This is a genomic window from Pseudoxanthomonas sp. (genome assembly GCF_036845285.1).
Classification (GTDB): Bacteria; Pseudomonadota; Gammaproteobacteria; order Xanthomonadales; family Xanthomonadaceae; genus Pseudoxanthomonas_A.
Window position 1 is genome coordinate 74,501 of the sequence record NZ_DAIUEE010000010.1, and the last position, 57,671, is coordinate 132,171.

General features: G+C 68.2%; 46 protein-coding genes and 1 tRNA gene (1 of these 47 cut by a window edge). 19 read left to right on the forward strand and 28 right to left on the reverse strand.

The genetic code is table 11. From position 1 onward, the window contains the following. Together V7060_RS13000 and V7060_RS13005 are read left to right on the forward strand one after the other, a co-directional pair. The coding region (locus V7060_RS13000) for an OmpA family protein (RefSeq protein WP_334179674.1) at window positions 1–3,584 on the forward strand (3,584 nt) is incomplete at its 5' end. An 11-nt stretch (window positions 3,585–3,595) separates the two neighbouring features. After that, on the forward strand, window positions 3,596–7,309 hold the full coding sequence (locus V7060_RS13005; protein ID WP_334179675.1) for a hypothetical protein: 3,714 nt from the start codon (window positions 3,596–3,598) through the stop codon (window positions 7,307–7,309). Window positions 7,310–7,360: 51 nt separating this feature from the next. Here the strand turns inward: V7060_RS13005 and V7060_RS13010 are convergent, their stop codons facing one another. Beyond that, complete coding sequence (locus V7060_RS13010) at window positions 7,361–10,024, reverse strand: serine/threonine-protein kinase (protein WP_334179676.1); 2,664 nt, start codon at window positions 10,022–10,024, stop codon at window positions 7,361–7,363. Window positions 10,025–10,136: 112 nt separating this feature from the next. Continuing rightward, window positions 10,137–10,213 (reverse strand) — tRNA-Arg (locus tag V7060_RS13015). A 100-nt stretch (window positions 10,214–10,313) separates the two neighbouring features. Between V7060_RS13015 and ubiA the strand changes: the two genes are divergently transcribed. Continuing rightward, on the forward strand, window positions 10,314–11,207 hold the full coding sequence (ubiA, locus tag V7060_RS13020; protein WP_334179677.1) for a 4-hydroxybenzoate octaprenyltransferase: 894 nt from the start codon (window positions 10,314–10,316) through the stop codon (window positions 11,205–11,207). A 154-nt stretch (window positions 11,208–11,361) separates the two neighbouring features. Beyond that, window positions 11,362–13,086: a hypothetical protein gene (locus V7060_RS13025; protein ID WP_334179678.1), complete on the forward strand. Its 1,725-nt coding sequence runs from the start codon at window positions 11,362–11,364 to the stop codon at window positions 13,084–13,086. Between the two features lie 18 nt (window positions 13,087–13,104). On the opposite strand, the gene V7060_RS13030 is transcribed toward V7060_RS13025, so the two are convergent. After that, window positions 13,105–13,809, reverse strand: coding sequence for a ComF family protein (locus tag V7060_RS13030; protein WP_334179679.1), 705 nt, complete (start codon window positions 13,807–13,809; stop codon window positions 13,105–13,107). A gap of 61 nt (window positions 13,810–13,870) precedes the next feature. Between V7060_RS13030 and bioB the strand changes: the two genes are divergently transcribed. From bioB to bioC, 4 genes are all read left to right on the forward strand, one after another. Further along, entirely contained in the window at window positions 13,871–14,947 is a 1,077-nt protein-coding gene (bioB, locus tag V7060_RS13035) for a biotin synthase BioB (protein WP_334179680.1), read from the forward strand. Window positions 14,948–15,065: 118 nt separating this feature from the next. Beyond that, window positions 15,066–16,265 carry an 8-amino-7-oxononanoate synthase gene (gene bioF, locus V7060_RS13040; protein WP_334179681.1) on the forward strand — a complete coding sequence of 400 codons (1,200 nt, stop codon included), beginning with the start codon at window positions 15,066–15,068 and terminating at the stop codon, window positions 16,263–16,265. Between the two features lie 59 nt (window positions 16,266–16,324). Further along, on the forward strand, window positions 16,325–17,101 hold the full coding sequence (gene bioH / locus V7060_RS13045; RefSeq protein WP_334179682.1) for a pimeloyl-ACP methyl ester esterase BioH: 777 nt from the start codon (window positions 16,325–16,327) through the stop codon (window positions 17,099–17,101). Further along, the gene (gene bioC / locus V7060_RS13050; protein WP_334179683.1) at window positions 17,098–17,991 is read left to right on the forward strand and encodes a malonyl-ACP O-methyltransferase BioC; all 894 of its coding nucleotides are present in this window, start codon (window positions 17,098–17,100) and stop codon (window positions 17,989–17,991) included. Before bioH ends, bioC begins: the two co-directional genes overlap by 4 nt. Window positions 17,992–18,149: 158 nt before the next feature. Here the strand turns inward: bioC and V7060_RS13055 are convergent, their stop codons facing one another. The 3 genes from V7060_RS13055 to V7060_RS13065 are packed head-to-tail and all read right to left on the reverse strand — an operon-like array spanning window position 18,150 to window position 20,195. Beyond that, window positions 18,150–18,578 carry a ketosteroid isomerase-related protein gene (locus tag V7060_RS13055; protein ID WP_334179684.1) on the reverse strand — a complete coding sequence of 143 codons (429 nt, stop codon included), beginning with the start codon at window positions 18,576–18,578 and terminating at the stop codon, window positions 18,150–18,152. Window positions 18,579–18,624: 46 nt separating this feature from the next. Then, entirely contained in the window at window positions 18,625–19,233 is a 609-nt protein-coding gene (locus V7060_RS13060; protein WP_334179685.1) for a YdcF family protein, read from the reverse strand. Next, entirely contained in the window at window positions 19,230–20,195 is a 966-nt protein-coding gene (locus tag V7060_RS13065) for a pyridoxal-phosphate dependent enzyme (RefSeq protein WP_334179686.1), read from the reverse strand. The genes V7060_RS13060 and V7060_RS13065 overlap by 4 nt, the downstream gene beginning before the upstream one ends. 138 nt (window positions 20,196–20,333) lie before the next feature. Between V7060_RS13065 and V7060_RS13070 the strand changes: the two genes are divergently transcribed. Then, window positions 20,334–20,981, forward strand: a complete 648-nt coding sequence (locus V7060_RS13070) for a hypothetical protein (protein WP_334179687.1) — start codon at window positions 20,334–20,336, stop codon at window positions 20,979–20,981. 449 nt (window positions 20,982–21,430) lie between these two features. Then, window positions 21,431–23,320 carry a tRNA uridine-5-carboxymethylaminomethyl(34) synthesis enzyme MnmG gene (gene mnmG / locus V7060_RS13075; RefSeq protein WP_334179688.1) on the forward strand — a complete coding sequence of 630 codons (1,890 nt, stop codon included), beginning with the start codon at window positions 21,431–21,433 and terminating at the stop codon, window positions 23,318–23,320. Between the two features lie 138 nt (window positions 23,321–23,458). On the opposite strand, the gene V7060_RS13080 is transcribed toward mnmG, so the two are convergent. The 7 genes from V7060_RS13080 to glyQ form a co-directional block, all read right to left on the reverse strand. Next, window positions 23,459–23,632 (reverse strand): oxidoreductase-like domain-containing protein, encoded by a 174-nt coding sequence (locus tag V7060_RS13080; protein WP_334179689.1) that lies wholly within the window; start codon window positions 23,630–23,632, stop codon window positions 23,459–23,461. Beyond that, a complete protein-coding gene (locus V7060_RS13085) occupies window positions 23,629–25,770 on the reverse strand; it encodes a S46 family peptidase (RefSeq protein ID WP_334179690.1) in 2,142 nt (713 codons plus the stop codon). Before V7060_RS13085 ends, V7060_RS13080 begins: the two co-directional genes overlap by 4 nt. Window positions 25,771–25,852: 82 nt before the next feature. Continuing rightward, entirely contained in the window at window positions 25,853–26,911 is a 1,059-nt protein-coding gene (locus V7060_RS13090) for a winged helix DNA-binding domain-containing protein (RefSeq protein WP_334179691.1), read from the reverse strand. Window positions 26,912–26,913: 2 nt separating this feature from the next. Further along, the gene (locus tag V7060_RS13095) at window positions 26,914–30,750 is read right to left on the reverse strand and encodes a translocation/assembly module TamB domain-containing protein (protein WP_334179692.1); all 3,837 of its coding nucleotides are present in this window, start codon (window positions 30,748–30,750) and stop codon (window positions 26,914–26,916) included. Then, a complete protein-coding gene (locus V7060_RS13100; protein WP_334179693.1) occupies window positions 30,747–32,531 on the reverse strand; it encodes an autotransporter assembly complex family protein in 1,785 nt (594 codons plus the stop codon). Before V7060_RS13100 ends, V7060_RS13095 begins: the two co-directional genes overlap by 4 nt. Window positions 32,532–33,176: 645 nt before the next feature. Continuing rightward, on the reverse strand, window positions 33,177–35,369 hold the full coding sequence (gene glyS, locus V7060_RS13105) for a glycine--tRNA ligase subunit beta (RefSeq protein WP_334179694.1): 2,193 nt from the start codon (window positions 35,367–35,369) through the stop codon (window positions 33,177–33,179). Between the two features lie 127 nt (window positions 35,370–35,496). Further along, a complete protein-coding gene (gene glyQ / locus V7060_RS13110; RefSeq protein WP_334179695.1) occupies window positions 35,497–36,429 on the reverse strand; it encodes a glycine--tRNA ligase subunit alpha in 933 nt (310 codons plus the stop codon). Between the two features lie 85 nt (window positions 36,430–36,514). Here glyQ and V7060_RS13115 point away from each other — a divergent pair, with 85 nt between their 5' ends. Continuing rightward, on the forward strand, window positions 36,515–37,252 hold the full coding sequence (locus tag V7060_RS13115) for a glutamine amidotransferase (RefSeq protein ID WP_334179696.1): 738 nt from the start codon (window positions 36,515–36,517) through the stop codon (window positions 37,250–37,252). 33 nt (window positions 37,253–37,285) lie between these two features. Continuing rightward, window positions 37,286–38,170, forward strand: coding sequence for a BPSS1780 family membrane protein (locus tag V7060_RS13120; protein WP_334179697.1), 885 nt, complete (start codon window positions 37,286–37,288; stop codon window positions 38,168–38,170). A gap of 102 nt (window positions 38,171–38,272) precedes the next feature. On the opposite strand, the gene tatC is transcribed toward V7060_RS13120, so the two are convergent. The 4 genes from tatC to V7060_RS13140 form a co-directional block, all read right to left on the reverse strand. Next, window positions 38,273–39,025: a twin-arginine translocase subunit TatC gene (gene tatC, locus V7060_RS13125; RefSeq protein ID WP_334179698.1), complete on the reverse strand. Its 753-nt coding sequence runs from the start codon at window positions 39,023–39,025 to the stop codon at window positions 38,273–38,275. Beyond that, complete coding sequence (tatB, locus tag V7060_RS13130; protein WP_334179699.1) at window positions 39,022–39,495, reverse strand: Sec-independent protein translocase protein TatB; 474 nt, start codon at window positions 39,493–39,495, stop codon at window positions 39,022–39,024. Before tatB ends, tatC begins: the two co-directional genes overlap by 4 nt. Window positions 39,496–39,519: 24 nt before the next feature. Beyond that, window positions 39,520–39,741 carry a Sec-independent protein translocase subunit TatA gene (gene tatA / locus V7060_RS13135; protein WP_241045208.1) on the reverse strand — a complete coding sequence of 74 codons (222 nt, stop codon included), beginning with the start codon at window positions 39,739–39,741 and terminating at the stop codon, window positions 39,520–39,522. An 81-nt stretch (window positions 39,742–39,822) separates the two neighbouring features. Beyond that, a complete protein-coding gene (locus tag V7060_RS13140) occupies window positions 39,823–40,680 on the reverse strand; it encodes a lipid-binding SYLF domain-containing protein (protein ID WP_334179700.1) in 858 nt (285 codons plus the stop codon). Between the two features lie 149 nt (window positions 40,681–40,829). On the opposite strand from V7060_RS13140, the gene hemH reads away from it, so the two are divergent. Further along, window positions 40,830–41,795 carry a ferrochelatase gene (gene hemH / locus V7060_RS13145; protein ID WP_334179701.1) on the forward strand — a complete coding sequence of 322 codons (966 nt, stop codon included), beginning with the start codon at window positions 40,830–40,832 and terminating at the stop codon, window positions 41,793–41,795. After that, window positions 41,792–42,637 (forward strand): alpha/beta hydrolase, encoded by an 846-nt coding sequence (locus tag V7060_RS13150; protein ID WP_334179702.1) that lies wholly within the window; start codon window positions 41,792–41,794, stop codon window positions 42,635–42,637. The genes hemH and V7060_RS13150 overlap by 4 nt, the downstream gene beginning before the upstream one ends. Here V7060_RS13150 and V7060_RS13155 read toward each other — a convergent pair. From V7060_RS13155 to ttcA, 4 genes are all read right to left on the reverse strand, one after another. Next, window positions 42,617–43,153 carry a hypothetical protein gene (locus V7060_RS13155; protein WP_334179703.1) on the reverse strand — a complete coding sequence of 179 codons (537 nt, stop codon included), beginning with the start codon at window positions 43,151–43,153 and terminating at the stop codon, window positions 42,617–42,619. The genes V7060_RS13150 and V7060_RS13155 overlap by 21 nt on opposite strands. 222 nt (window positions 43,154–43,375) lie before the next feature. Beyond that, window positions 43,376–44,164 (reverse strand): SprT family zinc-dependent metalloprotease, encoded by a 789-nt coding sequence (locus V7060_RS13160; protein WP_334179704.1) that lies wholly within the window; start codon window positions 44,162–44,164, stop codon window positions 43,376–43,378. A gap of 40 nt (window positions 44,165–44,204) precedes the next feature. Continuing rightward, entirely contained in the window at window positions 44,205–45,107 is a 903-nt protein-coding gene (locus tag V7060_RS13165; protein WP_334179705.1) for a recombination-associated protein RdgC, read from the reverse strand. A 95-nt stretch (window positions 45,108–45,202) separates the two neighbouring features. After that, a complete protein-coding gene (gene ttcA, locus V7060_RS13170; RefSeq protein ID WP_334179706.1) occupies window positions 45,203–46,126 on the reverse strand; it encodes a tRNA 2-thiocytidine(32) synthetase TtcA in 924 nt (307 codons plus the stop codon). A gap of 50 nt (window positions 46,127–46,176) precedes the next feature. On the opposite strand from ttcA, the gene V7060_RS13175 reads away from it, so the two are divergent. Together V7060_RS13175 and V7060_RS13180 are read left to right on the forward strand one after the other, a co-directional pair. Next, a complete protein-coding gene (locus tag V7060_RS13175; protein ID WP_334179707.1) occupies window positions 46,177–46,383 on the forward strand; it encodes a YdcH family protein in 207 nt (68 codons plus the stop codon). A 283-nt stretch (window positions 46,384–46,666) separates the two neighbouring features. Beyond that, the gene (locus V7060_RS13180) at window positions 46,667–47,386 is read left to right on the forward strand and encodes a hypothetical protein (protein ID WP_334179708.1); all 720 of its coding nucleotides are present in this window, start codon (window positions 46,667–46,669) and stop codon (window positions 47,384–47,386) included. A gap of 10 nt (window positions 47,387–47,396) precedes the next feature. Here V7060_RS13180 and V7060_RS13185 read toward each other — a convergent pair whose 3' ends face one another. The 6 genes from V7060_RS13185 to V7060_RS13210 all read right to left on the reverse strand — a co-directional run bounded on the left by V7060_RS13185 (window position 47,397) and on the right by V7060_RS13210 (window position 54,639). Continuing rightward, complete coding sequence (locus V7060_RS13185) at window positions 47,397–48,515, reverse strand: PAS domain-containing protein (protein WP_334179709.1); 1,119 nt, start codon at window positions 48,513–48,515, stop codon at window positions 47,397–47,399. Window positions 48,516–48,615: 100 nt separating this feature from the next. Next, window positions 48,616–51,309, reverse strand: coding sequence for a glycerol-3-phosphate 1-O-acyltransferase PlsB (plsB, locus tag V7060_RS13190; RefSeq protein ID WP_334179710.1), 2,694 nt, complete (start codon window positions 51,307–51,309; stop codon window positions 48,616–48,618). A 120-nt stretch (window positions 51,310–51,429) separates the two neighbouring features. After that, a complete protein-coding gene (locus V7060_RS13195) occupies window positions 51,430–51,915 on the reverse strand; it encodes an excalibur calcium-binding domain-containing protein (protein WP_334179711.1) in 486 nt (161 codons plus the stop codon). Beyond that, a complete protein-coding gene (locus V7060_RS13200) occupies window positions 51,801–52,736 on the reverse strand; it encodes a hypothetical protein (protein ID WP_334179712.1) in 936 nt (311 codons plus the stop codon). Before V7060_RS13200 ends, V7060_RS13195 begins: the two co-directional genes overlap by 115 nt. 272 nt (window positions 52,737–53,008) lie before the next feature. Further along, the gene (gene pyrF, locus V7060_RS13205; protein WP_334179713.1) at window positions 53,009–53,734 is read right to left on the reverse strand and encodes an orotidine-5'-phosphate decarboxylase; all 726 of its coding nucleotides are present in this window, start codon (window positions 53,732–53,734) and stop codon (window positions 53,009–53,011) included. Beyond that, the gene (locus V7060_RS13210) at window positions 53,731–54,639 is read right to left on the reverse strand and encodes a 5'-nucleotidase, lipoprotein e(P4) family (RefSeq protein ID WP_334179714.1); all 909 of its coding nucleotides are present in this window, start codon (window positions 54,637–54,639) and stop codon (window positions 53,731–53,733) included. The genes pyrF and V7060_RS13210 overlap by 4 nt, the downstream gene beginning before the upstream one ends. 108 nt (window positions 54,640–54,747) lie before the next feature. Here V7060_RS13210 and V7060_RS13215 point away from each other — a divergent pair, with 108 nt between their 5' ends. From V7060_RS13215 to V7060_RS13225, 3 genes are all read left to right on the forward strand, one after another. Then, window positions 54,748–55,398: a DUF480 domain-containing protein gene (locus V7060_RS13215; protein WP_334179715.1), complete on the forward strand. Its 651-nt coding sequence runs from the start codon at window positions 54,748–54,750 to the stop codon at window positions 55,396–55,398. Window positions 55,399–55,578: 180 nt separating this feature from the next. Next, window positions 55,579–56,193, forward strand: a complete 615-nt coding sequence (locus V7060_RS13220) for a hypothetical protein (protein WP_334179716.1) — start codon at window positions 55,579–55,581, stop codon at window positions 56,191–56,193. Between the two features lie 17 nt (window positions 56,194–56,210). Then, complete coding sequence (locus tag V7060_RS13225) at window positions 56,211–57,647, forward strand: DUF2235 domain-containing protein (RefSeq protein ID WP_334179717.1); 1,437 nt, start codon at window positions 56,211–56,213, stop codon at window positions 57,645–57,647. A 15-nt stretch (window positions 57,648–57,662) separates the two neighbouring features. Here the strand turns inward: V7060_RS13225 and V7060_RS13230 are convergent, their stop codons facing one another. Then, window positions 57,663–57,671: the end of a VOC family protein gene (locus V7060_RS13230; protein WP_334179718.1), read on the reverse strand. Its footprint extends 369 nt past the window's final position; the window shows 9 of its 378 coding nt (coding positions 370–378); its start codon lies beyond the right edge, outside the window; it ends in the stop codon at window positions 57,663–57,665.

Sequence of the window (57,671 nt, forward strand, 5' to 3'; positions counted from 1 at the left end):
CGGGCACCGGTTACACGGTGGGCACCTCGACCGCGACGGGCACGATCACGGACGTGGCGCCGACGCTGACGGTGAACATCAGCGGCACGCCGACGATCAACGAAGGCGGCAACCTGGTGTTCCCGGTGACGATGACCGGTGGCACCTCGACGACGGACACCACGGTGACCGTGACCTACACGGGCACGGCGACCAACGGCGTTGACTACACCAATGTGGCGACGGTGGTGATCCCGGCCGGTGCGACGACGGCGGACCTGACGGTGCCGACGCTGACCGACACGATCGTGGAAGGCGACGAGACGGTGATCCCGGCGATCGCCGCGGGCACCGGTTACACGGTGGGCACCTCGACCGCGACGGGCACGATCACGGACGTCACTCCGGCCCAGAGTCTTTTCAAGGCCCTGACCGGGAACGCCGACGCGGACAACAGCGGCTCGGTGAGCGTTGGCGATGTGTTGACGTACACGGTCACCCTGACCAACACCGGTGGTATCGCCTTGCCCAATGTGGTGGTGAATGACGTACTGACCACGCCGGGTAGCGTTACTTGCGCGTCCGTGGCGCCGGGTTCGACCTGCCAGCTGGTGGGCACCTACACCGTGACCCAAGCCGATGCCAATGCCGGCAACATCCGCAATACCGCATTCGCAACGAGTTCGATCTGCCCAGCAAACAGTACAGATCCGGCTTGCACCACGACGATCGACACCCCAGTCGATAATCCTGCGCTGACCTACACCAAGTCGGTCATCCTGCCGGTCGGCCAGACCGAAGTGTCCGTGGGCGACACGCTGACCTACACGCTGCAGGTCCAGGTATCGGATGCGGCCACCACGGCTCCCGTAACGCTGACGGACACGCTGGGCACCGGCCTGACGCTGGCCAACGTGACGGCCGGCGCCTTCAGCTGTGGCAATGGCAATCCGCTGGTCTGCACGCTGCCGTCCGGCACCGTGCCGGGCACGTACGTGGTGACCTACACCGCCATCGTCAACGATCTCGCTTCGGGCTTCGTGCGCAACACCTTGGTCGCCACCGGCGATGATGCCCCGACCTGTCAGGGAGCCTGCCAGACCGCCACGATCGTGACGGAACCCTTGCCGGCCATCATCAGTTACGGCAAGACGGCCGTGTTGCCGGCGGGCCGGACCCAGATGACGACGGGTGACGTGATCACCTACACGCTGACCACGACGATTGTGGCGGCGCCGACGTCTGGCGTCATGACGCTGACCGATACGCTGGGTAGCGGCCTGACGTTCGGGTCGGTCACCAGTGGCGGCGCGTACACCTGCACGCGCACCCAGCCGCTGGTTTGCACCCTGCCGAGCGGCACGGCGCCGGGCGTTTATGAGGTCAGCTACACCGCCACGGTCAACGCGCAGGCGTCGGGCATCGTCCGCAACAGTGTGGTCGGCAGCAGCGACGACAATCCGGTCTGTGCCAGCGATTGCGATGTTGAAACCCCGGTGGCATCGCCGACGTTCCTGGTGAACAAGAGCGCGAATCCCGCCAACGGCACCGCTGTGCAGCCGGGCCAGGTGATCACCTACGTCCTGTCCGTACAGGTAGGCCAGGCGGCCACGCGCGCAGCGGTGACGCTGGTCGATACCCCCGGCCAGGGCCTCACGCTGGGCGCGACGCCGGCGGGCTGTGTGTACAACGGCACGACGATGACCTGCACCTTGCCGGCCGGTACGGCGGTGGGCACGCATACCTTCACCTACACCGCCACCGTGGCCGCCTCGGCGAACGGTCGTGTGTCGAACGTGGTCGTGGCCAGCAGCGGTGATCCGAGCGCTGATCCGCCGACCTGCCAGAGCTGCAGCACCGAACACCAGGTCAATCTGCCCGAAATCCGCCTCAGCAAGTCGGCGGGTGCGCGCGAGGTCAAGGTAGGCGATCTGGTCCGCTACACCCTGACCGTGGAGAACGTGGGGAGCACTGACCTGGTCGGTGGCAGCATCATCGACACCCCGGCAGCGGGCTTCAGCTTCGTCGAAGGTTCGCTGGTAGCCGGCGACGCCGACCGGATGGCCACGGTATCGGGCGGTCATCCGATCCGGATCGACGGTGTGGATGTACGTGCGGGCGAAACCGCAACGCTGGTCTACGTGATGCGCGTCGGTGCGGGCGTCCGCCCGGGCACGCATGTCAACCAGGCGCAGGTGCGTTCGAGCACCGGTGAACCGGTGTCCAACGTGGCCACGGCGGAGGTGACGCTGACGGCGGATGCGCTGGTCGATGACAGCCTGCTGATGGGTACGGTGTTCAATGACCGTGACGGCGATGGTTGGCAGGACAGCGCCGGTCTGAGCGGAGTGAAGGTGCAGGGCGGCTTTGCGCCGGGCGCCTACATCGCCAACTCCACCACGATGGATCGTGGTGCCGGTCCGCAACCCGAGCCGGATGCGAGTTCGCCGATGCTGCACGGCATCGCGGTGGGCACGATCGCCGGCCACCAGTCGGTGGCCGATCCGGTCGACGCGCGCGAGGTGATCATCCGCCAGCGCCTCAGTGAAGTCAGCTTCACCGACGACTTCGTGCTGACCAGCGACCAGGGCATCACCGTGCGCATGGATGCGGCGGGCAACACGCGCGTCGAACAGTCCGGTGATGCGGCCAAGGGCCTGACGGCTGCGGCGCCCACCGTGGAGCGTCGTGTGGCGCAAGGCGAGGGCGGCTATGTGGTCGACTACGTCATCCGCAACGCGGGCATCGACGAACGCGGCATTCCCGGCGTGCGCATCGCATCGGTGGAAGGCTTGCTGATCGAAACCGACCAGTACGGCCGCTACCACCTGGCCGGCGTGTCGGGCGGTGCGTGGGAGCGAGGTCGCAACTTCATCCTGAAGGTCGATCCGTCCACGCTGCCGGCCGGTGCCGAGTTCACCACCGACAACCCGCTGTTGCGCCGGATCACCCCCGGTGTGCCGGTCCGCTTCGACTTCGGCGTGAAACTGCCCGAGCAGGTCATCGAGGGCGGCACCGATCAGGTGGAACTGGAGCTGGGAGACGTGTTCTTCGGCCCCGGCAGCGCCGAGGTCCGTGCGCAGTACCGGCCGGTCATCGAGGCGATGGCCGCCCAGGTGCGCAAGCATGGCGGCGGTGAAGTCGTGATCAGCGCCAACGGTGATGCCGAGACGCTGGCGTTCGACCGCGCCAACGCGGTCAAGGCTGCCCTGCTGCAGGCTCTGGAGCCGGCCGCCGCGAAGGGTCTGGTGGTCAGCGTGCGCGGCAACGTGGACGACCCGGGTTCGCTGGTCGTCGGCGTGGACGAAGGCGGTGCGCTGTTGGGCGCTGTGCTGTTCGATACCGACAAGTCGGCGATCCGCCCCGAGTTCGACCTGTTGCTCGACAAGATCGCGGCCTCCTTGGAGAAACGTGGCGGCGGCAGCATCGCGATCGTCGGCCACACCGACGTGCGCGGTTCCCACGCCTACAACACCGGCCTTGGCATGCGTCGTGCGAAGGCAGTCTACGAAGCCCTTGCCAAGCGTCTGAGCCCGGAGGTGCGCGCGAAGGTTCGCGTCGAATCCAGCAACGATCCGACAGCCCCTGTCGGCGTGCGCAAGTGAAGGGGCGGATCATGAAGAAGCGTATGAAGATGAAGCTGCTGGACTACACGCTGATCGGACTCCTCGCGGGCGCCGCGCCGCTGGCTGGCGCACAGACGACGGCGTCAGTCGCGCACCCTGCGGGCGACGGGCAGAGGCCTGTCGACTGTTCGGACGAGGCGTGCAAGGGCGAGGAAGGCCTGCTGTTCCGCCTGCGTACCCGCAGTTACGACAAGCCGGTCACCCACGACACCAGCGAAGCGTCGTCCTCGCCGGCCTTGCAGCCCGATCGGCGCGTGACGATCGCGACCGAGCAGCCCGGCAAGGCCACCGCGATGGGCAAGTTCTCCATCGACCTGCCGGGAGGCGGTGTGATCTGGGCGACGGAGGATCCTACGCTCGGACAGCCGGAGTTGTCGGTGTCCGCACCGACGATGATCGCGTTCGACGGCCAGCGCATCACCAAGCCGGTGCAGTTCTATGTCCGGGGCAACTATCCGGCCTTCATCAAGCGGCTGGAGATTTCGCTGTACCGCAGCAGCGATGCCGACTTGATCGAACCCGTCGCCACCGTGCCGCTGGACGTGGCCGGCGTGACCCAGGCGGATTGGGATGGTGCGCTGCCGTCCAGGTATCCGTTCCGCAAGGGCGATGAACTGGTCTACGTGTTGCGCGCCTACGGAGAGGGCGACAGCTTCGACGAAACCTATCCGCGCACCCTGCAGCTGGTTTCGCCCGAAGAAGCCGAGCGTGGCATGAACCTGCTGCGCGACAGCGCCGAACGCGCCCTCGGCACATCGTTGTCGAGCGAACAGGCACAGGCACAGCGCCAGCTGGATGACGTGTTCTCGGGGAACGGACTGCGCCAGCAGAACATCCCGATGTACGGCTCGCGCATCCGTATCCAGGGTCGCAACATCCCGGAGCGTGCGCAGCTGACCATCAATGGCGAGCAGTATCCGGTCGACCTGGAACGCAAGTTCGTCGCCGAGTACCTCGTGCCTGTCGGCCGGCATCGCTTCGATATCGGGGTGGGCGATGGACAGAACCGTGGCGCCGGCTCGCCGGCCACGGCGCATACGCTGGACGTCGACGTCACCGGACGCTACTTCTTCGGGGTCGGCCTGGCCGACGTCACCATCGCACAGAACAAGGTCAGTGGTTCAGGAGCGGCGTTCGCCAACGACACGCGCTACCAGGACGACGTGATCAGCGATGGCCGCCTGGCGTTCTACGGCAAGGCCAAGTATCGCGGCAAGTACCTGGTCACCGCACAGGCGGATACCACCCAGCGGGATCTCGAGCGCCTGTTCAACGGCTTCACCGAAGCCGACCCGCAGGATGTGTTCCGCCGGCTGGATCCTGATCTCTACTACCCGGTCTACGGCGACGACTCCACGACGTATCGCGATGTGGACACGATGGGCCGCTTCTACCTGCGTGTCGACTGGGACAAGAACCAGGCACTGTGGGGCAATTACAGCACCGGCATCACCGGTACCGAATACGCGCAGTACCAGCGCTCGCTGTATGGCGCGGCGCTGAACTGGCGCTCCAATGCGACCAACCGCTGGGGCGACCCGGGCAGCGAACTCCGCCTGTTCGGCTCCCAGGCCGAGACCGCGCCCGGCCACAACGAGTTCATTGGTACCGGTGGCAGCCTGTACTACCTGCGGCATACCGACCTGTTGCCAGGTTCGGATGTGGTGACGCTGGAGATTCGCGACCTGACCACCGGCCGCACTGAAAACCGCGTGGTCCTGCAACGCGGGACGGATTACGAGATCGACGAGTTGCAGGGACGTGTGCTGTTGACGCGGCCGCTGGCGCAGATCAGTCGCGAGAACACTCCCACGCTGACGCGCGACACGCCGCTGGATGGCTTCGAACAGCGTCTGATCGTCGATTACGAATGGGTGCCGTCGGGTTTCGATGCCGATGACGTCACGGCCGGTTTCCGCGGCAAGCACTGGTTCGGCAACCACGTCGGCCTGGGTGCGACCTATGTGCAGGAAAACCGCGCGGGCCAAGACTATACGCTGGCTGCCGGCGACCTGACGTTGCAGGCGGGCAAGGGGACCTACCTCAAGGCCGAGTACGCGCAGACCGAATCGTTCGGTGCGCCGGTGTTCTTCTCCGATAACGGTGGCCTCAGCTTCATCCAGCAGAACGACACGGCATTGTTCCGCGAGGGCGATGCCAAGTCGCTGGAGGCGCGGGCCAACTTCAAGGAACTGGGTTGGACCGAGCAGGACTGGAGCGTGGGTGCGTGGTGGCGCAATACCAGTGCCGGCTATTCCATCTCGCGCTACGACACCGGTCGTCCGGTGACCGAGTACGGTGCCGAACTGCTGGGCCAGTTCACGCCGAACCTTGGCCTGTACACGCGCTACACCCGTGCCGAGAGCGGTGCCGAGTCGCTGACGCAGGCGCAGGCGACACTGGAATGGCGCGTCAACGATGCGAGCACCTTCAGCGCCGAAGTGCGTCGCGTCGACCAGGAGGGCACGTCGGCCGATGCGGCCGGCACGCTGGGTGCATTGAAGTACCTGCACCGCTTCGGCAGCACGCTGGAGCTGTACGGCATCGGGCAGGTGACGCTGGATGACGATGGCGGCCAGTACGCGGACAACAACGCGCTGACGCTGGGCGGCAAGTATCTGTACGGCAACCAGTCGTCGGTCGGCGCGGAAGTGACGACTGGCGACCGCGGTGAAGCGGCCACGGTCAACGCCGAGCACCGCCTGACCGCGGAGCACTCGATCTACGGCGCCTACACCTACTCCACCGACACCACCGACTACGACTCGCTGTTCAACCGCAGCGCGCAGAACGGCTGGACGCTGGGCCAGCGCTGGCGCCTGTCCAACCAGGTGAACCTGTACAACGAAAGCCAGTTCCTGAAGGAGCGCGATGCATCGGGACTCGCACACACCTTCGGCATGGATTTCTATCCGGCGCAGGGTTGGAACATGGGCTTCACGCTGTCCGATGGCGAACTGACCAACTCGGCCGGCGGCAACGTCGATCGCCGTGCGATCAGTGTCTCGGGTGGCCGGACATCGCCGGATACCGACTGGCAGAGCAAGCTGGAATGGCGTGAGGACCACGGCGCCGAGCAGCGTGAACAGTGGGTCAGCACCAATCGCCTGACGCACAGGATCAACGACAGCTGGCGCATCGCGGCGCGATTGAACTATGCCGATACCGACGACCAGCTGGATCCGCTGGCCAGTGCGCGCTTCATCGAAGGCAATGTCGGTTTCGCCTTCCGTCCGTGGGACAACCAGCGCTGGGGTGTGTTCGGCCGCTACACCTACCTGTATGACCTCGCCACGCTGGGTCAGGTCGGTGGCGCGGACTACGACCAGAAGTCGCAGATCCTCTCGTTCGAGGGCGTGTACAAGCTGGACCAGCACTGGGAATTCGCCGGCAAGCTGGCGCGTCGCGAAGGCGAAGTGCGCCTGGGTCGCGGTACCGGCGCGTGGCTCGATTCGGCCACGACGTTCGGCGCGGCGCAGGTGCGTTACGACCTGCGTACGCAGTGGCATGCGCTGGCGGAGTACCGCTGGCTCGACGTGGACGACGGAGGTTCGAGGCGTGGCTTCCTGGTGGGCGTCGATCGCGACCTCAGCAAGAACTTCCGCATCGGCGTGGGCTACAACTTCACCGACTTCAGCGATGACCTGACCGACTTCGACTACGACCACAAGGGTTTCTTCCTGAACCTCGTGGGTACGTACTGACAACGTCCCGGGCGTGAACGCGCCCGTCGGCTTCCGCCACGTGGCGCCTGGTCACTCCACGGGCGTTCGCGTCGCGTCGGACGAAACGGCCTGTGTTGCATCGTGCCAAGGGGCGCCTACCAGCGCCTCCCGGATCATCGCCGTGGTGGCATGGCGTGCGCCAAGGTGGCGACGGGCTTCCACGAGTGCGTCCTGCAGCAGCGTTTCGGCCTGATGCCGGGCGGCGGGCGAGGAGGATTCTGCCGGCGTGTCGCGTTCCAGCAACGCCTGCGCCAGCCAGTACCGGGCGGTGGGCGAAGGCCAGTGGCGTTGGGTGTTCGCATGGATGACTTCCTGCAGCAGGCTCGCTGCTTCACCTCGCCTTGTCCACGCGTCGGTGGCAGTCGCAGCGAGCGCCATCAGTGCGCGTGCCTGCGCTTCCTTGGCCGACAGCGTCGCGGGATGGCGCGGGCCCAGCGCGCGTTCGAGCAACTGGACGGACTGCTGCGCAAGCTCGAAGCCCTTGCGCGGATCTTCGTGCGAGGCCAGGCGGGCTTCAAGCAACAGCTGGTGCGCGAATTCCGGATGCTGGGTGCCATAGGCGGCGACGATGGCCTGGCGTGACGCCATCAACGCGCCAGCCGGCACGGCGGCGGTGCCGGCGCGTTGTTCGGCGACCTCGAGCTGCAGGCGCAGGCTGCGTGCGGTGTCCGGATGGTCCGGCCCCAGTCGCTGGCGGCGCGCGTCGAACAGGGTGGCGGCCAGTTCCGTCGCTTCTCCGTAGCGCTGCGCGAGGAGCAGCCACCGAAGTCTGGCTTCGTTGACGCTGTCCTCCAGCGATGGCGTCCCGCCCAGGGCTGCGGCAGCGGCGCGTTGCAGGTCCCGCTCCGCGCCCGCCAGATCCATCAATTGGAGGTGCCACTCTCCCCGCAGGACGAGCAGTTCGATGCGGACGTCGCGTGCCGCACGCGAAGACAGGCCCGCGGCGCTCTCCTGTGCAAAGGCCAGCGTATCGAATGAAGCGTCGTACTCCGATAGCGCCCAGTGCGCGCGTGCGAGTTCGACCAGCAGGTCAAGCGTGGCGGGAGCTGCGACGTGCGTCGAGGCGGATCGCTGCAAACCCTGTGTAGCGATGTCGCGCGCCTCCGCGTGGCGCGCCTGCAGGTTGAGCAGCATCGCCAGCATGGCGAGGGTGTCCGACGGATCCCCGTCATGGTTCGCCAACAACCGGTTGGCTTCGCCGGCCAGCGTGAGCGCATGCGGATAGTCGCCGAGCGCTGCATAGCTGCGCGCCAGCGAGGCAAGCGCTCTGGCCTTGATGGCGGGACTCGACGGCAGGGAGAGTGCGCGCAGCTGCGTTTCGGCGTTTTCGAGCACCAGGCGTGACGACGGGCGTGCCTCGGCCAGTCCCGACAGCGTCACGACACCCAGGGTCTGCTCGAACACGGTGGATACCGCGCGGGTGTCGCGCAGCGCCTGGCGATCCTGGAGCTGCAACCATCCGAGCACACCGGCACTGGTGACGCCCGCCACGAGCACGCCGCCGGCCAGCGTGCTGGCCAGCGCGTTCCGCTGCAGGAAACGTTGGATCACGTAAAGGCGACGACCGCCCCTGGCCCGTACCGGGCGACGCGCCAGCCAGTGTTCCAGGTCTTCGGTCAGTGCTTCGACGCTGCCGTACCGGTCGGCGGGTGAGGTGGCAACGGCCCGCAGCGCGATCGCATCGAGATCGCCCTGGAGGCGCTTGCGCAGTTGGCGTGGGTGCGGATACCCGCGTGCCCGGGCCACATCGGCCGCGGCCGTCGCCGCCAGTGTGGAGGGCGCCCGTGCCGAGTCCGTGCTGGACAGTCCGATGAGCGCGGCGTGCAGCGATACCAGGGGACGGGGCCAGTCACCGACGAGCAGCTGGTACAGCATCACGCCGAGGGAATAGATGTCGCTGGCGGCGGAAGCGGCTGCGCCATGGAGGATTTCCGGCGCCGCATACCCGTTGGAGATGGCGATGCGCGCTGGCGCCGCGCCGTCGAGGCTGCCGGTCACGGCAGACAGTCCGAAATCGACCAGATGCACCCGGCCATCGGCCGATACCAGCAGGTTGCCGGGCTTGATGTCCTGGTGCAGCACGCCATGGCCATGCGCGTATCGCAGCGCGTCGCACGCCTGCAGAAGCAGGCGGATGCGTTCGGCCAGCGTGAGGCGCTGCTGGTCCGCCCAGAGATCCATCGCCGTGCCGTGCACCAAGCGCATGGCGAACCAGGGCCTGCCGTCGGCTTCGATGCCGCCGTCCAGCAGGGGCGCGATGTTCGGGTGGTCGAGATGCGCGAGGTGGTTGCGCTCGCGCATGAACGCATCGATCAGGTGCGGCGACGACATCTCGGCCCGCATGCACTTCAGCGCGACCTGCTTCTCGTACTCGCCGTCGGCGCGGCAGGCTTCGTAGACGGTGCCCATGCCGCCGGATCCGATCACGCGATCGATGCGCCATGGCCCCAGGCGATTGCCGATGCGGGTGGCCGACGGATCGGCATCGTCTTCCGCCGGGGATTCAGACAGCGCATCGAACGCAACGCCTTCCAGCGGATGCCCGGCGGCATCCGCCGTCAGCAACCGCAGCAGTGCGTCATGGAGCGCGGGTTCGTACGCCTGCAGTCGCTGGAGGGCGCTTGAGCGCTGCAGGGGCGCCAGTTCGACGTACTGGTCGAACAGGTCCAGCGCACGGACTTCCAGATCGGACATCGGCGACGGTCAGTGACGGGCGGGACGTCGCGCATGCAGGATGCGAAGCGGCCGCCGACCCGGTGTCGCGAGGGTATCGCGCTTCGCGGTGTGCGTGGAGTCGAGGAAAAGATGGCGCGCCCGGAGGGATTCGAACCCCCGACCAATGGCTTCGGAAGCCACTACTCTATCCGGCTGAGCTACGAGCGCACGGGACGGGCATTCTAGCCGCAAACCGGTGCCCTGGCCCACTCTGCGGCGGGCGGCGGGGAGTCCTGGCCCTTGTGGCGGGCCTGTTACCCTTTCCCGCATGGGATACGAGCATTTCGAAAGGGCGGGAACCGCACGCTGGCGTGAGCGACTGGGCCAGTACTGGAAGCTGGTGCGTGGCGACCGGCCGATCGGCGTGCTGCTGCTGCTGTGGCCGACATGGTGGGCGCTGTGGCTGGCGGCGGAAGGCATGCCACCGATGTGGACGCTGTTCGTGTTCACGGCGGGCGTGTGGCTGACCCGCTCGGCGGGCTGCGTGATCAACGACTACGCGGACCGCTGGCTGGACCCGCAGGTCGAGCGGACGCGCGGACGTCCGTTGGCGACCGGCGCGGTATCGGGGCGCGAGGCACTGGTCGTGTTCGCCGTGCTGATGCTGGTCGCCTTCGGGCTGGTGCTGACGTTGAATCGCCTGACTGCCTGGCTGAGTGTCGTCGGCGTGTTCCTTGCCGCAAGTTATCCCTACCTCAAGCGTTACACCTATCTGCCCCAGGTGTACCTGGGCATGGCATTCGGCTGGGGCATTCCGATGGCGTTCGCTTCCGTGAGGAGCGAGGTACCTGCCGTTGCATGGGTGCTGTACGGCGCCAATATCCTGTGGGCCACCGCCTACGACACCTGGTACGCCATGGTGGATCGGGAAGACGACCTGCGCGCCGGGTCCAAATCCACCGCCATCCTGTTCGGCGATCTCGATCTGGTCATCCAGGGCGTGCTTTACAGCCTGGTCTTCGTTGCGCTGTACCTGGTGGGGCGTCAGGCGGGGCTGGGCGTGTACTACTGGGCGGGCGTGGGTGCAGCCGTGCTGTTGGTCGTTTCACAGTTCTGGATGGCGCGCCATCGGGAGCGCGACGCGTGCTTCCGCGCCTTCCTGCACAACAACTGGGTGGGTGCGGCGATCTTCATCGGACTGGCGTTGGATCTGACCCGCTGAGCGGCGTCGTGCGTGTTCGATAAAGCGCACATAGCGTGATACGTTTCACAATTGTTCGACGTGATTGCATGTGACGCACGACATGGCAAAACAAGACAGGGGCACGGGAATCGCAGGGTTCCTTTCAGTGGGGCGCGGGCGCTGGATGGTGGGCGTGGTGTTGGCGGCATGCCTGGGCAACGCTGCGGCGCAGACCGTGCGATGGGAGGACTACCGCGGCAACGACCGCGTCGGCGCCGTGTACACCGGCCCCGCAGGCGCGCCGACGTTCGCCAACAACACCGGCACCGGCGCGACCCGCCTGAATGCCCTGCGTGCGATCGCCGCCAACCCTGCCAATGCCGTGCGCACCGGCACCGCGGCGGACATCAACTACCGCGCGGCCGCCAACAACCTCTGCAACCTGGATTCGCCGGCCACCAGCGCCGTCTCCTGCGGCCTGCAAGCGATGGGGCGCGTGTCGTATGCGTTGATCCAGTTTCCGCAGGCAGGCACCTACAGCGTCAGCATCGCGCATGACGACAACGTGGAACTCGGCTTCTCCAGCGACTACGCCAACACGGCGTACCGGACGGCCTCGTACGACGTTCCCGTCGGCACGGTCAACGACTGGACCGCCAACGAGGACACGTACGTCAGCCTGGGCACGTTCACCGCCGCCAACGCCAACAGCTGCGCGCTGGTACGCATGTACTGGCTCAACCACGGCGGCATCAACCACGCGCGGCTGCGCTGGACGGTGCCGGGCAACGCCACGCCGGCCATCATTCCCGCGACAGCCTTCCGCGATCCTGCGGCGGCCGCGAGTTCGATCGGCTGCAACGGTTCGATCACCGGCAACGGCACCACCATCACGCTGAACAAGGTCCTGGGTGCGCCGCGCGCCGATGCGAGCGACCAGTTCACCGTGCAGATCGGCGCCACGTCCACGGCCGGCACGCTGCGTGAAGCCACCACCGCGGGTGCCGGTGTTGGCCAACAGGCCAGCACGGGCGCGCTTGCGGTGACCACCGGTGTGACCTACTACCTGCGCGACATCATGGCGGCCGGCAGCGCATCGACGCTCGCAGGCGCGTACACGGCGACGATCACCTGCACGCGCAATGGCACGGCGTTCACTCCGGGCGGGGCATCGCCGACGTGGAACGTCACCCCGGCCGCCAACGACCAGATCGTGTGCGCCATCACCAACACGTCGCGCCCCATCCTGCGGCTGAGCAAGGAACTGCCCGATGGCCGCCTGCAGGCTGCGGACCAGTTCGCGCTCTCCATCGCAGGAACGGGTGCCGGCGCCGGCGCGTCGGTGACCACCACGGGTACGACCACCGCGCCGACCCAGGTGGCGATCGTCAGCCCGGCGACGGCGGGCGCCAACTACACCTTCTCCGAAACCGGGGCGGGCGGTGCGAACCTCGCCGACTACACCACGACCTACACCTGCACGAACGCGCGCAGCGGAGGAGGGACGGCCAGCGGAAACGCCGCCTCGTTCGCATTCACCCCGGTGGCGGGCGACCAGCTGGACTGCATCTTCCGCAACGTGCGGATTCCCCGCACCGATCTGGTGGTCACCAAGGTCGCCAACCCTGGCACGGCGCTCGCGGGCAGCGTGGTGAGCTACACCGTGACCACCAACAATCCGGGCCCCAGCGCCGTCAACGGCACGGTGATCCGCGACACCCCTGGCCCCGGCCTGAACTGCGCCGATCCCTCGGCCACGGCTGCGTGCGCCGCGTCCGGCGGGGCGGCATGTCCCGGTGCCACGGTGCCGATCGCCAGCCTGACGGGCACGGGCGTGGCCATTGCCACGTTCCCGGCCGGCGGCCAGATCGTGCTGACGCTGCAATGCCGCGTCACCGCGACCGGTTTCGCGCCCTGATGCGATGCGCGCGTGCCGTCAGGGCACGCGTGCGCAGACCCACGCATCCACGCGTTCCGCACCCGCGTCGAGCAGCGCGCGGGCGGCGGCATGCAGGGTCGCGCCCGTGGTCATGACGTCATCGACCAAGGCGACATGGTCCGGTGGCCTAGCGTGGGATGGAACGGCGAAGGCGCGGGCGACATTCCGTTGCCGCTGACCGGCATCGAGTTCGGACTGGGGCGCGGTGGGGCGTACGCGCTGCAGCAGCTCCTGGCGCAGCGGCAGGCCGAGCACCGTGGCCAGCGGGCGCGCGAGTTCGAGCGCCTGGTCGTACCCGCGCTGGCGCATGCGATGCGGGTGCAGGGGCACCGGTACGATCGCGTTCGGGCGCGGCGCCGACCCCAGCGACTGGGCCATCAGGCCTGACATCAGCCGCCCGGCGGCAAGGTCGCGATGGAATTTGAAGCGTGGCACCAGCCGGTCCAGCGGAAACCCGTAGACGAAGACCGCCCGGGTCTGCGTCAACGTCGAGTGTTGTCCCAGGCACGCCCCGCACTCGCCGTCCGCCGCCAGCGGTATCCCGCAGCGCAGGCAGGACGTGCGATTCCATGGAAGCCGTTCCGTGCATGAAGCGCAAAGATCGGCGCCGTTGAACCCGCGTTCGCGACATATCAGGCATCGGGGTGCGAGTAGCAGGCAGGCGGCGCGCTGCCACCAACCGTCAACTTTCAAAGCATCCATGCGGTTGACAGGGCGAAGCCCGGTTTCCAGACTTCCCCGACTGTATTCCCGCGAGGCCGCGATGTCCGCTCACATTTCCACTGAAGTACCGGCACTGCGCCACGACTGGCAACGCGAGGAGCTGCTGGGCCTGTTCGACCTGCCGTTCCCCGAGCTGCTGCACCGGGCGGCCTCCGTGCATCGCACGCGGTTCGATCCCTCCGAGGTCCAGGTGTCCACGCTGCTGTCGGTAAAGACCGGCGGCTGCCCGGAAGACTGCGCGTACTGCCCGCAGGCACAGCGCTACGACACCGGGGTGTCCGCGCAGAAGCTGATGGACGCCGAGCAGGTGCTGGCCAAGGCCGCACAGGCGAAGGCCGCGGGAGCGTCCCGCTTCTGCATGGGCGCGGCCTGGCGCTCGCCGAAGGACCGCGACATCCCCAAGGTCGCCGAGATGATCCGCGGCGTGAAGGCGCTGGGGCTGGAGACCTGCGCCACGCTCGGCATGCTGAGCGGCGAGCAGGCGCACGCGCTGAAGGACGCCGGGCTGGACTACTACAACCACAACCTCGACACCGCGCCGGAGTTCTACGGCGACGTGATCCGGACGCGCGAGTACCAGGATCGCCTGGACACGCTGTCGCACGTGCGCGATGCCGGCATGAAGACCTGCTGCGGCGGCATCGTCGGCATGGGCGAATCGCGTGCGCAGCGCGCCGGCCTGCTGCAGGCGCTGGCGAACCTGCCGTCGCACCCGGATTCGGTGCCGATCAACCGGCTGGTGCAGGTGGCGGGCACGCCGCTGCATGGCACCACCGAACTGGATCCGTTCGAGTTCGTCCGTACCATCGCCGTCGCCCGCATCGTCATGCCGGCCTCGATGGTGCGGCTGTCGGCCGGTCGCGAGGCGATGAGCGACGAACTGCAGGCGCTGTGCTTCCTCGCCGGCGCCAATTCGATCTTCTACGGCGAGAAGCTGCTGACCACCGGCAACCCGGACACCGGGCGGGACCAGGCGCTGTTCGCACGCCTGGGCCTGCGGCCGATGGCGGTACAGGTGGAAAACAGCCACGACCATCACAGAACCGACGTCCCCGGCAGCGGTACGGTGCATGCCGACATCACCCGTCCCGAGCCGTCCTGCGGCCGGGCGGCATAGTCGGGGCAACAGGGGGCAGTACCGGACGACGCACGCTGGCGCGGGAACGCGGCCGGTGCGTCGTCGTCGACGGTCTTCCCGCTCTGCCTCGGCGCCTTCTTCGCCAGGCCACGCCGACATGAACCGCACCGACCTGCACGACCGCATCCTCGCCCAGCGCCAGCAACGGATCGCACTGGGCCGGCAACGCACGCGCCGCACCGTCGCGCGTCGCGATGGCGTACGGGTCGAAGTCAACGGTCGCTGGCTGACCGAGTTCAGCAGCAACGACTACCTGGGCCTCGCCCAGCAGTTCGAAGTCACCAATGCCCTGCAGGACGCCGCCGCGCGCGAGGGTGCCGGTGCCGGCGCATCGCATCTGGTCAGTGGCCACCACGCATCGCACGAGGCGCTGGAGCGCGACATCGCCGACTGGCTGGGCTATCCGCGCGCCCTGTTGTTCGGCAGCGGCTACCTCGCCAACCTCGCCGTGCAGCAGGCGCTGATGGAAGACGGCGATGTCTGCGTGCAGGACCGGCTCAACCACGCCAGCCTGATCGATGCGACCCGTCTCGCCGGCGCCAAGCTGCGCCGCTATCCGCACCTCGATCCCGAAGGTGCGCTGCGCCAGCTGAAGCTGCACGCGGAAGGCGCCGCGATGCTGGTCACCGACGGCGTCTTCAGCATGGACGGCGACACCGCGCCACTGCGTTCGCTCAGCCTGGTCGCGCGCATGCAGCAGGCGGTGTTCTTCGTCGACGATGCGCATGGGGTCGGCGTGCGCGGCCCCGACGGGCGCGGCAGCGTGGCCGAGGCGCGCATGGGCGTGGCGGACGTGCCGCTGCAACTGGTCACGCTGGGCAAGGCGCTGGGTGGCTACGGGGCGGTCGTGGTCGGCGAAGACACGTTGATCCAGCATCTGGCCGAAACCGCGCGGCCTTACATCTACACCACGGCGATGCCGCCCGCACTGGCTGCCGCCACGCGCGTTGCGGTCAAGCATGCACGCCGCGACCAGTGGCGCCGCGAAAAGCTGCACTCGCTGGTGGACCGCTTCCGCAACGGCGCGCAGCGTGCGGGCCTGCAGCTGATGGCGTCCGACTCGCCGATCCAGCCGGTGCTGTGCGGCAGCGATGCCACCGCGATGGCGCTGTCCGCTGCGCTGGACAGCGCCGGCTACCTGGTGCCGGCCATCCGTCCGCCCACCGTGCCGGATGGCAAGGCGCGGCTGCGCGTGACGCTGTCGGCGCTGCATTCGCTGCAGGAGGTGGACGGCCTGGTCGCCACGCTGGCGCGCTCGTGGGATGCCGTGCAGCGCGTGCACGGCGCCGTCGCCTGATCGAGCCGCCGGGTGTTCGCACGATCCTGCACCGCGCGGGATCGGCGACAATACGCGGCATGCATATCGAAACCATCGGCAACGGCCCGTCCCTGGTGCTGCTGCACGGCTGGGCGCTGCATGGCGGCGTGTTCGCGCCGCTGGTGAAGCGCCTGTCCGACCGCTACACGCTCCATCTCGTCGACCTGCCCGGGCATGGCCACAGCCGCGGCAGTGAGGTCGCGTTGACGCTGGATGCGACCGTCGACGCCGTCCTGGCCAGTACACCGCCGGCCGTTTGGCTGGCATGGTCGCTCGGGGGGCTGTTCGCCCTGCATGCGGCTGCCACCTCGTCGCAGGTGCGAGGGCTGGCGATGGTGGCGGCGACGCCGCGCTTCGTGCGCGGGGACGGCTGGCAGCACGCGGTGCTCGCCAGTGTGTTCGCGCAGTTCGGCAGCGACCTGAGCGACGACTACGGGGGCACACTGGACCGCTTCCTCGCCCTGGATACGATGGGTTCCGAACACGCACGCAGCGAGCTGCGCACGTTGAAGCAGGATCTCTACGCGCGCGGCGGACCCGCGCCGTCCGCATTGCGCGCCGGCCTGCAACTGCTCGAACAGTCGGACTTGCGCGCGACGCTGCCTGCGTTGTCCGTGCCCAGCCTGTGGCTGGCAGGGCGTCGCGACCTGCTGGTGCCCTCGAAGGCGATGCAGGCCGCGGCCGCGATGGCGCCGGAGTCCACTTTCGTCGAGATCGCCGGTGGTGGCCACGCGCCGTTCCTCGGTCACGCCGACCTCGTCGCCGCCGACGTCGATCGCTTCATGCGGTCGCTGCCGCAGGATGGGACGGCATGACCTTCGACCAGCGCCATATCCGTCGCGCGTTCTCGCGCTCCGCCGCCGGCTACGACGCGGCAGCGGCCCTGCAACACGAAGTCGAGAAACGGCTGCTCGAGTCGCTGGACTATTTCACCTTGCGACAGGGGCAGGACGCCGTCGAGCCGAAGGTGGTGCTGGACGTGGGCTGCGGTCCCGCGCATGCGGCCGCGGCGATGCGCAAGCGCTGGCCGAAGGCGCAGGTCATCGCCGTGGACATGGCCTTGCCGATGTTGCGCGAGGCGAAGAAGCAGGCCGGCTGGTGGAAGCCGTTCCATCGCGTCTGCGCCGACCAGCGCGCGTTGCCATTGGCCGATGGCAGCGCCGACGTGCTGTTCTGCAACCTGAGCCTGCAATGGGTGGACGACCTGCCGCACGTATTCAACGGCTTCCGCCGCGTACTGAAGCCCGGCGGCCTGCTGGTGTGCTCCACCTTCGGACCCGAGACACTGCAGGAACTGCGCGACGCCTTCGCGCACGCCGACGACACACCGCATGTCAGTCCGTTTCCACCCATCGCGCAGTTCGGCGATGCGTTGATGCTGGCCGGTTTCCGCGATCCCGTGCTCGACCGCGACCGCTTTACCCTGACCTACGACGACCTGCCTGCCTTGATGCGCGAGCTGCGTGCGATGGGAGCGACCAACGCCCTGCGGCATCGCCGGCACACGCTCACCGGGCGCGCACGCTTCGCGGCGGCGGCCGCAGCGTACGAACCGCTTCGGCGCGCCGACGGCAAACTGCCCAGCACATGGGACGTCATCTACGCGCATGCGTGGTCGCCGCCGCCGGGTGCGCCGATCCGGGGGCAGGGCGAGGACATCGCCACGGTGCCGCTGTCGAAGATTCCGATCAGGCGAAAACTGTAGGAGGGGCTTCAGCCCCGACCGCCCGTCTTCAGATAGAGAACGATCTGGAGAGGATGCAGTGAAGTGCGAGGTACGTGGCCCCCGCCTTCTCCCGCTACACCATCGGCATCAGGGTTGCAGGAGGCCATGATCGGGGCTGAAGCCCCTCCTACACGAAATCAACCGCCGACTTGCCGGATCCAGTCCTGCAGGTTGTAGTAGTTGGTGACGCGTGCGATGCGGTCGTCGCGGATGTCGAAGAACGCGCCGCCTGGCAGCACGTAGGTCTGGCCGTTCGCGGGCGGCAGGCCTTCGTCGGTGTGGAGGTATTCGCCATGCACGATGTATTCGGCGGCCGCATGCTGGCCGTCCTGGGTGACCAGCACCACGATGTCGCGCAGCTGTTCGCGGTAACTCGCGTTCATGCGTCCGAGAAAGGCGGCGAAGGCCTCGCGGCCGGTTTCGCGTGCGCCCTGGTTGAGATCGTGCACCACGTCGTCGGCCAGCATGGCCAGCATGCCTTCCCAGTCGCCGCGGTTGAAGGCGGCGTAGTAGGTGAGGACGAGCTCGGTGGCGCGGTCCTGCCGGCGCGTGCCGTCGATCTTCATGCGGAATCCCGTGGGGAGGGCGACACTTCGATCATACGCCACGCCATCAGCGCGGCAGCCGGTCGCGATGGAAGAAATACACTTCCTGCAGCAGGAAGCGCCAGCGCGTGGCGAAGCTGCGGAAGCGGCTGGTCGGCGTGGGCGAACCGACCGAGCGGATGCCGAGATCCCGGCTGATCCGCAATGCGCGCGCCATGTGCAGCGGATCGCTGACGATGATGACGGTGTGCAGCTTGTGCTGCTGCATCAACACGCGGGCCTGGCGCAGGTTGTCGTGCGTGTTGCGCGACAACGATTCGATCAGGATCGCCTTCGCCGGAACGCCCTCGCGCATCGCGTAACGGCGTGCCACCTGCGATTCGGAAAAGCGCGCGCCAGTCCCGCCATAGCCACCGGTGAAGATCAGTGTCGGCGCCAGGCCGCGCTTGTACAGGTCGATGCCGTGGCGGATGCGCTCCTCGAACACGGGCGACGGTTTGGCGTCGTAGGCCGCCGCGCCGAGCACGATGATCGCATCGGCGGGCACGGCGTCGTCGCGCTGACCTACCCAGACGATGTAGGCGGCCACGCCGGCCAGCCAGACCAGCGCGAGAAACAACAGGCGCCACATCCATCCGATGAAGCCGCGCCCGGTTTTCTTCCTGCGCAGGGTCATGCGGCGCGCTCCCACGGCAGGGCAGCGAGGTCGACATTGCCGCCGGACAGCACCACGCCCACGCGTTGTCCGGCGAATCGTCCGGGGTGCCGCAGGATCGCTGCCAGGGCGATGGCCGAAGAGGGTTCCACGAGCAGCTTCAGGCATTGCCACAGCAGGCGCATTGCGGCGAGCGTGTCGGCGTCGGGCACCGTGACGACATCCACCGCGTAGGTGCGCAGCAATGCGAAGTTGGGTTCACCCAGCGTGCCGCGCAGGCCGTCGCAGAGGGTGTCGGGCACGAAGTCGACGCGGCGCTCGCCGGCCGCCAGCGAATCGGCGGTATCCGCGGCGCCTTCCGGTTCGGCGCCGATGATGTGGCAATCCGGCGCGGTCGCCGCCGCAGTGATCGCGGTGCCGGACAGCAATCCCCCTCCGCCGACCGGCGCGACCAGGGCATCCAGCGGACCCTGCGCGTTGAGCAGTTCCAGGGCGGCGGTACCCTGGCCGGCGATGACGTGCGGATGGGTGTACGGATGGATCAGGCTGGCGCCGGTTTCGGCCTCCACGCGTGCGGCGGCGGCTTCGCGCGCCTCGATGGTCGCTGCACAGCGATGCAGCGTCGCACCGTAGCGGGCGATGTTGGCGAGCTTGGCGGCGTTTGCGCCCTCCGGCACCACCACGTGGCAGGCGATGCTGCGGGTGCGGGCCGCCAGCGCCAGGGCCGCGCCGTGGTTGCCCGACGAATGCGTCACCACGCCACGCGTGGCGGTGGCGTCATCCAGTGCCCAGACCGCATTGCAGGCCCCGCGGAACTTGAACGCGCCACTCCGCTGCAGTGGCTCCGCCTTGAAGTGGAGATGGCAGCCGGCCAGCGTGTCGAGTGCGCTCGATCGCAGGACGGGCGTGGCGTGGGCGTGGGGGGCGATACGGGCGGCGGCGGCGAGGACGTCGTCGAAGGTGGGCAGGAGAGGCGTCGGCATGCGGAAAGGTTAGCGCATCGCTCCGCCATGAACCTCAGCGAACGCGTCCGGAAGTGGCTGGACCGATACGGGCAGGGTTAAGCACGGATTCAATGCGGCAGGCCGATCCTGCGAAGGCAGAGTAACGGGGGTTCCGCCATGAAGCGCACATCTCTTTTGACCATCGCCTTCGCCAGCCTGACCCTGGGAGGCTGTGCGACCTACGACTATGTCGGCGACACCGCGCCGGGCGGCTACTACCACGGCCGGCCGAGCACGCAGTACTCCGATCCGTACGGTGGCTACTACGGCGGAGGCGCGTATGGCAGCTACGGATACGGCGGACCCTATCGCTACAACAACTACTACGGGTATCCGTACTACGGCTATTACGGATCGCACTATCCGTACTACCCGCCGCGTCCTCCCCGTCCCCCGCGTCCGGACGACCACAACCCGCCTCCGCCGCCTCCGCCGACCAGCGGGGGTGGCAATCGTCCCCCGCCGTGGCGCGACCCGACCGGCCGCTGGCGCGAGGGGGGATCCCAGCCCATGGTCCCGGGCCGCCCTGGCCAGGTCATCCCGTCTCCGAGCCAACCGCGCATGGACGAGGGTGGTTATCGTCCGCCGCGCGTGACCCCTTCCCCGTCCATGCCGCGCTCGGCCGAGCGACCGCAGCGCATGGAACGGGCGCCGGCGCCGCCGCGTGCCGAGCGGCAGGCGCCCCCGCAGCGCATGGAGCGTCCAGCACCTCCGTCCCGTCCCATGCCGCGCGATGACGGGGGCACGCGCCAACTCGAGCGGTAATTGCGCCCTTCCGGCGGCACCGTCCGTCGCCTGCCCCCCGCCGCCGACGCGGTTGCGAACCTTGGTTGACCGGTTGCGTCGCTTTCTGACGTAAGCGGCAATTAAAGGTTCAATGTCGACGTCCGGTGGGGAAATCTGGATCCCCCCTGTTCCGGCCCCATCGGGCGTCGGCGCCTAACAAGAAGCCCGGCTCTGCCGGGCTTTTTTCTTGCTCTGGTATCCTGCGCGCATAAAAAAGGGGCCGGTAGTCCCCCGACTACCGGCCCCGGCATCCCCGGCGTGCGCATGGCTGGCCCCTGTTCCAATTACCAACCCGGCGCCCCTGGTCGCTTGCCACGACGGGTGCATGGGGATCCAGCAGGAAGCGTGCCAACTCTGCCCGGTCGCCATGCCGGATCCCGTCTTCCGTAACGGCCCCGTCCACGGGCCTTCGTCATCGACTCTTTGCCATGAGCCCCAGCTTCCACCACTACGACGTCATCATCATCGGCGGCGGCCATGCCGGCACCGAGGCCGCGTTGGCGTCCGCGCGTGCCGGAGCACGCACGCTGCTGCTGACGCACAACGTGGAAACGGTGGGCGCGATGAGCTGCAATCCGGCCATCGGCGGCATCGGCAAGGGCCACCTGGTCAAGGAGATCGATGCACTGGGCGGCGTAATGGCGTGGGCCGCAGACCGCGCCGGCATCCAGTGGCGCACGCTCAATGCGTCGAAGGGTCCCGCCGTGCGCGCGACGCGTTGCCAGGCCGACCGTGCGCTGTACCGCAGCGCCATCCGTCGCGCGGTGGAAGCGCAGCCGAACCTGACGCTGTTCCAGGCCGCCGTCGACGATCTGGTCATCCAGAACAACACCGTGCGCGGTGCGGTCACCCAGACCGGCCTGACGTTCCATGCGCCGGCCGTCGTGCTGACGGCGGGCACCTTCCTCGCGGGCAAGATCCATGTCGGCGAAACGCAGTACGCCGCCGGCCGCGCCGGCGATCCGCCGGCGACCGCACTGGCGCAGCGCCTGCGCGAAGGCGCGTTTGTCGTCGACCGCCTGAAGACCGGTACGCCGCCGCGCATCGACGGCCGCTCGCTTGACTATTCGGTGATGGAAGAGCAGCCCAGCGACGATCCGTTGCCGGTGATGTCGTTCATGGGCGACATCACCGACCATCCGCGCCAGGTGTCGTGCTGGATCACCCACACCAGCGAGCAGACCCACGAGATCATCCGCGGCGCGCTGCACCGTTCACCGATGTACTCCGGCCAGATCGAAGGCATCGGTCCGCGCTACTGCCCGTCCATCGAGGACAAGGTGGTGCGCTTTGCCGAGAAGGCCAGCCACCAGATCTTCGTCGAGCCGGAAGGCCTCGATGTCGCCGAGATCTACCCGAACGGCATTTCCACCTCGCTGCCGTTCGACGTGCAGCTGGCGCTGGTGCGCAGCATCCGCGGCATGGAACACGCGCACATCACGCGTCCGGGCTATGCCATCGAGTACGACTTCTTCGATCCGCGCGGCCTGAGGGCGTCGCTGGAGACGAAGGCCGTCGCCGGCCTGTTCTTCGCCGGCCAGATCAATGGCACCACCGGCTACGAGGAAGCGGCAGCCCAGGGCCTGCTCGCCGGCCTCAACGCCGCGCGCTTCGTGCAGCAGAAAGAGGCCTGGTCGCCGCGTCGCGACGAAGCCTACCTGGGCGTGCTGGTCGACGACCTGATCACAAACGGCACCAAGGAGCCGTACCGCATGTTCACCAGCCGCGCCGAGTACCGGTTGCAGCTGCGCGAGGACAATGCCGACCTGCGGCTGACCGAAACCGGTCGCACGCTGGGCCTGGTCGATGACGCACGCTGGCAGCGCTTCGAAGCCAAGCGTGAGGCTATCGCGCGCGAAACCGGCCGCCTGCGCGCGCTGTGGGCCACGCCGGCGAATGCGCTGGGGCGCGAGGTCGCCGATACGCTCGGCGTGCAGGTCAGCCGCGAGACCAACGTACTCGACCTGATCAAGCGCCCGGAGCTGGACTACGCCAAGTTGATGTCCGTAGCTTCCATTGGGCCTGCGGTGGCCGATGCGCAGGTTGCGGAACAGGTGGAGATCGGCGTCAAGTACGCCGGCTACCTCGACCGCCAGCGCGACGAGATCGAACGCCAGCAGCGCAACGAATCCACGCCCATCCCGATGGGATTCGACTTCGCCGGCGTGCGCGGCCTGTCGGCCGAAGTGCAGCAGAAGCTTGAACGCGTGCGGCCCGAAACCGTCGGCCAGGCCCAGCGCATCCCCGGCATGACGCCCGCCGCCATCTCGCTGCTGCTGGTGCACCTGGAACGCGCGCGGCGTACGCGGGTGGCGTGAGTGGCAGTTCCTGCCGTTGCTAACGTTGTAGGAGCGACGTAAGTCGCGACCGCACGCCTTCCGACATACAGAACCAAGTCCGTCCGCTGTCGACGGTTCGCCCTCGCCGAGAATCTGCGGTCGCGACTTACGTCGCTCCTACAGGGGGTCTTCAGGATGATGCCGTGCCTCCCACGCCGCCAGCTGCTCGCGGTAGTGCTGCAGCTGTTCCGCGTACAGGTCGTGCACGCAGATCGGGCAGCCGCTGTTGCAGCAGTCGCTGGGCAGCGGCGGCTCGGGTTCGACGGGGCGCGGGTCGTCGTCGGGCGTCACTGCGCGCCCATTTCCTTCAACAGGTGGGGCGCCGGATACACCTTGCCCATCAGCCAGCGCAGGTAGCGCATGTCGACGTGGACGGCGCGCTTGTAGCGCGGGTCGAACATCCAGCTGGCGCTGACGGATTCCCAGTTGCTGTCGAAGTTCAGGCCGATCAGTTCGCCGCGTGCGTTGAGCACGGGTGAGCCGGAATTGCCGCCGGTGGTGTCCAGGTTGGTCAGGAAGTTGACCGTCTGCGTCTTCAGCGCGGGATCTTCCGTGCCGGCGAAGTCGCCTTTCGCGATGGCGTCGAGCAGCGGCTTCGGCGCATCGAAGGGAACGGTACCGGTGTTCTTCTCGACGATGCCGGCCACCGTGGTGACCGGCGTGTACTGCACGCCGTCGCGCGGCGAGAAGCCGTCGACCTTGCCGAAGCTGACGCGCAGCGTGCCGTTGGCGTCGGGATAGAGCGCCCGACCCTGCTGCGTGCGCCAGGCGAACAGCGCGCGCATGTAGGCCGGGCGCAGGCGCAGCTGTTCGCCCTCGCGCGTCTTGCGTTCCTGCTCCAGCGCCAGCTGCGTGGGGACCAGTTTCACGGCCACGTCGATCAGCGGATCGGCGGCAACGGGCTTGCCCTCGCGCGCGGCGGCAAAGCGCGACAGGCGCTCGCTCTCGTCGCCGAGTTTCGTGCCCGCATACAGCGTGTCGAGCGTCTGTTTCAGCGTGGCGGGCGTGCGGCCGAAGGCGGCGTCGAAAGCGGGAAGGCGCTGCGCGTCCGGCAGCTGCTGGTAGCGCGTCAGCAGGACGGTCAGCAGCGCCTTCTCCACGTCGGACGCATAGCGGCGCTGCACCTGTTTCAGGATGCCTTCGATCATGGCGTGGTCGCGCGCCTGGTAGCCGCTCTCGCGCTCGGCATCCGGCTTCATCGACTCCACGCGCAGGCGGTCCAGGGTGATCGCGGCACGCATCAGCTGCGACTGCGCGCCGAACAGGTTCAGCAGCAACTCGCGCTCGCGCACCGCAGAGCCTCCGGCGATCGACGCGGCCAACGCATCGATGTCGGTGCGCTCCTTCGCCGCGGCTTCCGTCGCCAGCATGCCGCGCTCGTCCTCCGCGCGCAGCCGCACCGCATCGCTGCGATGCAGGCCTTCCAGTTCGCCCGCGGCGCGCTTGCGCTGGTTCTTCAACGACTGCAGCTGCGCGGCGTAGCGCGTCTTCGCGTCGGCATCGTTCGTGCCCGCGGCTTCCACCACGTCGATCAGCTGGTCGAACACCGCCACGCGCGTCGGCAGCGTCCAGGTGATCTGCTCTTCGAACTCGGCGGCGGTGCGGTGACGGAAGGTGACGCCCGGATAGCCGGCCAGCATGGCGTAGTCGCCGGCCTTCGGGCCGTCCTTCGCCAGCGCCAGGTGCGCCGGCGCTGCATACGGCACGTTGTCGGGGCTGTAGGCCGCCGGTTTGCCGTCCTTGCCGACGTAGGCGCGCAGCAGGGTGAAGTCGCCGGTATGGCGCGGCCACATGAAATTGTCGATCTCGTCGCCGTAGTTGCCGATCGCACGCGGCGGCGCGTACGCCAGGCGGATGTCGCGCAACTCCAGCTGGGTGATGCGGTAGAAGTCCGTGCCGTAGTACATGTTGGCGACGCTGCAGCGCACGCCGCCGCCGGCCTCGCATTCGGCGACGATGGCCTTGCTGGCGCGGTCCACCGCGTCGAAGTAATCGCGCCCGGTCTTGCCGGCGGCTTCCTTCAGCACCATGTCGGTGACCTTGTCGTAGCCCACCGTGACCAGCACGCGGAAGTCCGGGTTGGCGGGCAGTTCGCCCGCGCGGTCGGCGGCGATGAAGCCGTCGTCGATCAGGTTGTGCCCGGGCTTGCTGTTGTACTGGATCACGCCATAGGCGACGTGGTGGTTGGTCAGGATCAGGCCGTCCTGCGAAACGAACGCGCCGGTGCCGCCGCCTGCGCGCACCACGGCACTCAACGGCGCGGCGGTGACGTCGGCCAGGGTCTTCGGGTCGCCTTTGAAGCCGGCGTCGCGCAGCGTCTTGGCCAGCTGCGGCAGTTGCGACGGCATCCACATGCCTTCGTCGGCGTGGGCGGGCAGGCACAGGGCCACGCCCAGGGCGAGGGCGGACGTTGAAAGTCGGCGGCGCATGGTCGGCATCCAGCGGAAACAAGGAAGACGGTGACGATATCGGGCCTGCTTCGATGCGGCAATGACGGCCTGTGTCGCGTCGTCAGCGTGCGTCGCCGATGAAGCGCCGCCAGTGCTGCGCTGCGCGACGGATGCCGGTGTGTTCGGTGTCTTCCAGCGCACGCAGGGGATCGAGCACGACGTCGCCGTCGGCACTCGTCCCGCGCTTCCATGTTGCCGCCACCCGACCGTCGACGATCACCGTGGGGGCCACGAGTCCGTTGACGCTGAACACGCGTCGCATGAGCGTTGCATCCAGCACCGGCGTGCGATCGCGGTAGCCGATCAGGTATTCGTCGAAGGCCGGCAGCAGGTGGATGGCGCGTGATCGCGAAGGCGAAGACGTACCAGCCAGCAACCACCATGTGGTGTCGTCGTACGTCTCCCTCGCCAGCACCGATTCGGCGAGTGTCAGCGCCCGCAGTGCGTCCTTCTGCGTCAGTCCCGACCACCAGGCGAGATCGGCGGCGGTGGCGGGGCCATGGCCCTGCAGATAGCGCAGCGCCAAGCGGTGCAGGGCTTCGTCGCGGTCGAGCGGGGCGTCCTGCGGAATCCAGGCATCCATCAGCACGAAGGTCGGTTGCTTGCCCTGCCGCGGTCCATGGCAGATGACGCTTTCGTGCGCGAGCCAGTTCAGCAGGTGCAGTCCGCGCTGGTTGGCGCTGGCGATGCCGGCGGCGTCCATGCAGGCATACAGGTCGGTGCGTGTAACCGGTGTACCGGTCGCCAGGGTCCGCTCCACCACGCGTTGGCCGCGAGCGAGTGTCGCGGCATCCAGGCCGAGATCACGCGCGAGGCGCGCGGCATTCGCGGCCTGCACGCGCGGCGCGAGCAGCGCCACCATCCAGCGCACATCCTCGCGCGCCAGCAGGTGCAGCGTGCCGCGCATCGGCCACGTGCGCACGATCTCGCCACGCGCGATCGCCGCTTCGACATCGGCCAGCGTGGCGCCGTCGGTGCGCAGGCCGACCGCCCACAGCGCTGCGTGATAGTCCTGCGCCTGCATCGCGCCCATGTGCCGCACGGCATCGGCGGGCGATGCGGCCACGGGCATCGCGATGCCGTGTGCGTGCAGGCGCTGCGCCGTCAGTGACGGCGGCACGGCTACTTCTCCTTGCGCCAGTTGACCGAGCCGCGCGTCTCGGTGGTGCTGGATTCGATTTCCACGTCGAAGCCCTTGCGCAGCAGGTACTTCAGCGTCACCGCCGAGCCGGAGCCCACCATCGATACGCCGTAGCTGACGTAGAGTTTCGGCGACAGGTATTTGCCCACGCCGAACACCGAGCCGCCCAGCGTGCGCGACTCCAGCACACCGGCATCGTCCAGGCCGATCTTCGCGCCCAGCTGCGACGCCAGCAGGCCGGCACCGGCGCCGAGTGCGGACGAGGCCGCGTTGATGCGCTGACTTTCGTCGCTGCTCGCGGTGTTGAGCGAACGGCCCAGCACGAGGTAGGCGAGCGCTTCGGATTCGGCCATCGCCGGGTTCGACCAGACGCGTGCGCGCGGCTGGCTGGCGCGGCCGGTGACGTCGATGCCGGCGGTGACGCTGGCGCTGACGACCTCGCGTTCGGCGCGGATGTTGATGCGCGGGTCGGAGACGGCGTTGTTGCTCCAGGTCAGTTCGCCGCGGGTGATGCGCAGCTTCTGTCCGTACGCTTCATAGCGGCCATCCACGTCGAGGCGGCCCGTGCCGAGCATCTCGCGGCCCGGCTGCGAGCGCACGTGCAACGTGCCGGCCAGCGTGCCTTCCAGGCCGTAGCCCTTGAGCTGGACCTGGTCGCCGACCTTGAGGGCGAGGTCCAGGTCCAGGCGCGAACTCGGCGCGCGCTCGGGATCGACGGGATCGAGGATCACCACGTCTTCTGATGCCGAGACGCCATCGTCCAGCTTCTCCACGTCGATGGTGGCGGACGGAATGCCGACCTCGCCGCGCACCTGGATGGTGTTGTCGGCGAAGCCCACCTGCAGGTTCGGCGACGCGACCGCGCGCAGGTCGGTGGTGTCGGCGACCAGTACGTTGTCGCCGCGCACCTGGAACTGCAGGGGCGTGGTGTCGTTGTTCCAGCCGAGCGTGCCGGCGACGTTGAGCACGCCGCCGGTGCCGGTGCCGCCGGTGGACGACACGGTCTTCATGCTGCCGTTGATGCGCGCGCTGCCATCGGATAGCGCGACCAGCTCGGCGCCGCCGTCGGCCAGCGAGACGCCGAGCGCGGGCAGTTCGCCGCTGAACTCGGTCAACGTGGCTTCGCCGCTCAGCAGCGGGTGGCCGCGCGTGCCAGCCACGCCGATGTGGCCGGCGAGCTTGCCCTGCGGACGCACCAGGTCCGGCGAGAACAGTTCCAGCCAGAACAGGCGCGAGTTGTGGAAGTACAGGTCACCTTTCAACGGCGCGAACGCGTCCCAGCCGGTGTTGAACGTGGCGTCGACGTAACCGTCGCCCTTGAAGCCCGTGCCGAGGCGGCCCTGGATGCGTTGCGGGGTGAAGTCGACGTCGAGGGTGAAGTTGTCGTAGCGGATGATCTCGCCACGCGCGGTGGTGCCCATCTTCAGGCCGCCATCGAGCGAGGCCAGGTGCACCTCGCCCTGCCACGCATTGCCGGCGGGGCGCAGGGTCGCGTCCAGCGTGAACTCGCCACGCAGCGTCAGCGGGCGGCCATCGCTGGGCGGCAGCCAGGGCTGCACCAGGGCCAGCGACAACGCTTCGCCACGCACCTCCAGCCCTTCCCGGGGCCAGTTGGCGCTGGCGCACAGCGCACCGCCGATGCCGGACCCCAGGCAGCTTTCCGACAGCGTCCAGTTGGCGCCGTTCTGCGCGAAGCGCGCCGGCTGCCGCAGCGTCCACGGGCTGCCCTTCGACAGCGCGATGCGCAGCGCATCCAGCGTGCCCTGCCAGTTGGCGCCGCGTTTCTGCGCCGTGCCCGACAGCGCGATGGCGCCCATCGCATTGCGCGCATCGCCATCGAAGCGCAGGTCTTCCACCGCACCGCGCGCATTGAGACTGACGGTGTCCAGCACGGCGCCGACATCCACGGCGCTGCCTTGCAGGGCGAGGTCGCCTTCGCCGCTGCGCCACGGCAGGCGGCCGCGCAGGCTGAGCGTGCCGGCGCTCCAGTCGTTCCAGTGCAGGTTCTCGCCGCCGAGATCGGCGTCGATGTTGGGGGCCGTACGCGCACCTGTGAGGTTGACCGTGCCGGCCAGCGTGCCGCTGGCATCCGGCAGCAGGTCGGCCAGGTTGAGCGGACGGAAGGCCGCGTCGATGTCGAGCGTGTCGCCGACCTTGCCCTTGGCGGTAACGCGGCTGCCGCCCAACGACAGCGCCAGGTCGCCCTCGCCGTTGTTGCCGTCGAGGGCGAACGTGCCGCGCGCCTCCAGCGGACGGTCGCGCAGGCGGCCGCCGAGTTTCGGCACATCCAGCGTGCCCTGGAACAGTCCGTCTTCGCGCTGCTTGCCCTTCGACGTGAGATTGCCGGACACATTGCCCTTCCATCCGGCGACGAAATAGCCGGGATCGAAGCCCGCGAGCGTCGCGGCGACATCCCAGTCCAGCACGGGCGACCAGCCGACGGTGCCGGTGGCGTCCAGCGTGCCGGTCGGCATGGTGGCGCGCAGTGTCTGCAGCTGCGCGCGCTCGGCGTTGCCGCGACCGTCGAATTCCAGCAGCGCGCTGTCGTCGCCGCGTGTCAGCGTCGCCTTGCCGATCGCAGCCCAGGCTTCCAGCTTGCCGGCAACGCCGAAATCGCCCTCCGCACCGATCATGCTGTCCGCTTCGGTACCCCAGCGCAGTCCGCGCGCATTGACTGCGAAGCGGAACTCGGGATTTTCCGGCACGGTGAAATCGGCGCGGCCGCGCAGCGAGGCATAGCCGTCGAACGCGCGGATCGCCAGCGGTTCCACCGTCAGCACTTCACCGTCGATCCGCGCATGCGAGGGTTCGATCACCACGGCGATATCGCCCTGCTGCGCGGTGCCCTGCAGGTCGGCCGCACCGCCGGCGCCCTTGGCGACCAGGTCGAACGCCACCGGTGTGCTGTCGTCCATCACCCCCAGCAGCGAGAGGTCCAGCGCTTCCGTCTTCGCCGCGAAGTTCCAGGTCGGCTTGGTCTCGCCGCGCAGCGTCAGCGTGGCACGCAGCGGCGCCGGTGCGGCACCGGACACGCCGACATTCATGCGGGCGCGGTTGCCGCGCGCCACCAGGCCGATCCGTGCCGGCGTGCGTCCCAGTGCCGCCGGGAAGATGCCGGTAGCCGTCAGGTCGGTGGCATAGCCGTCGCGTGGCGCATAGCTGCCGTGTACGCCGAACGCGCCACGATCGCTGGCGATCGCCAGTTTCTGCGCATGCACGTAGCCATTGCCGATATCGATGCCACCGGTGGCGTGCGCGATGTCGATGACGGGCTGCCCGCCCTGGCGGATCAGGAAGCGGTCGATTTCCAGTGCATCGGCCTGAATCGCCAGCGGCATCTCGATCTGCGGCAGCAGGTCCGGCCAGTGCGGCAGTTCGAACGGCTCGTCGCTCTCCGGCACGTCGAGCATCGCGCCGCGCAGCTTCAGCACGTCCAGCCGCAGGCGCTTGCCGAGCAGCGGACGCAGGTCCGGCTCCAGGTAGACCTCGTCGGCGGTGAAGCGGATCTTGTCCCAGTGGAACTTCACGCCACGCAAAGTCAGCGGGCCGGCGATGGGCCCTTCGACGTTGCTGTAGTCCAGCGAGGCATCCGCCGGCAGTCGCGCCTTGATCTGCGCCAGCAGCACGTCGCGTCCGGCGACGGTCTGCAGCAGCCAGTACAGGCCGATGCACAGCAGCACGGTCAGCACGCCGGTGCCGATGGCGCTGCGGACCGCCAGCGTGCGCATGCGCGCCTTGCGTCGCGCGCGCAACTCGGCGATGCGGGCGTCGCGCTCTTCTGGCGTCAGGTTGTCGGGCAGGCGCGATTTCTTCCTCACAGGTCCGTCCCGATGTTGAGATAGATCTGGAAGCTGGAATCCGGATCATTGAGGCCGTGCGCCACGTCCAGGCGCACCGGTCCGACCGGCGAGCGCCAGCGCAGGCCGATGCCGATGCCCGTGCTGAGGTCGGGCGTCCTGCCGTCGAAGGCGCTGCCGGTGTCGACGAACACCGCACCGCCGTACGGACCGCCCTTCGGATAGAACTCGTACTCGACGCTGCTGGTCAGCACGTTCTTCGCGCCCAGTGCGTAGTCGCCGCGGCGCGGACCGACTTCGCGCCACGCATAGCCGCGGATGCTGCGGTCGCCGCCGGCGAAGAAGCGCAGCGACGGCGGCATCGCCACCAGCGAACTGGTGAAGGTATGGCCGTACTCGCCGCGCACGATCAGCGCGCTGTTGGTCTTGTAGCGCTGCGACCAGCGCGCGCGCATGTGGAACTGCAGGAAGTTCGCATCGGAACCCGCGCCGTCGACGCCGCCGCGCAGCAGGATGGAACCGGCCAGCTGGTCGGGCCGGTTGGAGCCGATCGGCGAATTGGTGTAGTCCGCGCGCAGCGACGGGTAGGTGAACGTGGCGTATTCCACCGTGGTGTCGGGCAGGCCCGTGAGCGGGTCGTTCTCGACATAGCGCCAGCGCTCGCGCAGCGCATGGATCGACGCCACCGCCGTCCAGTCCTCGCTGACCTGGCCGCTGCGGCTGCCGGTGAATTCGACATGGCGCAGGTCGATGTAGTCGGTCTGTTCGTCGCTGGCCTGCAGGCCCACGGTGTACCAGCCATCCAGCCACTTGAACGCCGGAATGCGGTACTGCGTCAGCAGCGTCTTGCGCTTCTGCGCGTAGTCCAGGAACGTGGACAGCTTGTGTCCACGCGAATTGACGTAGCGGCGGTCCAGCCCCAGGCGGATACCGGGGCCGCTCTCGGTGCCGTAGCTGAGGCCGGCGGTGTAGATGTCGCGCTTGGCCAGTTCGAGGTTCACGTCGATCGGCACGCGGCCGTCTTCCGCCTTGTCCGGATTGGCCTGGATGTCGATGCGGGAGAAGTAGTCCAGGCCTACCAGCGATTCGCGCAGGCGGTCGAGCTTGCCCTGGTGGAAGTAGCTGCCTTCTTCCCAGTACACCAGCTTGTCGAGCAGGCCGGGGTCGAACTTGTCCTGGTGGAACGTGGTGGCGCCCATGTCGTAGCGGATGCCGCTGACCCAGCCGAGCGCGATGTCGGCGGCATGCTCGGCGCGCGTGACCTCCACGCGGCGGTGGGTGAAGTCGGCATCGAAATATCCACGGTCGGCCAGGCGCCGCACGATGGCGAGCTTGCTGGCCTCGTACGTGGTGTGGTCGAAGACCTCGCCGACCTTCGGCGCGAACGCCTCCAGGTCTTCCTTCAGGTAGCGGTCGCCGCCGCCTTCGCCGTCGATGGAGAGATCGCGCCGGCGCACGCGCACCGGTTCGCCAAGTTCGACGCGCACCGTCACCGTCAGTTTTTCGTCCTCGGCGCCCTCGTTGCGGGGTGCGTCGAGGGTGATGGTGGGCGAGTAGTAGCCGAACGGCTCCAGCGCTTCGCGTGCTTCGGCGACGGCCTCACCGAGCAGGTATTCCAGCCGCGACTCGCCCAGCCGCTTGCCGAGCGAGTCGTTCAGCGACAGCGCGGCATGGATGTTCTCGATCATCAGCTCGTCGTCCAGCCCCTCGATCCGCACCTTGTCGACGGTGGTCGCAGCCCAGGCCGGAACCGTGGCGGCGAACAGGACGACGAAGGTGGCGAGGCGGGGGAATCGACGCATGCGGGGAGGATACCCGGTGGGGGTTAAGCGGAGTGAAGGATTACCGTATTCAAGCGGCACATCGTTCACGCAAACAGGTCGTCATCGCGATGTGCTCCTTCCCCCGCGTGCGGGCGAAGGTCGGGATGGGGGTGAAGGAGACACGGCGCGAGCAATGCTCATGCGAGCGATCCATTTATCGCGCTTGCCCCCACCCCAGCCCTCCCCCGCAAGCAGGGGAGGGGGCACATGGCGGAGAAGGGATGCGCCTGACGCGCGGCGCATCGTTCTCGTGGACCATCGATGGCGCACGATGTGCTCCTTCCCCCGCGTGCGGGGGAAGGTCGGGATGGGGGCGAAGGAGACACGGCGCGAGCAATGCTCATGCGAGCGATCCAGTCATCGCGCTTGCCCCCACCCCAGCCCTCCCCCGCAAGCAGGGGAGGGGGCGCATGGCGGAGAAGGGGTGCGCGTGATCGCATGGCGCATCGTTCTCGTGGACCATCGATGGCGCACGATGTGCTCCTTCCCACGCGTGCGGGGGAAGGTCGGGATGGGGGCGAGGCAGGCACGACACGAGCGATGCTCATGCGAGCGATCCAGTCATCGCGCTTGCCCCCACCCCAGCCCTCCCCCGCACGCGGAGGAGGGGGCGCATCGCGCGGCTCAGTTCGACAGGTGCTCGATCGCGGCCACGGCACGGAAGCGGTCGGCCAGGCGCTTCAGCAGGGCCAGGCGGTTGGCGCGCACGGCCTGATCGTCGGCGTTGACCATCACGCTGTCGAAGAACGCATCCACCTGTGGGCGCAGGCGGGCGAGGTGGTTCAGCACGGTCACGTAATCGTGGTGGTGCAGGGCTTCGTCGGTTTCGCCGAGCACGGCCTCCACCGCTTCGGCCAGCGCGCTTTCGGCCGGATCGGTCAGCAGGGTGCGGTCGATGGCGTGCGGGATGGCGATGTCGGCTTTCTTCAGGATGTTGCCGATGCGCTTGTTGGCGGCGGCCAGCGCGGCGGCCTCCGGCAGCGTGGCGAAGGTGCCGATGGCGTCGAGGCGGGTGTCGAAGTCGTACAGCGAGGTGGGCTTCAGTTCTGCGACGGCGTTGAAGTGCGCGGCGGGTATGCCCTTGTCGGCGTAGTAGTTGCGCAGACGGTCGAGGATGAAGTCGTAGATATCTTCGTTGAACAGCTCCCTTTGAAGCTGTTCGGGTTCAATCTCGATGGTCTTGCTCAGCGAGATCGTGGTCTTAAAGTCCCACTTCTGTATCGCAAGAAGCACTTCCCGAGCGTCGGTGACTGTGGCGTCCACCTTGATTCTTGACCAGCAAGCAATCGAGGAGTGGAGGATCAACTTCTTCAAGTCAATATTGAACCCACTCTCGATCACCGTCCTAGCCAACCCCAGCGCATTCCGCCGCAACGCAAACGGATCCTTGTTGCCGGTCGGCTTCAGGCCCGCCGCAAAACCGCCCGCCAGCGTGTCCAGACGCTCGGCGATCGCCAGCACTTTGCCTAGCGGCGACAGCGCGATGTCGTCGCCGGCGAAGCGCGGCTGGTAGGCCTCGTCGATGGCCAGCGCGATTTCCTTCGGTTCGCCCGCCGCGAGTGCGTAGTGGCGGCCGGCGATGCCCTGCAGCTCGGGGAACTCGTTGACCATGCGCGACTGCAGGTCGTTCTTCGCCAGTTCGGCCGCGCGGCGCGCCTGCGCGGGATCGGCGCCTACCTGCGCCGCGATGGTTTCCGCCAGCGCGGCCACGCGCGCCACCTTGTCGGCCACGCTGCCCAGCTTGGCCTGGTAGGTGACGGTCTTCAGGCCGTCGCCCATCGACTCAAGACCCTGCTTCAGGTCCTCGTCGAAGAAGAACTTCGCGTCGGCGAAGCGCGGGCGGATCACGCGCTCGTAGCCCTTGCGCACTTCCGCGACGTTCTGCGATTCGATGTTGGCGATGCCGATGAAGTGCTCGGTCAGCTTGCCGCCGTCGCTGAGCACCGGGAAGAACTTCTGGTTGATCTCCATCGTCTCGATCAGCGCTTCCTGCGGCACCGCGAGGAAGGCGGATTCGAAATTGCACAGCACCGCCGCCGGCCATTCGGTCAGGCAGACCACCTGTTCCAGGTTGTCGTCGGTGACCCGCGCGCTGCCACCGGCTTGCGCGGCCGCCTTCTGCACTTCATCGACGATGCGCGTGCGGCGCGCGTCCGGATCGACCAGCACCTTCGCGCCTTCCAGCGCAACGACGTAATCGTCGGCGTTGTTGATCCACACCGGCTTGTCGTGTTCGAAGCGGTGGCCGCGGCTCATGCGGTCGGACGTCACGCCGAGCACGCCGGCCGGCACCACGTCGTTGCCGAACAGCAGCACCAGCCAGTGCACCGGCCGTGCGAAGGCGTAGTCGTGGTCGCCCCAGCGCATCGGCTTGGGAATCGGCATGCCGGCGAGCGCCTCGCGCACGATATCGGCCAGCAGGTCGGCGGTCTTCGCGCCCGGCTTCACCGCGCGGTGGACGAAGCGCTCGCCCTTGCCGTCGGTGGTGCGCTCCAGCTGCGTCCAGTCGATGCCCGCCTTCGCGGCGAAGCCTTCCAGCGCCTTGGTCGGCGCGCCGTTCGCATCCAGCGCGATGTTGAGGTACGGACCCAGTACTTCGGACTTCTGTTCCGGCTGCTCCACGTCCACCGCCGGCAACAGCACGGCCAGGCGGCGCGGCGTGTACAGCGGTTTGGCATCGCCGCGTTCGAAGCCGATGCCGCGCTTCTCCAGCGCCGCGATCACGCCATCGAAGAAGGCCTGCGCCAGGCCCGGCAGCGCCTTGACCGGCAGCTCTTCGGTACCCAGTTCGACCAGCAGGGATTTTTGTTCGCTCATGTCGTCAAACCTGTCTTGCTGTGCCCCCTCCTCCGCTTGCGGGGGAGGGCTGGGGTGGGGGCAAGGGGGCGAGTGCCCCCATCCGCCCTTCGGGCACCTTCCCCCGCACGCGGGGGAAGGGGATTCGTCACGCGGTTTCTTTCTTCAGCCCCGGAAAGCCCAGCCTCTCGCGCTGCGCGTGGTACGCCTCGGCCACCGCCTGCGCCAGCTTGCGCACGCGCAGGATGTAGCGCTGGCGTTCGGTGACGGAGATCGCGCGGCGCGCGTCCAGCAGGTTGAAGCTGTGGCTGGCCTTGGTGACCTGCTCGTAGGCGGGCAGCGGCAGGCCGGCTTCGACCAGCTTGAAGGCTTCCGCTTCGTACGCGTCGAAGCGCTTGAACAGTTCGTCGACGTTGGCGTGTTCGAAGTTGTACGTGCTCTGTTCGACTTCGTTCTGGTGGTAGACGTCGCCGTAGGTCACCACGCCCTGCGGACCGACCGTCCACACCAGGTCGTAGACGTTGTCGACGTTCTGCAGGTACATGCAGAGGCGCTCAAGGCCATAGGTGATTTCGCCCAGCACCGGCCGGCATTCCAGGCCGCCGGCCTGCTGGAAGTAGGTGAACTGGGTGACTTCCATGCCGTTCAACCACACTTCCCAGCCCAGGCCCCAGGCGCCGAGGGTCGGCGATTCCCAGTTGTCCTCGACGAAGCGCAGGTCGTGCACGCGCGGATCGATGCCGAGCGCCTTCAACGACCCCAGGTACAGCTCCTGGATGTTGTCGGGATTCGGCTTCATCACCACCTGGTACTGGTAATAGCGCTGCAGGCGGTTCGGGTTCTCGCCGTAGCGGCCGTCGGTGGGGCGGCGGCTGGGCTGCACGTAGGCGGCATTCCACGGCTCCGGTCCCAGCGCGCGCAGGAACGTGGCGGGGTGGAAGGTGCCGGCGCCGACTTCCAGGTCCAGCGGCTGGATCAGCACGCAGCCCTGCTCGGCCCAGTACTGGTTCAGGGTCTGGATCAGGGCCTGGAAACTGAGGCCCTGGAAGGTGGTTACCGGTGAAATGGTTTGTCCGGCCATCGCGTTATCGTGCACTGCGGAAAAGCGGGCTAGTATACGGGCAAGCCCTTGTCCTTCCGCCGCTTTTCGCCTGTCCGCCGCCGTCTTGGATACCTCCGTGAAAGCCCCTTTCCTCATCGTCGAAACCGGACAGCCGGTGCAGTCGATGCGGCGTTATGGCGGCTTCCCGCACTGGATCCGCGTGGCCGCCGGACTGGAAGCCGACGAGACCGTGGTGGCGAATGTCGAGCGCGGCGACGCGTTGCCGTCGCGCGAGGGGTTCGCCGGCGTCATCGTCAGCGGCTCGGCCGCGATGGTCACCGACCGCGCCGACTGGAGCGAACGCAGCGCCGAGTGGCTGCGCGATGCCGCCCACGAAGGGCTGCCGCTGCTGGGTATCTGCTACGGCCACCAGTTGCTGGCGCACGCGCTGGGCGGCGAGGTCGCCTACAACCCGGCCGGACGCGAATCCGGCACCGTCCACATCGACCTGCATCCGCAGGCGCAGGACGATCCGCTCTTCGCCGCACTGCCGCTGAAGTTCACCGCCCACGCCACCCATGTGCAGACGGTGGCGCGGCCGCCGGAGGGGGCCACCGTGCTGGCGCGCTCCAAACAGGACGATTGCCATGCGTTCCGCTGGCGCGACCGCGCCTGGGGCGTGCAGTTCCATCCCGAATTCGCCACCCACCACATGCGCGGCTACGTGCATGCGCGTGCCGACCACCTGCGCAGCGAGGGTCGCTGCCCCGGCACCATCGCGCGCGGCGTGACGGCGGCGCCGCAAGCCCGCAAACTGTTGCGGCGGTTCGTCCGCCATGCGCGTGGCCTGCACGCGCGTTGAGTCTTCCCGCTGTACTTTCCCCAGAGATCCCCGATGTCGACGATCAACAAGGTGCCGGCCAGTGCCGGCGCGGAATGGCTGCTGGCGGGCTTCGCCCTGCTGAAGCGCGCGCCGGTGCCGCTGGCTACGCTGGCGGTGCTGTGGGGACTGCTGTCGATGGTCGTGGCGCTGGTGGCGGTGACGCTGCCGGCGATGACGCTGGCGATGCAGTTCCTGCTGGTGCTGGCGGGGCCGCTGTTCTTCGCGGGCATGCTCTGGGCCGTGCGCGAAGTGGACCAGGGGCGCGCGGCGCAGCCGTCGAACCTGCTGCAGCCGGTCCGCGACGGCCATGCACCGGCGCTGCTGGCCACGCTGCTGCCGCAGCTGCTGGCCGCACTGGTCATGGGCGTATTGCTGTTCGTACTGGTAGGCACCGAACAACTGCAGCACCTGGCCGATGTCTACCAGAAGATGCAGGCCATCGCGGCCGCCGGCGGCCAGCCCGATCCATCACTGGTGGAAGGCTTGCCGGCCGGGCGCCTGCTGCTGTGGCTGCTGCTGGTGGCGATCGTCTTCGTGGCGGTGAAGTGGATGACGTTCATCGCCTCGCCACAGATCCTGTTCTCCGGCGCGCACGTGATGGACGCCATGCGCAACAGCCTGCGCGCCTGCCTGCACAACTGGACCGCGATGCTGGTGTTCTACCTGCTGGCCGGCATCGCCATCTTCGCCGTCGGCATGGGCTCGCTGCTGGTCGCCTCGATCCTGGCGCTGGCCGTGGGCGGCACCATCGCGATGGGGCTGTGGCAGTTCACCCTGATGGCGCTGGTCATGCCGGTGCTGGCCGGCGCGGCGTACGCGGCGTGGCGGCAGATGCTGGGTGACGGCGCCATCACGCCTGGCGCATCGCCGTCAGCGCCTACCCGGATCGAGGTCTGAGCCTCGAGCGTCACGCATGGTGGCCCCAGGCCCACCTGCGAGGCGATAGGGTGACTGGTTCTCCATCTTGGCGCGCTGCGGCGCGCTCAAGGCCGCGATTGCTCAGGCGCTATCGGGGCGCGGCTTCAGCCACCCCGCCGCGATGATGCCCAGTTCGTACAGCAGGCACATCGGGATCGCGAGCATCAGCTGCGACACCACGTCGGGTGGGGTGATCAGCGCGGCGACGACGAACACGCCGACGATGGCGTAGCCGCGGCCCTCGCGCAGCTGCTGCGGCGTGACCCAGCCCAGCAGCACCATGATCACCAGCGCCACCGGCAGCTCGAAGCTCACGCCGAAGGCCAGGAAGATCACCATCACGAAGTCCAGGTACTTCGCCGGGTCCGGCGCCAGCGTCACGATGTCCGGCGTGAACACGGTCAGCGCATGGAACACGCTGGGCAGCACCAGGAAGTAGGCGAACGCGCAGCCGGCGTAGAACAGCAGGATGGCCGAGACCAGCAGCGGCATCGCCAGCCGCTTCTCGTGCTTGTACAGGCCGGGTGCGACGAAGCTCCATGCCTGGAACAGCAGCCACGGCGAAGAGAGGAACAAGGCGAGGAAGAACGCCAGCTTGATCGGCGCGAAGAATCCGGACGTCGGGTCGCTGGCGATCATCTGCGTCGCCTGGCCCGCGGGCAGCTGCGAAATCAGGGGTTGTGCCAGGTGGTCGTACAACTGGCGCACGAACGGCAGCAGCGCCAGCAGGATGAGGCCCGTGCCCGCCAGCCCGCGCACCAGCCGCGTGCGCAGTTCCAGCAGGTGTTCCATCAGGCTGCTTTCGGCTTCCTGGTCCGGGGAGGCGCGGTTCATTGCGGCTCCTTCGGCGGAAACAGATCGGCCGTGGTGCCGGTCTCGGGGGTGTCGACCGTGGTTTCGTCGGCGGACGCGGCCGTGGGGCCGGATGCTGGCGCCACGATCGCCGCGGGTGGCTTGGCCAGCGCAGGCGGGGTGATGGCGGATTCGACATCGTCGCGCAGTGCATTCGCGTCATCGCGTGCTGCCTTGCGGACTTCTTCGAACTGTTGCTCGGTCTCGCGCGCGCTGTCGCGGATGCGCTGCTCGGTATCGCGCAACGCGTCCTGTGCGTCCTTGAGGTTGCGCTTCAGTTCTTCGGAGGCGAGTTCGCGCTCCAGTTCGTCCTTGACCGAGTACCACTGCGCGCGCGCGCGGCGCACCCACAGGCCGGCGAAGCGCGCCGCCTTCGGCAGGCGTTCTGGACCCAATACGATCAGCGCGACGACCGCGATGACCAGCAGTTCACTGAAACCGATGTCGAACATGGCCGCGGCCGCAATGCCGCGCGATCAGGAGGCGTCGCGATCGCGCTCTTTGGCGGCGCTGGATTCGTCGGTGCGCGACTGGTCGTTCAACTGGCCGGCCGGCTTGTCGTCGTCCTTCATGCCCTTCTTGAAGCCCTTGACCGCTTCGCCCAGGTCCTGGCCCGCATTGCGCAGGCGCTTGGTACCGAAGACGAGCAACACGACCACCAGCACGATGATCCAATGCCAGATGCTCAAACCGCCCATGGTGTGCTCGCAGGAAAGTTGGGGCGCTCAGGATAGCGCAGGCGGACCGCCGGGGTGGCGATCCATCGCCCATTACTTCCGTCAGGGATTGCCGTTCAGTGGTTCGGTGCGTACTTCACCGTCCTGCACGGGTTCGAATCCCTGCGCCTGGGTCGGCGCTTCGACGACGACCGGCGCAACGACCGGTGCCGGTGCGCGGGCCGTCGCGTGCGCGGTGGCGCCGGTCGTGCCGCGGTTGCCGCGGGCGAGTTCGGTGACCTCTTCAAGTTCGTCGCGGAAGCCGACCACGGCGCTCGACGGCTGGCCCGCGCGGCTTTCGAAGATGGCGCGTGGCGTGGCGGCGCTGCCGTAGACGGCGGTATTGGCGTCGTCGTCGATCTGCAGCACCGCGCCGTCGAGCGCCACGCCGGCGAACAGGCCGCGCGCGCGCGACCAGGACCAGATCTCGGCCTTCAGCTGGCCATCGGTGGAGGCGCTGGCATTGCGGCCGACGGGACCGGCGGCCACGCCCGCATCGGCACCGAGGGTGAACTTGCCGTTGACGATGGAATCCAGCGAGCGGTCGTTGCGGAATACCAGCACCACGTCCGACGACTGCACGCCGGCCTGGAACCCGATGCTGCCGCCGGTGAGCTTGATGAAGACCGGCTGCGACCAGCTGCCGTCGGGATTCTTCACCGACATCAGGCCGTGGCCGCGACGGCCGCCGATCACCAGGCCCGCCTTCAGCGTGTCGGGGATGACGACGATCGCCTTGCCCTCGTCGAGCAGCTTGTCGGGGATGCCGTTCTCGGGAATGCGCTGGATCTCGTTGAGTACGCGCACGGCGTTGGTGGCGCGTTCGTCTTCCTTGGGACCCGCGATGGCCTGGCCGGCGAACAGGGCGGCGGCCAGCGCGATGGCGGTGGGCGGCAGCAGGCGACGGGAGGTGCGGTTCATGGCGGCTCCATAAGGGGATTTCGCAGCAGGAGGCTGCAACCGCCTGAAAGTAGGCGGGGGCGGATGAATCGGTGCTGACAGCGGGCGCCCGTCGAAGCGGGTCAAGCCGCCGCTTCGATGCGGCCAATGCCCTCTGCCACAATACGCGGATGCCCGACACGCCTGCCACCGCATTGCTCATCGTCAACCTGGGAACGCCCGAGGCGCCGACGCCCCGCGCCGTCCGTCGTTATCTGGCCGAGTTCCTGCACGACCATCGCGTGGTGCAGCTGACGCGCTGGCTGTGGTGCCCGCTGCTGCACTTCGTCATCCTGCCGCTGCGCGGGCCGAAGGCGGCGGCGAAATACGCCAGCATCTGGATGCCGGAGGGGTCGCCGCTGGCGGTGCATACGCGATGGCTGGCCGAGGCCATGCAGGATCGGCTGCCGGACTGGCGGGTGCTCGATGCGATGCGCTACGGCCGGCCGATGCTGGCGGAGCGGTTGCGCGCGCTGCGCGCCGAAGGCATCCGTCAGGTGGTGGTGCTGCCGCTGTATCCGCAGTACTCCACGACGACCACCGAGTCGGTGCGCGACGTGGTGCAGCGCGAAGCAGCGGCGCTCGATGTGCAGTTCATCGAGGACTATTCGGTCGATCCCGGGTGGGTTGTGGCCGTGGTGGCGTCGATCCGGCAATGGCGGGAGCGGCACGGTGCCGGCGAGCACCTGCTGTTTTCGTACCATGGCCTGCCGCAGCGGCTTGCGCGCAACGGCGACCCCTACCCGCAGCGCTGCGAGGCCAGTACGCGCGCCATCGTGCAGGCGCTGAGCCTGCGCGAGGGCGAGTGGACGCTGACCTACCAGTCCCGCTTCGGCAAGGAGCGCTGGCTGGAACCCGCCACCGACACGACGTTGCAGGATCTCGCCGCGCGCGGCGTGAAGCGGGTCGACGTGGTCTGCCCGGGGTTCGCCGTGGACTGCCTGGAGACGCTGGAAGAGATCGCGATGCAGAACGCGGAGTTGTTCCACGTGGCGGGCGGCGGTGAACTGCGCTACGTGCCCTGCCTCAACGACGACGCCCTGCATGTCGAGGCGCTGGTCGCGCTGGCGCAGCGTGCCGCCGGTACGGACGCATGACGTTGCGCGAGTTCGAGATCGATATCCCGCTGGGGCGGATTGCCGGGTTGCGAGCCGGCAGCGAAGGCCCGCGCGTGCTCGCGCTGCACGGGTGGCTGGACAACGCGGCCAGCTTCATTCCGCTCGCCGACTACCTGCCGGGTGTGCAATTGGTCGCGCCCGACCTGCCGGGGCACGGCCGCAGTGCGCATCTCGCGCCAGGTGCCGAGTACACGAGTGGCGTGGCGGTCAACGCCGTGCTCGACATCGCCGATGCGCTGGGGTGGGAGACGTTCTCCCTGCTCGGCCATTCGATGGGGGCGGGCATCGCCAGCCTGATGGCGGCGGCGGTGCCGGAGCGTGTGCAGCGGCTGGTGGTGATCGAGGCGCTGGGAGGCCTGGCCGAAACCGTGGAGCGCACTGCCGATCGCTGGCGCGAGGCGATTGCGGCCGCGCGTGCGTTGCCGGGCAAGCAGTTGCGCGTGTTCGCGGACCTCGCGGCGCCGGTCCGCGCGCGCATGCTCGCGAACCAGTTGAGCGAGCCGGCGGCGCGGCGGCTGGTGGAGCGCGGCGTGCGGCCGGTGGAGGGCGGTTTCGTCTGGAGCAGCGATCCCCGGCTGACCCTGCCCACGCCGCAGCGCCTGGACGAAGCACAGTTGGCGGCACTGGTGGCCGGCATCGCCTGCCCGACCACGGTGGTCTACGCGGATCCACCGCAGCCTTACTTCCCCGAACCGCTGCGCTCGCAGCGCGCGGCGCGGCTGCCCGATGGCCGGCTGCATGTCATGGCCGGCACGCATCACCTGCACATGGAGGATCCGGCGGGCGTGGCCGCCGTGATATCAGGCTTTCTGGCGTCCTGAACCGCCCTGCTTGGCGGCATGGAATTCCACCGCCAGCGCCACGTCGCCCTTGCGGATCGGGGCGCTGCTCCGCCACCACGCGGTGGTGACCGCATCCAGCTCGAGGTCCTCGTTCGCCAGGCGGCGGAGCAGTGCGATGTCCTCCGCGCTCGCCAGTTGCTCATCCGGCAGGTAATAGCGTTCCAGCGGCGCGCGGGCCGCCTCCGGCGTGCGCGTCAGGCGGGCGATCAAGGCGGCGATCACCAGGCCGGACAGGAGGTAGCCGGCCAGCAGCACGGGGATCGAGCTGCGCGCGCTGCCTGTCCAGGCCACTGCGCCCGCCACCGGCACCAGCAGGACCAGCGCCCTGGCCACGCGGTCGAACCGCTGGATCTTGCTGGCTTCCCGCCGCCGCTCCCGCGCGCGGGCGCCGGCTTCCTCCACGGACAGGCTCTTGCGGCTCATCACGGCGCGGCGGGCCTGCAGGCTTGCCGCCGTCTCGGTGGGGGGAATGGCGTACAGCGAAAACCCGCGCATCGAATCTCCGCGTCCCGTGTCGCGCGGAGCATCCGCGGTGGGCGGGGTGGTGGGCGGCAGGGGGAAGGTCGGGCGGCGGTCCATGGGCGGGCGTCGGGAGCGAAGAGGGGCCGACGGATGGCCCGCACTCCAGCCGGACCGCCGAAGCCGGCTTGCCTCTAAAGTCGTGATGTAAGTCTCATTCAGGACACGCGATGCGTCACGAATCCTCGGCGCGGGAGGTCAGCGCATGTCCAGGAGCCGGCGCAGCCTGGCCTTGAGGCGGCGGCCTTCGGCATGGAACCACTGCCGCTCGTCGCGCCACGCAGGGAAGCGGGTTTCGACTTCCGCCCAGAAGGCGGGCGAATGGTTGGCCTGCAGCAGGTGGCAGAGTTCGTGCACAAGCACGTACTCGAAGGCCGACGGGCGACCCAGCACCAGCGCCAGGTCCAGCGTCAGGGTGGCATCGGGCGCCAGCGATCCCCATTGCGAGGACATCACCTTCAGGCGGATCTGCCGTGGCGCGCGGGGCAGGCCGGCGAGATAGGCGGGCAGCCAGCGGCCGATGTCGGCACGGGCCTCGGCCTCGTAGAAGGCGCGCAGCGTCCGCCGCAGCGTGGCATCGCTGGCGCGGGCGGGCAGATGCACATGGATGCCGTCCTCCTGCCGCTCGATGCGGGCGAAGCGGCCCTCGTGCCAGTGCAGCGGAACGTCTTCGCCGCGCAACGGCAGGTGCGGGGTCACGCCGGGGACGAAGGCGACGTCGTCGTCGCTGGGTGCGTGGCGCGCGAGCTGCTCGGCCAGCCAGCCGCGGTGCTGCTGCAGGAAGCGGTCGCCGGAGACCAGGCTGGCGCGCCAGGGCAGCGTCAGCCGCGCACCGCGCTCGTCGATGCTGAGCTTCAGTCGCTTCGCGCGAGGGTCGCGCACGCGTTGCACGTCGAGTGCGCGTCCGTCCTCCAGCAGCAGCGTCACCGTGTCGCGCTCCACGCTGCGCGGCGTGCGGGTGATCAGGCGCTGGAGCAGGGACGGCATGGGGCGATGGTAGCGGATGGGCCGCCGCGGTCGCGTGCGCTCAGTCGGCCTTGCTGAGCTTCAGCGCGTGCTCCAGCACCAGGAACAGCCGCTTCACTTCGCCCGCCATCAGGGCGAAGCGCGCGTCCAGCTCGGCACGCAGGTCGTCGTGCTCGGTGTTCTCCAACTGGTCGACCGCGCCGTCGAGGAACTTCAGCTTGCGCACGATCAGGTCTTCGCCAAGGACGAACGACACATGGTCGTCCAGCACCAGCGCGAGCTTGGTGACCTGCTTGCCGGCTTCCAGGTGCTTGGCGATCTCGTCGCTCTGCAGATCCTGGTTCTGGCATTTCACCACCGCGCCGCCTTCCATCGCGTCCTTCAGCTCGCACTCTTCGCCCAGCGACAGGCCTTCCGGCAGCGGCTCGCCGGCGATCCAGCCGGTCAGCACGTTGCGCGGCGCCACTTCGGCATTGAGCGGCAACGCCGGGAAGCTGCCGAGTGCGCGGCGCACTTCCGACACCACGTTTTCGCCGGTCTTGCGCGAGGACGCGTCGACGGCGATGAAGCCGTGCTCCAGGTCGATCAGCGCATCGGTGCGCGAGGGTTTGACGAAGGCGCGCGGCAGCAACTCGTGCAGCAGGTCGTCCTTCAGCCGCTTGCGGGTCTTGCCGCCGGGCTTGCGGCCTTCCTTCTCTTCGATCTCCTGCAGCTTCTTCTGCAGCAGGTCGTTGACCACCGCGCCCGGCAGGATCTTGTCCTCGCCGCCGACGCTGAGCCAGATGGCGTCGTTGATGCGGTGCGAGAGCGTGTCGTCACCGCGGCCGAACGGGGAAATGAAGCCGCGCGACGACAGCTCCAGTGGGCCGACCGGCTTGAGCACGGCCTCCGGGAGCAGTTCGTCGAGCTGGGAGAAATCGAGGGACGTCGGGAAGCGGAACAGGGTCAGATTGCGAAAGAACATCGGGGAATCAGGGTCCGGTAACTAAGGGGGAGTGCGTGCGGTTGCTTTGCCCGTCATCCCGGCTTTCGCCGGGATGACGGCGGGGGATGGCGAGATCAGGTGTCCTCGTCGGCTGCCGCCACGTGCGGCTCGCCGGCCAGCCACTGGCGCGCGTCGGGCAGCGCGGCGCCATCACGATGGCCGAGCGAGTGGAAATCGAACAGGTTCGGATCGGAGAGCTGCGACGGACGGATGTCGCCCAGCGCGCGCGCGATGGTTTCGATGCGGCCGGGCGTCTCGCGTTCCCACGCATCCATCATTTTCTTGACCTGCTTGCGCTGCAGGTTCTCCTGGCTGCCGCACAGGTTGCACGGGATGATCGGGAAGCCCTTGGCATCGGCGTACTCGGCGATGTCGTCCTCGCGCACGTAGGCCAGCGGGCGGATCACCACATGCTGGCCGTTGTCCGACAGCAGCTTGGGCGGCATGCCCGAGAGCTTGGCGTGGAAGAACAGGTTCAGGAAGAACGTCGCCACCAGGTCGTCGCGATGGTGGCCCAGCGCGATCTTGGTGAAGCCGTGCTCCGCGGCGTAGCGGTACAGCGCGCCGCGGCGCAGGCGCGAGCACAGCGAGCACATCGTCTTGCCTTCCGGAATCACCCGGCTGACCACCGAATAGGTGTTCTGCTCGATGATGTGGAACGGCACGCCGATGCGTTCCAGGTAGTCCGGCAGGATGTGTTCGGGAAAGCCGGGCTGCTTCTGGTCCAGGTTCACCGCCACCAGTTCGAAGCGCACCGGCGCCTTCTTCTGCAACTGCAACAGGATGTCCAGCATGGTGTAGCTGTCCTTGCCGCCGGACAGGCACACCATCACCTTGTCGCCGTCCTCGACCATGCCGAAGTCGGCGATCGCCTGCCCGACCTGGCGGCGCAGGCGCCTGGCCAGCTTGCCCTGTTCGTGCGCGGCGCGGCGCGGATCGATGGCCGGGCGACGCAGGACGGGATCGGGCAGGGGTAGAACGGTGCTCATGGCCGTCATTGTACCGGGGCGCGGTGACGCCCCCGCGGCCGGCGGTGTACGCTCGACGCGTGGAAGCCAACGATCCTGCCGACATCACCCAGAAGATCACCGACCTCAAGCTCGAGCATCGCGGGCTCGACGACGCCATCGCACGTCTGGTGGACGATGCGGACGCTGACGAGGTCGCGATTAAGCGGCTGAAGAAGCGCAAGCTGTGGCTGAAGGACTGCATCGCCCGGCTGGAAAGCGCCCTGATTCCCGACGAGCCCGCCTGATCGCCGTGCCGGCGCCATGCCGGCCCGGGCAAGCCGAATCTGACGCAGGACGTCACTCCCGACCGGTCGCCGTCCCTGCATTCCCGACGGTCCGCGGTGGGAAAGGCCCGCTGCGGGGGCCACTTCCATCGCGTTGCGCCGCCCGCCGGGCAATTGGCCCGATGTTTGCTTCTTCCCCCACGTGGGGCATGTCCCCGCGATCGATTGACCGTCGCCGTCCTGCCGGCGCCACGGTTCCCAATGACACACCATGCGCGCGTCTGCGCCGTGGCGAGGGAGTGGCATGGAGCAGGACAAGCCGTTCAACCACCGGATGCCGATGTCGGCGCGCGAGGCACGCATCGCGTCGGCCTCGACCGAGGCCGCCCTGGCGGGCATCGGACTGCGCACGCAGCGCATGTTGCCGGGCGAACCGCTCGGCGACGTGCCGCGCCTGCGCCGCGAGGTCTACTTCCACGAACAGGGGCAGTTCGGCGACCGCAGCAAGCGCGTCACCGATGGCCTGGATGATTGCGGCACCACCCTGGCGGTGGAAAAGGGGACGCAGGCCATCGCGACGCTGCGGCTGCACGATTTCTCCCCGCTCGCCGTGCAGGTGGAGTACGGCAGCCTGTTCCAGATCGACGCGTTCGCGCGCACGTGGCCGTTGTCGCAGGTGGCGGTGGGCACGCGTTTCGCGGTGCAGGCCGACCAGCGCAGCAAGCCGGTGGTGGATCGCTTGATGGAAGAGGCCTACCGCTGGGCGCAGGAATCGCGCGTGCAGTTCTGCCTGCTGGCCTGCGAACCCTTCCTGCATGGCGTGTTCGAGCACTACGGATTCCGCGAATACCTGCCGCCGGCGATCCTGCCGGGTGGCGTGGACCTGCTGCGCATGGTGCTGGTGATCGAGGACGAACCCTACCTGTCCGAATGCGGATCGCCGCTGCACCGGCTGATCCGCGAGCCCGCGCGCGCGCTGCCTGCGAAGGCGTGGCTGACGCGCTCGTTCAGCGCCTTGTCCTGATCCGCGCCGCTCAGCAGACGGCGTTGAGTGCGCCCAGCAGCCTGACCAGGGCGGGCTGGCTGCGCTCGCCGGTCTTGTCGAACACCACCTTCAGCCGCGTCTGCGCGGTGGAGACGGCTACGCCGCATTCGTGCGCGGCGGCAGCGAGGTCCGCGTGCCGCAACAGGGCCACGGCAAGGCGGCGCTCGGCATCGGTCAGTCCGAACAGCTGTTGCAGGGCATGTTCCAGTCGTGCCGGGTCCGCCGTGGCGACGGGTTGCGCGAAGACCAGCAGCGCGGCTTCGCCGGCCAGCAGCGGCGCCGCAAGCGGATGCGCGGTGATCGCCACCGCACCGATAGCCGGTGCCTGCACCACCAGTTTCTCCACATCGCCTGCGCGGCCATCCGGGCGTGCCAGCGTGGCGCGTGCAAGCAGTTGCTGCAGCGCGACGTCCTGCCAGCCCGGTGCCGACAGCTGGCCCGAGGCGCGACGCAGCACCCCCAGGCCGAGCAGGCGTTCGCCGGCGGCATTGGCGCGCAGCAGCTGGCGGTTGGCGGACAGCGTGAACATCGCCATCGGCGCCTGCTCGAGTGCCGTTTCCAGCGAGTCGACGCGCTGCTGCAACAGATCGAGCCGGCGCATGATCGCGTAAGCGTTGACCCAGTGCGGCACCACGCGCTGGAACAGGCCGAGTTCGGCATCGCCGAACAGGCGGTGGCGATCGTCGCGGCAGATCGACAGGGTGATCGAATTGGCGCCGTCGTAGTGGCCCACGGCCGCGACCTGCTGCTCCACGCCGAACTGCCGGTAGTAGGCGTTGTAGGCGTCGGTGTGGCGCATCCGCGTGTTGGGCAGCAGGTCTTCGCTGTTGAAGATGCGTCCGGTGGCGAGTGCCGGCAGCGCGCGGCTGACCCAGGGATCGACGTTGAGGTCCAGCGGCCGCATTTCCTCCGCCAAGCGCTCCGCGTCCGCACCGACCACGCGCGCCACGCTGCCGCGCCCGCAACCGACGTCATGGCCGAGGATGCCGGTGAGGTGGCTGTGCGTGGCCTGGCCCAGCAGCAGGTTGAAGTCGTCCAGCCGGTCCGGATCCAGGATCGATTCGTACAGCGGCTCAAGCACGCGCGCGAGGGCGTGGTCGTCGTTCATCGGCTTTCCCCTGTCGCGAACGGCGCGGCATCCCCCGGCCCACCGTTGCGTGCAGTTAAGTACGAAACGGTGCCGGCTACAAGCATGGGGATGGCGCGCGTCAGTCCTGCGTGGCGACGGGTTCGGCGGGCGCTGCGGCCTTTACCGCTTCCGGGCTGACCTTCTCGATGGTGTGGCGCAGTTCGCGGCCGAGGATGGCCTTGGCATCGCGTGCCCATGCGTCCAGGCGGTCGTCGAACAGCAGCTTGCTGTTCTCGTCGGGCCAGACCAGCTTCAGTTCGCGCAGCTTCTGGATGAAGCCGCGGAACAGCGTCCGGTCGAAGAACTCCGGCGCGGCCGGCGCGTACAGCAGGCTCAGGCGCTGCGCCGCTTGCTGGCACAGGCTTTCCAGCTCGGCCGCGCCCAGCGTACCCGGGCCGTTCTTCACCAGCACCGAAATGGCGATGTAGTAGCGCTCGAACGCCTGCTGCAGCGAATGGCCGATCGCGCGCAGGCGGAACACCTCGTCGGTCTGGCCGGCGCTGCGCGCCAGGATGCCGCCGTCGTCGTCGTTGACCTGCTGCAGCAGGCCTTCGCGCACGAACACCTCGATGGTGCGCTCCATGCGCTCGGCGAACTCGTCCTCGGTCCACGGCAGGAACAGCTCGGCCTGCAGGAACGGGTACAGCGTGCGGCCCAGCCGCAGCACGCCGGCGCGGCTCATGCGGCGGTTGTTCTGGAAGCAGCACGCGATCCACGACGAGGCCGTGAACAGGTGCAGCACGTTGTTGCGGTAGTAGCTCAGCAGCACCGCGGTGTCGTCGTCCACGCTCAACACGTCGCCGAGCGGATGCTTGATCCGCTGCAGCATGTTGATTTCCTCTGCATGGGAAATGATGCGGTCCGGCGAATGCGGCGTGACGGTGACACGGTCGGAATACGGCAGTTCGGCCAGCAGCACCTTCGACAGCTCGATCTGTGCGATCAGGTCGGCTTCGCCCATCGCGTGCTTGGGCGTGGACAGCAGCGCCAGCGCCAGCAGGTTGATCGGGTTGACGTCGGCGGCGCGGTTGATGTTGACCTGGATCTGCTGCGCCAGCGCATCCACCGTGTCGGACAGCCACGCGGGCTTCTCTTCCTCGCCCACCGGCGTGCCGTCCCACTCCGGCGCGTGTTTGGCCAGCGCGTCGTTCAACGGGATCGGCTCGCCGAAGTTCACCACTACCTGGCCGTAGTTCTGCCGCAGCACCTTGGGGATGCCCCACAGCACGGCCCAGATGGATTCCTTTTCCTTCGGCCGCCCGCTGAGTTCGTCCAGGTAACTGGTGCCTTCCAGCAGCTTCTCGTAGCCGATGTAGACCGGCTGGAACAGCACGGGCTTGCGCGGCTGGCGCAGGAACGCGCGCAGGGTCATCGAGATCATGCCGCCCTTCGGCGGCAGCAGCCGGCCGGTACGCGAGCGCCCGCCTTCGATGAAGTACTCCAGCGAATAGCCGCCGGAGACCAGCTGCGCCACGTATTCGGTGAACACCGCCGAGTACAGCGGGTTGCCGCGGAAGCTACGGCGCATGAAGAACGCACCGCCCTTGCGCAGCAGCGTGCCCACCACCGGCAGGTTGAGGTTGATGCCGGCGGCGATGTGCGGCGGCACGATGCCGCGTTCGTACAGCAGGTACGACAGCAGCAGGTAGTCCATGTGGCTGCGGTGGCAGGGCACGTAGACGACTTCGTGGCCGGGCGCGGCTTCCTTGAACTTGTCCAGGTGGTGGACCAGCACGCCGTCGTAGATCTGGTTCCAGACGTGGCTCAGCAGGAAGCTGGCCGAACGCACCACCGGGTTGGAATAGTCGGCGGCGATTTCCCAGGCGTAGGCGTGCGCCTTCTTCCACGCGTCCTCGGGCTTGGACTTGTCGCGGCGTGCCTGTTCGGTGATCGCTTCCTTCACCGGTTCGGCAGCCAGCACCTGGTCCACCAGCAGGCGGCGCGTCGACAGGTCGGGACCGATGATGGCTTCGCGGATGCGGTGGAAGTGCGTGCGCAGAACGCGCGACAGCTTGCGGACCGTGCGCTCGGGCTCCAGCCCTTCGTCGACGGTCGTGCGCAGCGACACGGGCGGCGCGAAGCGCACGATGGTGCCGCGACCGTTGAGCAGGATGGCGAGCAGGCGGCGGAAGCGGCCGACGATGGCCCAGTTCTCGGAGAACAGCACCGAGAACCAGCCGCTCTGCTTGTCCGGTGCGCGGCCGACGAAGATCGATACCGGCACCAGTTGCACGTCCAGTTCCGGACTGGCGCGATGCGCCTGCAGCAGCTTGGCCAGCGAACCGGAATGGGTCTTGGCGCTGACCTGGTCGGGGATCAGCGTGCTGGCGTTGCGGCGCGACAGCGCCACGTAGGCGCGCTTGCGGCCGAGCGGATTGCCGCCGACCGGCAGCGGCAACAGGGGCGAGGGCAGGCCGGCGTCGCGGCAGGCGCGGTCCAGGATCAGCGCGTTCGACAGCCCGTAGTCTTCCAGCACGTAGCAGACCGGGCGGCCGTCCAGCAGGTCGCCCGGCACGCCGGGTTCGATGTTCAGCGCCAGCCACGGATCGGCCAGGCGCCCCAGCAGGCGCGCCCATAGCGGGCGCTTGGCGTGGCGGGTGGGCGCAGGTGACGCCATCGGCACGCCGGCAGTCACCGGCGCATCACCGCCGGCCGCAGGATCGGTCGGCGCATCCTGCGCAGGCATATCCGTCGCCGCGGGCTTCTTCTCCGGCGGCGTCGGGGTCGGGCCGTCCGGGAACGGCAGGGAATTCTGTTCAGGCATCGGCCGCATTATGGGGCACGCCCATGGCCGGCTGGAAAGCGGTTACAGCGTTCGCTGCCGCCCCTGTCTGCGTTCCAGGGCCGCGCGGGCGGCGGGAGGAAATCCTGCAAGTGCCTGAAACGCAAGGGTTCACCGGCCCCGGTACGGCTCGCAACCCACGCCATCGTTGTCGCGGTCCAGGTGAGGCCCGTAGCCGGGATCGCCCCGCCGTACCGGCGCTGCCCCGTGTGCGCGGGCCTCGTCGCAGTTGCGGAAGGCGCGCCCCGCCCCTGTGCCGTCGAGGCGCGAAGGCCTGGAGGGTGCTGGTCGTTGGTCGGGCGCGGGCGCGACCAGCGTCGTGCGAGCCGGGGTGCCGCCGCGATGGCAGTGGTACTCGCCGGTCTTCCGGTTCGTATGACAACCGTGCTTGTCGAGACCGCCCGGGTGCGCCTGCGTGGTGGACACGCTCGCCAGCAGCGTGGCGAGTGCCAAGACCGTGATCGCGCAGGGGCGCCGGTTCGTCACGGCGGCGACGGCTTCTCTTCTTCGGGAGGCGGCGCCGGCAGCGTGTCCGGCGCGGGCATCGCGGCCGCCAGCACCTCGTCCGCGTGCCTGAGGTAGTCGGTGAGATACCACTGCCCCCCGCGCCGGGTCAGGCTGACCACGGTGTCGATCTCGCGCTCGCCCAGCGGGTAGTGGATGCGCACGGTGGCGGTGTCGCCTTTTTCCTCGACCAGGCCGGTGCGCAGGTCGGCGAAGGTGGTGTCGAGCGGCAGCCCGTAGCGGGTGAGCGTGGCCTTGGCCTCGATGAAGAACGGCGTCAGCCGCTGCAGGCTGGCGGCCATGCCCGCATCGTTGAGCGCCTGTTCGGTGACCAGGCCGCTACGGCGCGCCGCCGGTGCCAGTCGTGCCAGCGTGGTCTTCGCCAGTGCGGGATCCCCTAGCGGTGCCTGCTGCGCCCAGTCGCCCAGCGCGGCGATCACCTGCGCGTAGTGGTCGCGTTCTTCCTGGGTGTAGTCGCCTTCGCTCTTCACGTATTGCACGCCGAACAGGCCCAGCGTGCGCGCGGCTTCCTTCAGGTCGCGGTCCTGGCGCGCGAACTGGCGCTCGAAGCTGCGCTGCAGCGTTTTCTCCGCATCCTTGGCCGACAGCGCGGCCAGCATCGGCACCAGCTTGTCTTCCAGGGGCAGCTCGGTCAGCGGCCAGCGGCTCTGGCCGGCGCGCCAGGCGATGTCCAGCCGCGCGTGGACGTCCGGCGGGACGGCGTCGCGCGCGAATCCGACCAGGTCGTTGCGCTGCAGGTGGGACGCCAGCTGTCGCACGGCGGCGGCCGGCTGGCTGGTGGCGCCGGCGAGTTCCACCGGTTCACGCTGCTTTTTGCAGGCGGCCAGCAGCACCAGCGACAGCCCGAGGGCTGCCAGCACGCGCAGGACGGACGCGGACGGCTTCAGCTTCATGCGATGTGACTCCCCAGTCGCCCCGCATCTTCGCGGCCGGCGGCGGGCGCAGCAAGCACGGCCGTCGCAAGTTGCCGGCGGACGGGCAACAAAAGACGGGCAATAAAAAAGGAGGCCGGCCGTCTTGCGACGTCGCGGACCTCCTGAAATCCGGCCGAAGCCGGAGGACGAAGTGTTGTGGCACATCTCCGGCCCAGAGGCCGGATGCGCACAGACTACCTGCGCCCGAATGCTAAGGCAATACCTGAAATAGATGTGTGTAAGTTATTGAATTAATTGAGTGTGCCGGCGATTTCAAGTTGGATCGCCTCGGCCGCGGCGCGTGGATCCTGCGCCTGGCTGATCGGCCGGCCCACCACGATGGCATCGGCGCCCAGGGCGAAGGCCTCGGCCACGCCGACGGTGCGCTTCTGGTCGTCGCCGACCGGGCCGCCGGGGCGGATGCCGGGGCAGACGATGGAGAAGCCGGCTCCGGTCGCCGCGCGGATCATGCCGGCCTCCTGCCCGGAACAGATCACGCCATCGATGCCGGCAGCCTGCGCGGCCAACGCACGTTGCACGACGATCTCCGCCGGTTCACCGCCGTTGATGCCCATGGCGCGCAGATCGGCGCCGTTCATCGAGGTCAGCACGGTCACCGCCAGCAGCCGCAGGTCGCCCGCGCGTGCGTCGGCCGCCGCTTCCATCATCCCGGCGTGCCAGCCATGGATGGTGGCGTAGGTCACCGGCCAGCGCGACAGGCCACGGATCACGCCGCCCACGGTGGCGGGGATGTCGAAGAACTTCAGGTCGACGAACACGCGCTTGTCGCGGCGGGCGAGTTCATCCAGCACGGTGAAGTAGTCGCCGCTGGCCAGCAGCTCCATGCCGATCTTGTAGAACTGCACCGCATCGCCCAGCCGGTCGACCCACGCCAGCGCGTCGGCACCGGACGGCGCGTCCAGCGCGAAGATCAGGCGCTCGCGCGCGCTGAGCACGACGGGACCGGCTGCGCTCACGGGGCGTAGTCCAGTGCGTCGCGCTTGGCCTGCGTGCGGGCGGCGGGCGGCTGGTCCCAGGCGTTGTTGAACAGCGCCGGTTCCCAGGAACCGTAGGTGGGGTTGGGCAGCATCCACCAGCGCTCGCCGAACCAGTCGTCGTATTCGTCGAACAGCGCCTGGCGGCCGTCCCGCGTATTGGCTTCCACCTGCACGAAGTCGCCGATCTGGTCGCCGAACTGCATCAGCACGCGGTACTGCTGGCCGGCCAGGCGGCGACGGCAGTTCTTCTCGCTGCCGTTCTGTTCGCAGCCTTCCAGCACCGTGCCCAGGCCGAGGAATACGCTGTCGTCGGCGACCGGCAGGCCGGCCTCGCGCAGGTTGGCCAGCGTCGCTTCCTTCAGGTGCACGGCGCGGTTGGAGATGTACAGGATGGTCACGCCCTTCTCGGCGGCGGCCTTGGCGAAATCGACCACGCCCGGCAGCGGCTTGGCCCTCTTTTCGGCGACCCACTGGTCCCAGCTGATCTCGTCGTATTCCTTGCCGTCGCGGATCAGGCGCGCCTGGTAGGGCGAGTTGTCCAGCACGGTCTCGTCCACGTCCATCACCACGGCGGGCTTCAGACCGGTGGCGGCGTTGCCGCGTTCGGACGGTACCAGCGCGTCCCAGTGTTTTTCCTTCAGCGCGACGTCCAGGTGGTCGGCCGCGGCGCGGAAGGTCTGCGTGGTGATCGCACGGTACTCGACCGAGGTCTGCACCCACGCCACGGCGTTGAGGTTGTCGTGCGCGCCGGTGGGCTTCGTTGCGGCGGCAGTCGCAGCAGGTGCGGCGGGATCGGCCGGCGCGGCCGCGGGTTCGGTGCGCTTGCAGGCGGCCAGGGTCAGCACGGAAACCGCCAGGCTGGCGGCAAGCAGGGAAACGCGCATGGAAGATCCCATTTCGAATGTGCGGGAATTCTAGCCGACCGCTGTTACACCCGTCGTTCGACGGGGCGTCGCGCTATCCTGCCGACCCTTGTCCCGCGCCTCTCTCCCATGGAAGACACCACGCCCGTCCTCAATGCCGCCGAAGCCCGCCTGCTCGGCTGCCTGATCGAGAAGGAAGCCACCACGCCGGAGACCTATCCGCTGACGGTCAACGCCGCGCAGGCCGCCGCCAACCAGAAGACCGCGCGTGAACCGGTGATGGCGCTGGACCCCGGTGCGGTGAACCACGCGCTGCGCCAACTGGAGCAGAAGGGCTTGGCGAAGCAGGTGTTCTCCTCGCGCGCCGAGCGCTACGAGCACCGCACCGCGGCGTTCTTCGGCATCCCCCAGCAACAGGCCGTGCTGCTCGGCCTGCTGATGCTGCGCGGCGTGCAGACCGTGCACGAGCTGCTCGCGCGCAGCGAGCGCCTGTTCAAGTTCAACGATGCCGACGACGTGCGCCACCACCTCGACCGCCTGATCCAGCGCGACACCGCACTCGTCGTGCAGATCCCGCGCGGACCGGGCCAGCGCGAAGACCGGTACGCGCATCTGTTGAGCGGACCGGTGGATGTCGCCGCAATCGCGGCGCGGTCGCCGTCCTCACCGATGGGCGAACCGGTGAGTGCGGAGCTGGAAGCACGCGTCGCCATGCTGGAAAGCGAGGTCGCTGCCTTGCGCGAACAGGTATCCGTTCTGCTCGCGGCGCGCGAAGGCTGAGCGTCGGCCTTCGCTGTCATCGTCCTGCGCGTTCTCGCCGTTGTTCACATTCATCATCGGACGGATAACGCGGCATTCGCCGGCAGGCCGGCGAACAGCATGCGAATGCGCGCGCGACGGCGTTGCGCCGGGTGATCCATCGCGCTACGTTCGCTGCGCCCACCGGCACGGAACGCTTTCATGGAACGACGCCTCATCCGGAGCATCGCGACCAGCGCGCTGATCTCCGTTGCCACGACAGGATGCCACGCCACCATGGCTTCATCGCCCTCATCCGAATCCTCTCACGCGCTGCCGGAAGGCCACTACACCAACGTCGGCGCCGAGTGGCCGCTGAAGTTCAGGGCGCATTATTTCGGCGGCCATTGCTTCGATACCCAATCGTGCGAAGTCCTCTATCGGGGTTTCAGGCATGGCGCGGAAGACCGGCCATCGCCTTCGGTCGAATCGTATGGGCGACCGCTCGACAAGCTGCTGAGTGCCGGCCGTGGCCCCATCCCGAACTTCCCACCCCCCGCCCGCGTCACGTGGCGCTCAAAGGACGGCACGCCGCTTGAGGCGGAGATCGACATCGGCGAGATTTTCAGGGATGAGCTGATCCGACATCGTGTCGCGCGGGAAGATGCTCTGGATCCTGCAACCAGTGGAACACCGGGAATCATCCTGGAGGTCAACGATCGGACCATCAACGTCTACATGCGGGACATGATCGCATTGAAGAAGCCGCAGTTTCCGGATCGCCCGCACAGTGATTTCCGCAACGACCTGATCAAGGTGTTCAGCCGCACGTACTGAGCAAGGAGTGCTCCGTCATGGGTTCAGACCATAACTCGCAGTCGCGTGATGGCGGTATCGACATCGAGATCGTCGGCACCAAGGGCCTGGAAAGCTATGGTGGAACCGAGGCGGATCTGACGCAGCTTCGTGTGCCCGTTCTTCTTCGTGATGATCGTCCACACGAACGCCTGTATGTTGCGGCGATGGACGGCACCGGCAATAGCATGTTCGACGATGCCCCCGGGAAATGGAGTGTCGTCGCCAAGCTGTACAACCAGATCGAAGAACGCAAGCCGGCGCGCGTTGCAACAGATTATGTGGAAGGCACCTACACCCAGAATGGCCTGTTGAAGAAGCCTGGAAAGCTGTTGGACGGCCCCTTCGGACATACCTTCGATGAGCGGGTCGAGACCGCCTATCTGCAATTCTGCGAGCAGGCCAAGCAGTGGCTCGATGAAGATCCCCAGGCGCAGATCCGGGTAGCGGGCGTGGGATTCAGTCGTGGCGGCGAAGGCATTGCGGCGCTCCAGCGCATGGTGCACGAACGGGGTATCCGCGATCCGTTGGGGGCCAAGGTAGCGCGGGATGCGGAAAATCTCGTCGTGAGTATCCAGTACGCAGACCGTCCACTGCTCGTAGAGCCGGGGAAAACGCCGCAAGTGGCGTTGCTCTTCGATCCCGTGTCGACGGGCGTCAAGGAGCACGACCGGCGCCTGCCACCGTCCACGCTCTCCACGTTCCAGATCACGGCGCAACACGAACGTCGCGACCTGTTCCCCTCCAGCCAGCACGTCATTCCCGGTTTCAGCGAAGACAACCGGAACTACAACGCATGGGTGTCCGGCAGCCACAGCGACATCGGCGATACCTATGGGCGCAGCGGCCTCGGCACGCTCAGCCACAACCTCGGCGTCGAATTCCTAAACCGTCTCAGCGATACGCCGTACCTGGAGAAGCGCGCGCTGCCCGCCGATCCCGACCAGTACGTGATCCACCGCTCCGACCAGCACATGGGCGGCCTGTACGGCACGCGTGGTTACGACCGCGACGGCATCCGCGACCACGTGGACACGCTGGCACCCCAACGACTTTGCCGGCGTGGCGTGGTGGACGACTGCAACAGGAAGGAGGCGATCGACGAAGTCCTCGACGCCCGGTTCGAACGCCGCACGGGCACATCGCCACCCCGGACTGAAAAGGCCGTGGAAGGAACGGCTCCCGATCCCGCTGATCGCTCCACCTGGCCCGGGCTCAATGATCTGGTGGAGCAGGCCTCGCGCGCGGCGGCGGCGAGGGGAGGCGACCCGATGTCTTCCGTCGTCAGCGAGTACCTGCGTGGCCCGTGGGCACGCCAGTTCCAGGCGGATGTCGCGCGGGAACTGGCGGCGCGCGAGGAATCGCCGTTGCACGTGACACCTCGGCAGACACCTCCCGGCGAATCCGCGCGCGAGTTGCCGGCCATGGTGCGCTGAACGCAGGCAAGGGCGTCAGCGCTT

Coding starts and splice junctions, on each gene's coding strand:
- V7060_RS13215 (WP_334179715.1), top strand. CDS start 54,748: ATGGAAGACACCACGCCCGTCCTCAATGCCGCCGAAGCCCGCCTGCTC.
- plsB (WP_334179710.1), bottom strand. CDS start 51,309: ATGCGGCCGATGCCTGAACAGAATTCCCTGCCGTTCCCGGACGGCCCG.
- bioC (WP_334179683.1), top strand. CDS start 17,098: ATGACCTTCGACCAGCGCCATATCCGTCGCGCGTTCTCGCGCTCCGCC.
- V7060_RS13185 (WP_334179709.1), bottom strand. CDS start 48,515: ATGAACGACGACCACGCCCTCGCGCGCGTGCTTGAGCCGCTGTACGAA.
- bioB (WP_334179680.1), top strand. CDS start 13,871: ATGTCCGCTCACATTTCCACTGAAGTACCGGCACTGCGCCACGACTGG.
- V7060_RS13150 (WP_334179702.1), top strand. CDS start 41,792: ATGACGTTGCGCGAGTTCGAGATCGATATCCCGCTGGGGCGGATTGCC.
- V7060_RS13200 (WP_334179712.1), bottom strand. CDS start 52,736: ATGAAGCTGAAGCCGTCCGCGTCCGTCCTGCGCGTGCTGGCAGCCCTC.
- V7060_RS13140 (WP_334179700.1), bottom strand. CDS start 40,680: ATGAACCGCACCTCCCGTCGCCTGCTGCCGCCCACCGCCATCGCGCTG.
- ubiA (WP_334179677.1), top strand. CDS start 10,314: ATGGGATACGAGCATTTCGAAAGGGCGGGAACCGCACGCTGGCGTGAG.
- ttcA (WP_334179706.1), bottom strand. CDS start 46,126: ATGACGGCCATGAGCACCGTTCTACCCCTGCCCGATCCCGTCCTGCGT.
- glyS (WP_334179694.1), bottom strand. CDS start 35,369: ATGAGCGAACAAAAATCCCTGCTGGTCGAACTGGGTACCGAAGAGCTG.
- mnmG (WP_334179688.1), top strand. CDS start 21,431: ATGAGCCCCAGCTTCCACCACTACGACGTCATCATCATCGGCGGCGGC.
- V7060_RS13030 (WP_334179679.1), bottom strand. CDS start 13,809: ATGGATGCTTTGAAAGTTGACGGTTGGTGGCAGCGCGCCGCCTGCCTG.
- V7060_RS13165 (WP_334179705.1), bottom strand. CDS start 45,107: ATGTTCTTTCGCAATCTGACCCTGTTCCGCTTCCCGACGTCCCTCGAT.
- tatB (WP_334179699.1), bottom strand. CDS start 39,495: ATGTTCGACATCGGTTTCAGTGAACTGCTGGTCATCGCGGTCGTCGCG.
- V7060_RS13055 (WP_334179684.1), bottom strand. CDS start 18,578: ATGAAGATCGACGGCACGCGCCGGCAGGACCGCGCCACCGAGCTCGTC.
- V7060_RS13160 (WP_334179704.1), bottom strand. CDS start 44,164: ATGCCGTCCCTGCTCCAGCGCCTGATCACCCGCACGCCGCGCAGCGTG.
- hemH (WP_334179701.1), top strand. CDS start 40,830: ATGCCCGACACGCCTGCCACCGCATTGCTCATCGTCAACCTGGGAACG.
- glyQ (WP_334179695.1), bottom strand. CDS start 36,429: ATGGCCGGACAAACCATTTCACCGGTAACCACCTTCCAGGGCCTCAGT.
- V7060_RS13060 (WP_334179685.1), bottom strand. CDS start 19,233: ATGACCCTGCGCAGGAAGAAAACCGGGCGCGGCTTCATCGGATGGATG.
- bioF (WP_334179681.1), top strand. CDS start 15,066: ATGAACCGCACCGACCTGCACGACCGCATCCTCGCCCAGCGCCAGCAA.
- V7060_RS13225 (WP_334179717.1), top strand. CDS start 56,211: ATGGGTTCAGACCATAACTCGCAGTCGCGTGATGGCGGTATCGACATC.
- V7060_RS13180 (WP_334179708.1), top strand. CDS start 46,667: ATGGAGCAGGACAAGCCGTTCAACCACCGGATGCCGATGTCGGCGCGC.
- V7060_RS13155 (WP_334179703.1), bottom strand. CDS start 43,153: ATGCGCGGGTTTTCGCTGTACGCCATTCCCCCCACCGAGACGGCGGCA.
- V7060_RS13065 (WP_334179686.1), bottom strand. CDS start 20,195: ATGCCGACGCCTCTCCTGCCCACCTTCGACGACGTCCTCGCCGCCGCC.
- V7060_RS13120 (WP_334179697.1), top strand. CDS start 37,286: ATGTCGACGATCAACAAGGTGCCGGCCAGTGCCGGCGCGGAATGGCTG.
- V7060_RS13005 (WP_334179675.1), top strand. CDS start 3,596: ATGAAGAAGCGTATGAAGATGAAGCTGCTGGACTACACGCTGATCGGA.
- V7060_RS13100 (WP_334179693.1), bottom strand. CDS start 32,531: ATGCGTCGATTCCCCCGCCTCGCCACCTTCGTCGTCCTGTTCGCCGCC.
- bioH (WP_334179682.1), top strand. CDS start 16,325: ATGCATATCGAAACCATCGGCAACGGCCCGTCCCTGGTGCTGCTGCAC.
- tatC (WP_334179698.1), bottom strand. CDS start 39,025: ATGAACCGCGCCTCCCCGGACCAGGAAGCCGAAAGCAGCCTGATGGAA.
- tatA (WP_241045208.1), bottom strand. CDS start 39,741: ATGGGCGGTTTGAGCATCTGGCATTGGATCATCGTGCTGGTGGTCGTG.
- V7060_RS13085 (WP_334179690.1), bottom strand. CDS start 25,770: ATGCGCCGCCGACTTTCAACGTCCGCCCTCGCCCTGGGCGTGGCCCTG.
- V7060_RS13070 (WP_334179687.1), top strand. CDS start 20,334: ATGAAGCGCACATCTCTTTTGACCATCGCCTTCGCCAGCCTGACCCTG.
- V7060_RS13010 (WP_334179676.1), bottom strand. CDS start 10,024: ATGTCCGATCTGGAAGTCCGTGCGCTGGACCTGTTCGACCAGTACGTC.
- V7060_RS13220 (WP_334179716.1), top strand. CDS start 55,579: ATGGAACGACGCCTCATCCGGAGCATCGCGACCAGCGCGCTGATCTCC.
- V7060_RS13210 (WP_334179714.1), bottom strand. CDS start 54,639: ATGCGCGTTTCCCTGCTTGCCGCCAGCCTGGCGGTTTCCGTGCTGACC.